This is a genomic window from Streptomyces sp. NPDC090032 (assembly GCF_044748025.1).
In the GTDB taxonomy this organism is placed as follows: Bacteria; Actinomycetota; Actinomycetes; order Streptomycetales; family Streptomycetaceae; genus Streptomyces.
In genome coordinates this window covers 1-56,704 of the sequence record NZ_JBIVFF010000023.1, presented here as the reverse complement: position 1 = coordinate 56,704, position 56,704 = coordinate 1, and the positions used below count along the sequence as shown (strand labels likewise).

General features: G+C 71.3%; 53 protein-coding genes and 1 pseudogene (1 of these 54 cut by a window edge). 30 read left to right on the top strand and 24 right to left on the bottom strand.

The genetic code is table 11. The features are described from left to right. Nucleotides 1-263 carry the 5' portion of an alkyl sulfatase dimerization domain-containing protein gene (locus ACIPWY_RS38170; protein ID WP_393706077.1) on the bottom strand. 1,150 nt of this gene lie to the left of the window's left edge, so 263 of the gene's 1,413 nt are visible here — the first part of the coding sequence; its start codon is at nt 261-263; the stop codon falls past the left edge of the window. Nucleotides 264-427: 164 nt separating this feature from the next. Here ACIPWY_RS38170 and ACIPWY_RS38165 point away from each other — a divergent pair, with 164 nt between their 5' ends. Beyond that, the gene (locus tag ACIPWY_RS38165) at nt 428-1,612 is read left to right on the top strand and encodes a PucR family transcriptional regulator (protein ID WP_393706076.1); all 1,185 of its coding nucleotides are present in this window, start codon (nt 428-430) and stop codon (nt 1,610-1,612) included. Nucleotides 1,613-1,631: 19 nt separating this feature from the next. Here ACIPWY_RS38165 and ACIPWY_RS38160 read toward each other — a convergent pair whose 3' ends face one another. Beyond that, nucleotides 1,632-2,585 (bottom strand): hypothetical protein, encoded by a 954-nt coding sequence (locus ACIPWY_RS38160; RefSeq protein ID WP_362909246.1) that lies wholly within the window; start codon nt 2,583-2,585, stop codon nt 1,632-1,634. Between the two features lie 79 nt (nt 2,586-2,664). Between ACIPWY_RS38160 and ACIPWY_RS38155 the strand changes: the two genes are divergently transcribed. Together ACIPWY_RS38155 and ACIPWY_RS38150 are read left to right on the top strand one after the other, a co-directional pair. Next, a complete protein-coding gene (locus ACIPWY_RS38155; RefSeq protein ID WP_362909248.1) occupies nt 2,665-2,859 on the top strand; it encodes a DUF3046 domain-containing protein in 195 nt (64 codons plus the stop codon). A 59-nt stretch (nt 2,860-2,918) separates the two neighbouring features. Beyond that, nucleotides 2,919-4,199 carry an AI-2E family transporter gene (locus ACIPWY_RS38150; RefSeq protein WP_393706075.1) on the top strand — a complete coding sequence of 427 codons (1,281 nt, stop codon included), beginning with the start codon at nt 2,919-2,921 and terminating at the stop codon, nt 4,197-4,199. 23 nt (nt 4,200-4,222) lie between these two features. On the opposite strand, the gene ACIPWY_RS38145 is transcribed toward ACIPWY_RS38150, so the two are convergent. Then, entirely contained in the window at nt 4,223-5,038 is an 816-nt protein-coding gene (locus ACIPWY_RS38145; protein ID WP_362909250.1) for a hypothetical protein, read from the bottom strand. Between the two features lie 1,138 nt (nt 5,039-6,176). On the opposite strand from ACIPWY_RS38145, the gene recA reads away from it, so the two are divergent. The 4 genes from recA (at nt 6,177) to ACIPWY_RS38125 (ending at nt 11,639) form a co-directional block, all read left to right on the top strand. Next, complete coding sequence (gene recA, locus ACIPWY_RS38140; protein WP_362909252.1) at nt 6,177-7,301, top strand: recombinase RecA; 1,125 nt, start codon at nt 6,177-6,179, stop codon at nt 7,299-7,301. 3 nt (nt 7,302-7,304) lie between these two features. Continuing rightward, on the top strand, nt 7,305-8,075 hold the full coding sequence (gene recX, locus ACIPWY_RS38135; RefSeq protein WP_393706074.1) for a recombination regulator RecX: 771 nt from the start codon (nt 7,305-7,307) through the stop codon (nt 8,073-8,075). A gap of 265 nt (nt 8,076-8,340) precedes the next feature. Then, entirely contained in the window at nt 8,341-9,102 is a 762-nt protein-coding gene (locus tag ACIPWY_RS38130; RefSeq protein WP_393706073.1) for an ArsR/SmtB family transcription factor, read from the top strand. Further along, nucleotides 9,099-11,639 carry an FtsX-like permease family protein gene (locus ACIPWY_RS38125; protein WP_393706072.1) on the top strand — a complete coding sequence of 847 codons (2,541 nt, stop codon included), beginning with the start codon at nt 9,099-9,101 and terminating at the stop codon, nt 11,637-11,639. Before ACIPWY_RS38130 ends, ACIPWY_RS38125 begins: the two co-directional genes overlap by 4 nt. A gap of 77 nt (nt 11,640-11,716) precedes the next feature. On the opposite strand, the gene ACIPWY_RS38120 is transcribed toward ACIPWY_RS38125, so the two are convergent. The 9 genes from ACIPWY_RS38120 to ACIPWY_RS38080 form a co-directional block, all read right to left on the bottom strand. Next, nucleotides 11,717-12,157: a rhodanese-like domain-containing protein gene (locus ACIPWY_RS38120; protein ID WP_393703838.1), complete on the bottom strand. Its 441-nt coding sequence runs from the start codon at nt 12,155-12,157 to the stop codon at nt 11,717-11,719. A gap of 47 nt (nt 12,158-12,204) precedes the next feature. Continuing rightward, a complete protein-coding gene (locus ACIPWY_RS38115) occupies nt 12,205-12,732 on the bottom strand; it encodes a cysteine dioxygenase (protein WP_362909260.1) in 528 nt (175 codons plus the stop codon). A gap of 95 nt (nt 12,733-12,827) precedes the next feature. Further along, entirely contained in the window at nt 12,828-12,899 is a 72-nt protein-coding gene (locus ACIPWY_RS38110; protein WP_309544753.1) for a putative leader peptide, read from the bottom strand. A gap of 268 nt (nt 12,900-13,167) precedes the next feature. Then, entirely contained in the window at nt 13,168-13,608 is a 441-nt protein-coding gene (locus ACIPWY_RS38105) for a hypothetical protein (protein WP_389488436.1), read from the bottom strand. A gap of 252 nt (nt 13,609-13,860) precedes the next feature. Further along, nucleotides 13,861-15,468, bottom strand: a complete 1,608-nt coding sequence (locus tag ACIPWY_RS38100; RefSeq protein WP_393703632.1) for an FAD-dependent monooxygenase — start codon at nt 15,466-15,468, stop codon at nt 13,861-13,863. A gap of 185 nt (nt 15,469-15,653) precedes the next feature. After that, entirely contained in the window at nt 15,654-16,541 is an 888-nt protein-coding gene (locus tag ACIPWY_RS38095; RefSeq protein WP_362909264.1) for an amino acid ABC transporter permease, read from the bottom strand. Then, complete coding sequence (locus ACIPWY_RS38090; RefSeq protein WP_362909266.1) at nt 16,538-17,185, bottom strand: amino acid ABC transporter permease; 648 nt, start codon at nt 17,183-17,185, stop codon at nt 16,538-16,540. The genes ACIPWY_RS38095 and ACIPWY_RS38090 overlap by 4 nt, the downstream gene beginning before the upstream one ends. Nucleotides 17,186-17,320: 135 nt before the next feature. After that, nucleotides 17,321-18,241, bottom strand: a complete 921-nt coding sequence (locus tag ACIPWY_RS38085) for a glutamate ABC transporter substrate-binding protein (protein ID WP_389488443.1) — start codon at nt 18,239-18,241, stop codon at nt 17,321-17,323. A gap of 62 nt (nt 18,242-18,303) precedes the next feature. Beyond that, nucleotides 18,304-19,080 (bottom strand): amino acid ABC transporter ATP-binding protein, encoded by a 777-nt coding sequence (locus ACIPWY_RS38080; protein ID WP_393703629.1) that lies wholly within the window; start codon nt 19,078-19,080, stop codon nt 18,304-18,306. 293 nt (nt 19,081-19,373) lie between these two features. On the opposite strand from ACIPWY_RS38080, the gene ACIPWY_RS38075 reads away from it, so the two are divergent. Together ACIPWY_RS38075 and ACIPWY_RS38070 are read left to right on the top strand one after the other, a co-directional pair. Beyond that, entirely contained in the window at nt 19,374-20,060 is a 687-nt protein-coding gene (locus ACIPWY_RS38075) for a response regulator transcription factor (protein ID WP_362909272.1), read from the top strand. Between the two features lie 9 nt (nt 20,061-20,069). Then, nucleotides 20,070-21,476 carry a sensor histidine kinase gene (locus ACIPWY_RS38070; RefSeq protein WP_393703627.1) on the top strand — a complete coding sequence of 469 codons (1,407 nt, stop codon included), beginning with the start codon at nt 20,070-20,072 and terminating at the stop codon, nt 21,474-21,476. A gap of 87 nt (nt 21,477-21,563) precedes the next feature. On the opposite strand, the gene ACIPWY_RS38065 is transcribed toward ACIPWY_RS38070, so the two are convergent. Continuing rightward, nucleotides 21,564-22,559, bottom strand: a complete 996-nt coding sequence (locus ACIPWY_RS38065; RefSeq protein WP_362909276.1) for a TAXI family TRAP transporter solute-binding subunit — start codon at nt 22,557-22,559, stop codon at nt 21,564-21,566. 147 nt (nt 22,560-22,706) lie between these two features. Here ACIPWY_RS38065 and ACIPWY_RS38060 point away from each other — a divergent pair, with 147 nt between their 5' ends. Further along, the gene (locus tag ACIPWY_RS38060) at nt 22,707-23,165 is read left to right on the top strand and encodes a nuclear transport factor 2 family protein (RefSeq protein ID WP_362909277.1); all 459 of its coding nucleotides are present in this window, start codon (nt 22,707-22,709) and stop codon (nt 23,163-23,165) included. Between the two features lie 96 nt (nt 23,166-23,261). Here the strand turns inward: ACIPWY_RS38060 and ACIPWY_RS38055 are convergent, their stop codons facing one another. From ACIPWY_RS38055 to ACIPWY_RS38040, 4 genes are all read right to left on the bottom strand, one after another. Then, nucleotides 23,262-23,411 (bottom strand): hypothetical protein, encoded by a 150-nt coding sequence (locus ACIPWY_RS38055; protein WP_362909279.1) that lies wholly within the window; start codon nt 23,409-23,411, stop codon nt 23,262-23,264. 92 nt (nt 23,412-23,503) lie between these two features. Next, a complete protein-coding gene (locus ACIPWY_RS38050) occupies nt 23,504-24,436 on the bottom strand; it encodes an MBL fold metallo-hydrolase (protein ID WP_401536859.1) in 933 nt (310 codons plus the stop codon). Continuing rightward, complete coding sequence (locus ACIPWY_RS38045) at nt 24,433-24,978, bottom strand: flavin reductase family protein (RefSeq protein ID WP_389551277.1); 546 nt, start codon at nt 24,976-24,978, stop codon at nt 24,433-24,435. The genes ACIPWY_RS38050 and ACIPWY_RS38045 overlap by 4 nt, the downstream gene beginning before the upstream one ends. 76 nt (nt 24,979-25,054) lie before the next feature. Then, nucleotides 25,055-25,840, bottom strand: coding sequence for an SDR family NAD(P)-dependent oxidoreductase (locus ACIPWY_RS38040; RefSeq protein ID WP_362909285.1), 786 nt, complete (start codon nt 25,838-25,840; stop codon nt 25,055-25,057). A 235-nt stretch (nt 25,841-26,075) separates the two neighbouring features. Between ACIPWY_RS38040 and ACIPWY_RS38035 the strand changes: the two genes are divergently transcribed. Further along, nucleotides 26,076-26,567, top strand: a complete 492-nt coding sequence (locus tag ACIPWY_RS38035; protein WP_362909287.1) for an SRPBCC domain-containing protein — start codon at nt 26,076-26,078, stop codon at nt 26,565-26,567. Continuing rightward, nucleotides 26,564-27,712: a hydrolase gene (locus tag ACIPWY_RS38030; RefSeq protein WP_362909289.1), complete on the top strand. Its 1,149-nt coding sequence runs from the start codon at nt 26,564-26,566 to the stop codon at nt 27,710-27,712. Before ACIPWY_RS38035 ends, ACIPWY_RS38030 begins: the two co-directional genes overlap by 4 nt. A gap of 99 nt (nt 27,713-27,811) precedes the next feature. Here the strand turns inward: ACIPWY_RS38030 and ACIPWY_RS38025 are convergent, their stop codons facing one another. Together ACIPWY_RS38025 and ACIPWY_RS38020 are read right to left on the bottom strand one after the other, a co-directional pair. After that, complete coding sequence (locus ACIPWY_RS38025; protein ID WP_362909291.1) at nt 27,812-29,086, bottom strand: FAD-dependent oxidoreductase; 1,275 nt, start codon at nt 29,084-29,086, stop codon at nt 27,812-27,814. Continuing rightward, complete coding sequence (locus tag ACIPWY_RS38020) at nt 29,086-29,409, bottom strand: 2Fe-2S iron-sulfur cluster-binding protein (RefSeq protein ID WP_362909292.1); 324 nt, start codon at nt 29,407-29,409, stop codon at nt 29,086-29,088. Before ACIPWY_RS38020 ends, ACIPWY_RS38025 begins: the two co-directional genes overlap by 1 nt. A gap of 159 nt (nt 29,410-29,568) precedes the next feature. Here ACIPWY_RS38020 and ACIPWY_RS38015 point away from each other — a divergent pair, with 159 nt between their 5' ends. Next, nucleotides 29,569-31,023 carry an MFS transporter gene (locus tag ACIPWY_RS38015; RefSeq protein WP_401536855.1) on the top strand — a complete coding sequence of 485 codons (1,455 nt, stop codon included), beginning with the start codon at nt 29,569-29,571 and terminating at the stop codon, nt 31,021-31,023. Nucleotides 31,024-31,090: 67 nt separating this feature from the next. Here the strand turns inward: ACIPWY_RS38015 and ACIPWY_RS38010 are convergent, their stop codons facing one another. After that, complete coding sequence (locus ACIPWY_RS38010) at nt 31,091-32,317, bottom strand: cytochrome P450 (protein ID WP_362909296.1); 1,227 nt, start codon at nt 32,315-32,317, stop codon at nt 31,091-31,093. 162 nt (nt 32,318-32,479) lie between these two features. Here ACIPWY_RS38010 and ACIPWY_RS38005 point away from each other — a divergent pair, with 162 nt between their 5' ends. The 10 genes and pseudogenes from ACIPWY_RS38005 to ACIPWY_RS37960 all read left to right on the top strand — a co-directional run. Then, nucleotides 32,480-33,526: a CaiB/BaiF CoA transferase family protein gene (locus ACIPWY_RS38005; protein WP_401536853.1), complete on the top strand. Its 1,047-nt coding sequence runs from the start codon at nt 32,480-32,482 to the stop codon at nt 33,524-33,526. Nucleotides 33,527-33,642: 116 nt separating this feature from the next. Continuing rightward, complete coding sequence (gene cimA, locus ACIPWY_RS38000) at nt 33,643-35,328, top strand: citramalate synthase (protein ID WP_401536851.1); 1,686 nt, start codon at nt 33,643-33,645, stop codon at nt 35,326-35,328. A 17-nt stretch (nt 35,329-35,345) separates the two neighbouring features. Beyond that, nucleotides 35,346-36,377 carry a ketoacyl-ACP synthase III family protein gene (locus tag ACIPWY_RS37995; RefSeq protein ID WP_362909302.1) on the top strand — a complete coding sequence of 344 codons (1,032 nt, stop codon included), beginning with the start codon at nt 35,346-35,348 and terminating at the stop codon, nt 36,375-36,377. 95 nt (nt 36,378-36,472) lie between these two features. Next, a complete protein-coding gene (locus tag ACIPWY_RS37990; RefSeq protein ID WP_362909304.1) occupies nt 36,473-37,462 on the top strand; it encodes an aromatase/cyclase in 990 nt (329 codons plus the stop codon). Beyond that, on the top strand, nt 37,449-38,081 hold the full coding sequence (locus ACIPWY_RS37985) for an antibiotic biosynthesis monooxygenase (RefSeq protein ID WP_362909306.1): 633 nt from the start codon (nt 37,449-37,451) through the stop codon (nt 38,079-38,081). The genes ACIPWY_RS37990 and ACIPWY_RS37985 overlap by 14 nt, the downstream gene beginning before the upstream one ends. Before the next feature lie 118 nt (nt 38,082-38,199). Beyond that, entirely contained in the window at nt 38,200-38,379 is a 180-nt protein-coding gene (locus tag ACIPWY_RS37980) for an acyl-CoA carboxylase subunit epsilon (RefSeq protein ID WP_326710801.1), read from the top strand. A 128-nt stretch (nt 38,380-38,507) separates the two neighbouring features. Further along, a complete protein-coding gene (locus ACIPWY_RS37975) occupies nt 38,508-40,247 on the top strand; it encodes a fatty acyl-AMP ligase (protein ID WP_362909308.1) in 1,740 nt (579 codons plus the stop codon). Beyond that, a complete protein-coding gene (locus ACIPWY_RS37970; protein ID WP_393703605.1) occupies nt 40,244-41,980 on the top strand; it encodes an acyl-CoA dehydrogenase in 1,737 nt (578 codons plus the stop codon). The genes ACIPWY_RS37975 and ACIPWY_RS37970 overlap by 4 nt, the downstream gene beginning before the upstream one ends. A gap of 40 nt (nt 41,981-42,020) precedes the next feature. Beyond that, a complete protein-coding gene (locus ACIPWY_RS37965; protein ID WP_362909312.1) occupies nt 42,021-43,271 on the top strand; it encodes an acyltransferase domain-containing protein in 1,251 nt (416 codons plus the stop codon). Between the two features lie 109 nt (nt 43,272-43,380). After that, nucleotides 43,381-43,980: pseudogene (locus ACIPWY_RS37960) on the top strand (4'-phosphopantetheinyl transferase family protein); the annotation flags it as partial. 120 nt (nt 43,981-44,100) lie between these two features. On the opposite strand, the gene ACIPWY_RS37955 reads toward ACIPWY_RS37960, so the two are convergent. The 4 genes from ACIPWY_RS37955 to ACIPWY_RS37940 form a co-directional block, all read right to left on the bottom strand. Then, complete coding sequence (locus ACIPWY_RS37955; protein WP_116509063.1) at nt 44,101-44,715, bottom strand: DNA-binding response regulator; 615 nt, start codon at nt 44,713-44,715, stop codon at nt 44,101-44,103. Nucleotides 44,716-44,736: 21 nt separating this feature from the next. Then, nucleotides 44,737-45,948: a sensor histidine kinase gene (locus ACIPWY_RS37950; RefSeq protein ID WP_393703602.1), complete on the bottom strand. Its 1,212-nt coding sequence runs from the start codon at nt 45,946-45,948 to the stop codon at nt 44,737-44,739. A gap of 88 nt (nt 45,949-46,036) precedes the next feature. Then, nucleotides 46,037-48,310 (bottom strand): TOMM precursor leader peptide-binding protein, encoded by a 2,274-nt coding sequence (locus tag ACIPWY_RS37945; protein WP_393703600.1) that lies wholly within the window; start codon nt 48,308-48,310, stop codon nt 46,037-46,039. Beyond that, nucleotides 48,307-48,627, bottom strand: a complete 321-nt coding sequence (locus tag ACIPWY_RS37940) for a hypothetical protein (protein ID WP_393703598.1) — start codon at nt 48,625-48,627, stop codon at nt 48,307-48,309. The genes ACIPWY_RS37945 and ACIPWY_RS37940 overlap by 4 nt, the downstream gene beginning before the upstream one ends. A gap of 249 nt (nt 48,628-48,876) precedes the next feature. Between ACIPWY_RS37940 and ACIPWY_RS37935 the strand changes: the two genes are divergently transcribed. The 7 genes from ACIPWY_RS37935 to ACIPWY_RS37905 all read left to right on the top strand — a co-directional run bounded on the left by ACIPWY_RS37935 (nt 48,877) and on the right by ACIPWY_RS37905 (nt 56,571). Next, nucleotides 48,877-49,671, top strand: coding sequence for an AfsR/SARP family transcriptional regulator (locus tag ACIPWY_RS37935; RefSeq protein ID WP_362909320.1), 795 nt, complete (start codon nt 48,877-48,879; stop codon nt 49,669-49,671). Between the two features lie 63 nt (nt 49,672-49,734). Continuing rightward, complete coding sequence (locus ACIPWY_RS37930; protein WP_393703596.1) at nt 49,735-51,324, top strand: acyl-CoA carboxylase subunit beta; 1,590 nt, start codon at nt 49,735-49,737, stop codon at nt 51,322-51,324. A 261-nt stretch (nt 51,325-51,585) separates the two neighbouring features. Then, nucleotides 51,586-52,851: a beta-ketoacyl-[acyl-carrier-protein] synthase family protein gene (locus ACIPWY_RS37925; protein WP_362909324.1), complete on the top strand. Its 1,266-nt coding sequence runs from the start codon at nt 51,586-51,588 to the stop codon at nt 52,849-52,851. Further along, nucleotides 52,848-54,059, top strand: coding sequence for a ketosynthase chain-length factor (locus tag ACIPWY_RS37920; protein ID WP_362909326.1), 1,212 nt, complete (start codon nt 52,848-52,850; stop codon nt 54,057-54,059). Before ACIPWY_RS37925 ends, ACIPWY_RS37920 begins: the two co-directional genes overlap by 4 nt. Before the next feature lie 117 nt (nt 54,060-54,176). Further along, a complete protein-coding gene (locus ACIPWY_RS37915; protein ID WP_362909328.1) occupies nt 54,177-54,446 on the top strand; it encodes an acyl carrier protein in 270 nt (89 codons plus the stop codon). Between the two features lie 113 nt (nt 54,447-54,559). Next, nucleotides 54,560-56,347, top strand: coding sequence for an acyltransferase domain-containing protein (locus tag ACIPWY_RS37910; RefSeq protein WP_393703593.1), 1,788 nt, complete (start codon nt 54,560-54,562; stop codon nt 56,345-56,347). Next, entirely contained in the window at nt 56,344-56,571 is a 228-nt protein-coding gene (locus ACIPWY_RS37905) for a DUF6059 family protein (protein ID WP_362909332.1), read from the top strand. The genes ACIPWY_RS37910 and ACIPWY_RS37905 overlap by 4 nt, the downstream gene beginning before the upstream one ends. Nucleotides 56,572-56,704 lie beyond the last annotated feature (133 nt).

The window sequence follows — 56,704 nt, the reverse complement described above, 5'->3', positions numbered from 1 at the left end:
TGCAGTTGGCTTGCCGTACGGAAGTCACCCGAGTCGACGAGGACCACGCCGTCGCCCGTGTCGAAGGCCGCCACGTTCGCGAACGCGGGGAAGAAGCCCACACGGTCACGCAGGCGCACCAGCTCACTGCTGGAGTACGTGCCCGCCAGATGCGGCAGCAGCGTCTCGGTGCCCTGCCAGACCCGGTCGATGTAGTCGGCGTACGGGACGAACCCGGCGTCCTCGGTGTGCTCGGTGTGGTCCCGGTCTTTGTGTTCGGTCATGTCCACGGCTCCTCGTGTGCAGTGCGGTCGTTCGCCCCCGGCCACGAGTTTCGGCCCCCGATGTGAGATCGAACACCGCCTCACGTCACATGTCCCACCCGTGGGTAATGTGACGCGTCACAAACGCCGTGCCCGGTCCACGTCCATGGGGGAATGGAGTAACAGTGGCCCTGTCGCCCGAAGCCCGCTCCCTGGCCGCGCGCTGCGAACCGAGAGTCAACGAACTCGCCCGCCGCATGGCTCGCGAGTCGTTCGAGGAACTGCCCGGATACGCCGAACTCCCCGACGACGTGAAGGACTTGGAAGTCGCCGCGACCGCGCGGCACGGCGTACGGCTCTTCCTGCGCAGTGTCAGCGAGCCGGACCTGGTCCAGCCCGGCAGCCACCGGCTGTTCCGCGAGCGCGCCGCCCAGCGGGCCGAGGAGGGCATGCCGCTGCACCTCCTCCTGCGCACCTACGCACACGGCCTCTACGTCCTGTGGCAGGCCTTGCGCGACGCTGCGGGCCCCGGTGAGGAAGGCGCGCTGGCCGAGCTGGTGGACGTTCTGCTGCAGTCGCACCAGGGGATCGTGGGAGCCGTGGCCGAGACGTATCTCGACGAACGGTCCGCCCTGGAGGCCGAGCAGCGAGCCCAAGTGCGCTCCTTGGTGCGTGGGCTGCTCGACGGGATGGTCCCGCCCGGACACGTCCTCCTGGACCAGCTCCGCCTCGAAGGGCCCGCGCTCGTCCTGGCTCTGGGCCTCGATGCGGATCCCGCCGAGGGACGGGTCGCCGTGCGGCGCAGGCTGCGTCGCGTGCAGACCGTCCTGGACCACACCTTCGGGGTGGAAGTGCTCGCCCTCCTGGAGGCCGACGGCGGGCGGGTCATCGTGCCCAGGGACTGCCGGGCTCCGGACGATCTGGCCGGTCGCCTCGCCAAGGCCGGCGGGTTCGAGGTCCGGGTGGCCGCCGTGCAGGCGGCCGGACCCGAGGAGGTGACCGCAGCGGCCCGCACCGCCACCGAGATCCTGCGCATCACGCGCGCGTGCGGCATTCCGGCCGGGCTGCACCGCCTGGACGACGTGCTCCTGGAGTACCACCTGTCCCGTCCCAGCGAGACGAGCCACCGGATAGCGGCCCTCCTGGACCCGGTGGCCGACCGGCCGGAACTCCTGGACACCCTGCGGACACATCTCGCCCACCAACAGGACCGCAGGGCGACAGCCACCGCGCTCGGCCTGCACCCCAACACGGTCGACAACCGGCTCGCCCGCATCGGCGAACAGACGGGCATCGACCTGTCGGCTCCGCGTGGGACGGCCCTCGCCATCGCCGCGCTGCTGCTCAGAGACGCGGCCGACGCCTCCTGAGGCGCCGCCCGCGAAAGCGTCAGGCGATGGGCCGCCCGTACGCCCGCAGCGTGCGCAGCGCCTCGACCGTCACCATCGGGCGCGCCTCCAGCGCGACCACCGGAGCCCACTGGCGCCAGTGGATGGGCCACCCGCCGTCGTCCTGCTGCTCGCCCGCGAGGAAGTCCAGCGAGCGCCCCATCTCCTCATCCGTGAACCACGCGCGCGCCAGCGACTCCGGAGTCTTCGCGTAGTCGTGCGGAAGGTGGTGCTCACCCGGTGCGTACCCGGGCGCTACGGGATAAGCCTCCGGCCGCCCGGGATCGAGCAGCGCAAGCCGCTGTTCGCGCACGAGACGGCCGAGCCGGTCGGCGGCTGCCTGCGCGCGCGGGCGGTCGGGTGCGCCGTCCAGGAAGGCGACGGCCGCCTCGATCTCGTAGGGATGGGACTTCTTCAGGGACTCGACCGCGGCCCAGCAGAAGTCGGTCGCCCGGAACAGCCACGCATGCCACACCTGGTTACGGTGCAGCAGGCCGACCACGGGACCCGTGGCGAGCAGCTCGCTCGGCGGATCGTCCACCACGGGCATGAAGGGCGCGCACGGGTAGCCGCGCTGGCTGGGACGGATCGCCGGGAGAGCTCCCTCGGCGGTCGAGACGGACGTCAGATAGCGGCACACACGCTCCACGCGCTGGCCGCTGCAACGGCCGATCGAGTCGAGGACGCGCAGTGCGTGCCCGGTGTGCAGCGGCTGGCTCACCGGGCCGCGGAGATCGGGTTCGAGGGCGTGGCCGTAGCCCTCGTCCTCGTTGCGGTAGGCGGCGAGGGCGGTCTCGACGGCGTCTGCGCCCGCCCGGCCCGCGCCGAGGAAGTGGTAGGCGAAGCGGCGCTGTTCCAGCACGCGCGCGGTCAGCCAGATGAAGTGCTCGGCACGGGAGAGCGGGGAGGGCGCCGAGGTGGTCTGAGGGAGTGGGGATGCTCCGTTTTCGGCCATGCACCGACCGTAGGACGGAAAGCGTTCTCGGTGAGCCTTCCGTGCCGGGCTGCACTCTCAGGGGCGGGATACTGGTGTCATGCGGTTGACGGTCTTCTGGCAGCGGATGGCGGATCACTTCGGTCCTGGCTACGCCGACACATTCGCGCGCGATCATGTGATGACGGAACTCGGTGGGCGCACCGTGCACGAGGCGCTCGATGCCGGCTGGGAGGCCAAGGACGTGTGGCGTGTGGTGTGCGCCACGGTGAATGTTCCGTCGGAGAACCGCTGACCTGCTCGGACGAGCGGGGGCGGTGACCGGCTGTCAGTGGAGTGGGCGAGACTGGCTCCGTGGCACCCAGAGACGAGACCTTGCAGGCGGCGGACGACGCCTCCCCGCCCGGCCCGACACCCCCCGGGGGCGGGGCCGCGAGCGCGCGTGTGCGGATGCCGGGCTGGCTGCCGCGGGCCATGGTGCTCGCCCTGGCCCTCATCGCCTGTTTCCAGCTGGGCAGTTGGGCGTTCCACCAGCTCACCGGGCTGTTGATCAACGTATTGATCGCGTTCTTCCTGGCGCTCGCCGTGGAGCCGGCGGTCAGCTGGATGGCCGGGCGCGGCATGCGCCGGGGCTTGGCCACCGGGATCGTCTTCCTGGGCGTCACGATCGTCGCCCTGGGTTTCATGTTTCTGCTCGGCTCGATGCTCGCGGGCCAGATCGTCAGCATGGTCGAGGACTTTCCCGCCTACCTCGACTCGGTGATCAACTGGATCAACCGGACGTTCCACACGGACCTGAGCAGGGTCGCGGTCCAGGACAGCCTGCTGCACTCCGACTGGCTCCAGAAGTACGTGCAGAACAGCGCGAGCGGTGTCCTCGACGTGTCGGGGCAGGTCCTAGGGGGCCTGTTCCGGCTGCTGACCATACTGCTGTTCTCGTTCTACTTCGCGGCTGACGGCCCCCGGCTCCGGCGCGCGCTGTGCTCGGTGCTGCCGCCCGCCAGGCAGGCCGAGGTGCTGCGCGCCTGGGAGATCGCGGTCGACAAGACCGGCGGCTATCTCTACTCGCGCGGCCTGATGGCACTGATCTCCGGGATCGCGCACTACATCCTGCTCGAGGCCCTGGGCGTGCCCTACGCGCCCGTGCTCGCCGTCTGGGTCGGTCTCGTGTCCCAGTTCATCCCGACCATCGGCACGTATCTGGCGGGCGCCCTGCCGATGCTGATCGCCTTCACGGTCGACCCCTGGTACGCGCTGTGGGTGCTGATCTTCGTAGTCGTCTACCAGCAGTTCGAGAACTATCTGCTCCAGCCCAAGCTGACCGCGAAGACCGTGGACATCCACCCGGCGGTCGCCTTCGGCTCCGTCATCGCGGGCACGGCGCTCCTCGGCGCGGTCGGCGCGCTGATCGCGATCCCCGCGGTGGCGACGCTGCAGGCCTTCCTCGGGGCGTACGTGAAGCGCTACGCCGTCACGGACGACCCGCGGGTGCACGGTCATCGGAGCAGATCCGGTTCGTCCCTCTTCGCGCGCGTGCGGGCCGCCCTGCGCAAGCCGGACGATCCGAGGGGTGAAGCGGCGCCCGGGCCGGAACCCGATAGGGACGCGGACGATCCCCGCGACGGCTCTGAGTAGGTGTCCTAGGTGGGCCTGAGGTCTCAGTAGGCGATCGCCGCCCAGATCCCGGCGGCGACGACAGCGGCCGTGTAGCAGGCGACCGCACCGCGCATCACGCCGTTCTTGGCCCTCTCGCTCCATGCCGTACGGGACATCAGCCAGGCCAGCGCGGGCAGGACGAGCACGGCGTGCAGGCTGACGCCGTGCAGCGGCTTGAGCGGTGCCGTCGAGTGGTAGGCCGCCTCCTGGTGGCCGGTCTTCGTGAGGATCACCCCGCGCGCGATCATCGCGGCGCCGGACGCCAGCGCGACCAGCAGAATCGCGAACCCGGACCGCAGCGCGAGCGGCATCCCCGTGGGCCCCGACGGCCGGCGCCGGAACGAGGCGACCGCGAACGCGGAGAGCAGTACGACCAGGATCCCGCCGCCCACCGCGAGGGACATGGACACGGCGGTGTTGAAGCCGGACTCCATGTCGAGGTGCGACGGAACCCGCCGCCACGCCTGGAGGGTGATGCCGCCGACCTCCAGGACGCAGTCGGCGGCGAACACGACGAGCAGGACGTGCCTGGTGCGGGCGCCGATCCGCAGGTACGACGTCACCCAGGTGAGCGCGATCAGCGTCAGGCCGAAGGAGACGCCGAACGTGACCGGCTTGCGCCACGAGACAGGGCCGTCCCACGGCCCTCCGTCGACCGCGAAGACCAGCAGGTGGGCGAGGCCGGAGAGGGTGAGGGCGGCGCCGGTGGCGTGGCAGAGGCGCTCGGCGGGGCGGGCGGCTCGCCACACGTCGCGCACCGCGCCGGTCAGGGCTGGGCGCCGGCCCGGCAGGGGAGAGGCTGCGGTGGGTGAAGACATCAGACACGCACCTCCTTGGGGCGGTCGAACCACGGCACGGACACGGCACCGGCCACGACCATGCCGGTGGGGGCGAGGAGTTCGGCCGGAGCGGAGACGGCGAGGAGGCAGTCGCCGGAGGAGAGGTGGCCGCCGGCGTCGGGGGTGACGACGGCGCCGAGCTGACGAACAGCCCGACGGCCAGGGCGAGTCGGCGGTCCAGGGGTTCGGCCGCCGGGCGAGCAGGGCGGCGGCCGCCACCGGGATGACGTTGCCGGGCGGTACTGCGGGGTGGTGGGCGCCGGCCGCGATCCGGCCGACGATCGGCAGCGCGGGCAGCGCCCAGGGAGGCGAGCGTGACGACGAAGGCGGGGCCGCCGGACCGAATGGCGCTCTCGCGGGCTCTTCAAGAGCTGGTCCTGCAAGATCCCCGGGCGGTGGTTCGGCGCGTTCTCCATGGCCCAAGCCTCGCGAACGGGGGCCGAGCCGTCGTCCCCCGGCCGAAGACACCGCTCGTACGCCAGGGGGAGTAGCTGCCGGGAGCGGCCGGGGACCCGCGGGTCTGCCGGTGAGGGGCCGGTGAAGGGCCGGGCTTCAGGAGGGCTGCCTGTGGAGGACGGGCCCTGGCGGCGACATCCATGATCTCGGCGGCGTCGGACTCGCGACCGTACGCGCTGCGCCGGCACTTCCGCCTGCGGCAGGCCGGCGGACGGTGAGGCCGGGGTGGCCGGAGCAGGTGGGCGCGAGGCCTTCCCGGAGTCGCTCGCATCCTGCCCGCGCCCGGCCAGGGAAGGGCCAGAGAGGAGGAGGAGCCCGGCGGACAGGACCGGGGGCGGGGTCCCGCAGCGTATGGGCGAAGGCATCCACGAGTCTCCAGGCCTCGGGGAGCCCCGGAGTAGCCTCGGGAGCCCCAGAGTCCACGAGCCCCGCATCACAGGGCGCGTGGTGCGCGTGGTCCGCTTGACACCAAAATCGAACATCCATTCTTATGGAGTGTCTGGCGGCTCTTTCCCCAGTGTTTCCGGGGAATCCGGTGAGAGCGGCAGGGCTGTGAGCCTCGAGTTATCCACAGGCGGACGGGCGTCGAGGCCGATTGTCAGTGGCAGGCGTTAGCGTCTTTGACGTGAAGCGATCGACTCAAGCAAATCGGGTGGAACCCATGGCAGGAACTGACCGCGAGAAGGCGCTCGAAGCCGCACTCGCACAGATTGAACGGCAATTCGGCAAGGGCGCAGTGATGCGCATGGGCGAGCGGCCGAATGAGCCCATCGAGGTCATCCCCACCGGGTCGACCGCGCTCGACGTGGCCCTCGGCGTCGGCGGCCTGCCGCGCGGCCGCGTGGTGGAGGTGTACGGGCCGGAGTCCTCAGGTAAGACGACCCTGACGCTGCACGCCGTGGCCAACGCGCAGCGGGCCGGCGGCGCCGTGGCGTTCGTCGACGCCGAGCACGCCCTCGACCCGGAGTACGCGAAGAAGCTCGGCGTCGACATCGACAACCTCATCCTGTCCCAGCCGGACAACGGTGAGCAGGCACTCGAGATCGTCGACATGCTGGTCCGCTCGGGCGCGCTCGACCTGATCGTCATCGACTCCGTGGCCGCCCTGGTGCCGCGCGCGGAGATCGAGGGCGAGATGGGCGACTCGCACGTGGGTCTGCAGGCCCGCCTGATGAGCCAGGCGCTCCGGAAGATCACCAGCGCGCTCAACCAGTCGAAGACCACCGCGATCTTCATCAACCAGCTGCGCGAGAAGATCGGCGTGATGTTCGGCTCCCCGGAGACGACGACCGGTGGCCGTGCGCTGAAGTTCTACGCCTCGGTGCGACTCGACATCCGCCGTATCGAGACGCTGAAGGACGGCACCGACGCGGTCGGTAACCGCACGCGCGTCAAGGTCGTCAAGAACAAGGTCGCGCCGCCGTTCAAGCAGGCCGAGTTCGACATCCTCTACGGCCAGGGCATCAGCCGTGAGGGCGGCCTGATCGACATGGGCGTGGAGAACGGCTTCGTGCGCAAGGCGGGCGCCTGGTACACGTACGAGGGCGACCAGCTCGGCCAGGGCAAGGAGAACGCGCGCAACTTCCTGAAGGACAACCCCGACCTGGCCAACGAGATCGAGAAGAAGATCAAGGAGAAGCTGGGCGTGGGTGTGAAGCCGGAGGCGCCCACGACCGAGCCCGGCGCTGACGCGGCGGGTGCCACCCCCGCCGAGGACGCGGCCAAGACGGTGCCCGCGCCCGCGAGCAAGGCCGCCAAGTCCAAGGCCGCGGCGGCCAAGAGCTAGTCCGTGACGCGACGAACCGACTGGGCCGATCACGCCTACCCCACCTCCCCGACGGACCTGGGCGACGGGGGCCTGGGTGACCTGGACGGGCACGGGGCGCCGCGTGACGGCGACGTACTGAGTGACGGCGACGGTCCACGGGGCGGTGGCGCCACCCGTGGCGGCGGGCGCAGCCGTGGCCGCCGGCGGCGCGGCGGCTTCGGTGAAGCCGCCGGCGGGCAACAGGACAGCGGCTCCCCGTCCTCGTCGAGGGCCGAGAAGGGGGAGCCGCCTGCGGACCCGGCCGAGCGGGCGCGTGGCATCTGCCTGCGCCTGCTCACCGGACAGCCGCGCACACGCAAGCAGCTCGCCGACGCGCTGGCGAAGCGGGACATCCCCGATGAGGTGGCGGAGGAAGTGCTGTCCCGCTTCGAGGAGGTCGGCCTGATCAACGACGGCGCCTTCGCGGACGCCTGGGTGGAGTCGCGTCACCACGGCCGGGGGCTGGCCCGGCGGGCGCTCGCCCGGGAGCTGCGGACCAAGGGGGTGGACTCGGCGGTGATCGACGAGGCCGTCGGGCAGCTCGACTCCGAGCAGGAGGAGGAGACCGCTCGCGAGCTCGTGGCCCGCAAGCTCCGCTCCACACGCGGCCTCGACCGCGACAAGCGCCTGCGCCGCCTCGCGGGCATGCTCGCCCGCAAGGGATACCCGGAGGGCATGGCGCTCAAGGTGGTCCGCCAGGCCCTGGAGGAAGAGGGCGAGGAGACCGAGGACCTCGGGTTGGGTGACTTCTGAGCTCCGGCTCGTGAGGGATTTCTGATCCCCACCTTGTGCGGGGCTTGTGAGGTCCGCCTGGTGAGGGATTTCCGAGATCCGCCTCGGGAGGCTTCTGCGCTCCTCCTGGCGGAGGGTGTCCAAGCTCCGCCTGGTGAGGGGGAGGGCGGCGTCGGTACGGGGGTCCGACGCCGAACTCGCCCTCACCCAGGTGGGGTTAACCCCCGGGTCATGACGCCTGGTCACCGCAGTGCACAGGGATATGTGCACAGGCGAGTGTGTACGCATGACACCGGAACGCGGTTCCGCCGCTCCCGCCGGCGGCCAGGAGCTGAGCGATCTCAGCACTCTGAAGGCGCTGGCTCAGCCCCGTCGCCAGCAGATCCTCCAGCACCTCACCCTTCACGGCCCCGCGACCTCCGCGACGCTGGCCCGCGCCCTCGGGCTCAACACCGGCGCCACCAGCTACCACCTGCGTGAGCTGGCCCGCTACGGATTCGTTGAGGAGAGCTCGAGCGGGGACGAGAGCGGGCGTGTGGGCGGGCGGCGCGAGCGCTGGTGGCGAGCCGTCCCGGGCGACCGCCGCTTTCCGCCCCGCAGCCGCCAGAACGCCGAAACCCGGCTCGTCATGGACGAGTTGAACCACCTCTCGTACTCCGCCGACCTCGAACTCTTCGAGCGGCTCCAGCGGGAGGGGCAGGACCTGGGGGAGTGGGCCGACGCCTTCCCCTGCTCGCGCGGCACGATCCGGCTCACGCTGCCCGAACTCCGCGCGTTCTTCGAGGAGTTCATCGCCCTCCTCAACCGCTACAAGCGCCCCGACAGTGAGACTCCGGACGGCGCACGCACCGTCCTGACCCGCCTGCTCGCCTTCCCCGCGCCGGACCGCGCCGACGACGCCCGCGCTGACAGCACCCGCGCCGACGCCGCCCCGGCACATGAGGATCCGGCCACTGACGGAAATCCGGCTCCGGCCGCCAAGGGCAATCCGGCTCCGGCCGAGGCGATCCAGGCCACCGACAACAGCAAAGAGACGGACACGCCATGATGCTGCGCTACGCACTGCACACCGTCCGGGACCGCAAAGGAGGGTTCTTCGGTGCCTTCCTCGCCCTCATGTGCGCGGCAGCCCTCATCACGGCCTGCGGCACCCTTCTGGAGACCGGCCTGCGCGGCACCATCCGCACCGAGCGGTACGCGGCCGCCCCCGTCGTCGTCTCCGCCGACCAGAACGTCCACAAGACCACGGTCAAGCACAAGAAGGGCAAGACCAAGGTCAAACACAAGGCCAAACCGGTCGCTGAGCGGGCCTGGTTGCCACAGGACACGGCGCGACGGCTCCGCGACCTCCCCGGCGTCGAGCGCGTCGTCCCCGAACTCACCTTCCTGGCGCAGCCCTTGGCGCCAGGAGCCGCCGCCCCCGACAGGCCCGCTTACGGGCACGCCTGGGACTCCGCAGCGCTGACCCCCTACGCCCTGACAGCCGGCACCGCACCCACCAAGCCCCAGGACCTCGTCGTGGACCGGCACCTGGCCGATCGGGCCCACCTCTCGCCCGGAGACAGCCTCACCGTCCAGTCCACCCAGGCGCCGCGCACCTACCGTGTCACCGGAATCGCCGCGCCCACCGGTCGAGCGTCGGTGACCCACCAGACCTCGCTGTTCTTCACCGCCTCGGAGGCCCGCCACCTCGCCGGCCACCCCGGCCAGGTCACCGCCCTCGCCGTCATCCCCGCGCCCGGCCAGGAGCCGGCAGCGCTCGCGCGTGCCGTCGCCAAGGCCCTCGACGGCACGACCGCGCAGGTCAGCACCGGCGACGCCCGCGGTCCCGTCGAGTTCCTCGACGCCGCGGGGGCCCGTATCAAGCTCGTGAGCATGGGTGGCGCGATGGGCGGCACCTCCCTCCTCGTCGCCGTCCTCGTCGTGGTCGGCACCTTCGCGCTGTCCGTCCAGCAACGCCACCGCGAACTCGCCCTGCTGCGCGCCATCGCCGCCACGCCCCGGCAGATCCGCAAACTCCTCGGGCGTGAGGCGCTGATCGTCGGTGCCGCCGCGGGCGTCCTCGGCTCCCTCGCCGGGCTTCCGCTCGGAGGGTGGCTGTATCACCGCTTCGTCGACCTCGGAGCGGTGCCGCCGACTCTCGAACGGACCGTGAGCGTCTTCCCGCTGTTCGCAGCCGTCGGTGCCACGCTGCTCGGAGCCTGGGCCGCCGCCCGGATCTCAGCCCGCCGTATCGCCCGTATCCGCCCCGCCGAGGCGCTCGCCGAGGCCAGGGTCGAGCGGGCGCGGCCCGCCTGGGGCCGGATCGCGGCCGGGATCGCGCTTCTCGCGGGCGGCGCCTTCCTCGTCGTCCTCCTCAGCGCGCTGCGCACCGAACCCGCTGCAACTCCCGTGACCTTCCTGGCCGTTGTCGTCCTCGCCTCCTCGGTCGCGTTGCTCGGCCCGCTCCTGGTGAAGGGCGCGGCGGCCCTCCTCGCCGGACCGCTGCGCCTCGCCGGGCTCGGCGGCAAGCTGGCCACCGCCAACCTCCGTGGCAACGCCGCCCGGATGGCCGCCGCCGTCACCCCGCTCGCCCTGCTCATCGGCATGACCTGCACCGTCCTGTTCACCCAGCCGACCCTGGGCAACGCGGCACGCGCCCAGGCGCGCGAAGGAATCCGGGCCGACTGGATCGTCGCGGCACAGGGCCCTGGCGTTCCCGCCGAGGCCGCGCGCAAGCTCCGTACGGCCAAGGGCACCGTCGCGACCGAGGTCGTCCGCACCACCGTGCGCGTGGGACTCGACAAGTACCCGGCTCAGGGAGTCACCCGCGCAGGCCTCACGCGTACATGGGACCCGGACGTCACCGCGGGATCGCTGAAGGACTTCCGGCAGGACGGTGTCGCCGTCAGCGAACTCGCTGCCGATCAGCTTCACTTGAAGCCCGGCAGCAGGCTGAAGCTGACGCTCGGGGACGGCACACCGGCCACCCTCACCGTGGCGGCCGTCTACGCGAAGGGTCTCGGCTTCGGCGATCTGACCCTGGCCCATGACCTGGTGGCCCGGCACGTCGACAATCCCCTCGCCTCCTCCGTACTCGTCAGAACCAGCCGCACAAAGGGACAACTCGCAAGCACCGTCCGGGAGTTCCCGGGGCTGCGCGTCCTTGCCCCCGAGGCGGCCGACGGCCTCCAGGCCGAACGCCAGCAGGACAACGCCGAGGTCAACCTGCTCGCCATGGGCCTGATCCTCGCGTTCACCGCGATCGCCGTCGTCAACACCCTCGCGATGTCGGTCTCCGAACGCATCCGGGAGTTCGCGATGCTCCGTCTCGCCGGCGCCACCCGCCGCCAGGTCCTGCGGATGCTGCGCACCGAGGCCCTCGCCGTCCTGTTCCTCGGCACGACCCTGGGCAGCGGTATCGCGCTGGCCGTCCTGACGGCCTTCAGTGTCGGCATGACCGGCCGCGCCGCCCCCGCCGTCGCCCCCCTCGTCTACGTGGCCGTGGTCGCCGCAGCCGGACTCCTCGCACTCACCGCGACCGCGCTGCCCGGCCGCGCCGCTCTGAAGCCCCGTCCGGTGGAGGTGGCAACAGCCAAGGAGTAAGGGACAGTACGCAGTGGTGGGCGCCCCTTACATCAGGGGCGCCCACCACCACGTACACGGACAGCTCCACGCGTCCGTCAGTCGGACACCGGAAGGCCTGCCGCCTTCCACGCCTGGAAGCCGCCCACCAGATCCGTGGCCCGGTGCAGCCCCAACTGCCGCAGGGAGACGGCGGCGAGGCTGGACGCGTACCCCTCGTTGCAGACGACCACAACGCGCAGATCGTGGCTCGTGGCCTCGGCCGCGCGGTGGCTGCCCTGCGGATCGAGCCGCCACTCCAGTTCGTTGCGCTCCACCACGAGCGCCCCGGGGATCAGGCCGTCCCGCTCACGCAGCGCCGCGTACCGGATGTCGACCAGGAGCGCGTCGCCCGCCGTGGCGGACGCGTAGGCCTCAGCGGCCTCGACCCGGTCCAGATCGAGGCGCACCCGGTCGAGCAACTCGTCTATACCCTCGGGCCGTTCACTCCGCGAACCGCTCAAGCCACCCGTGCCACCCACGGCACCCGCGCCGCTCACGCCGCCACTCACCCCAGTAGTCACGTCACCCACCCTGCCCCCTCCGCTCACTGCCAGTCCCCCGGCCGCTCCACCGACTCGAGCCGCAGCACCGCGCCCGTGCGGCTGTAGCGGCGGATCTGCGGGAGCGGCGGGTAGTAGGCGTGGACGGAGACCGCGTGCTCGCTCGTGGACTCGTTGAGGACCTCGTGCACATGGTGCTGTCCGAAGGCCCTGCCCTTGCCCGCGGTCAACGTCCGCTCGCGGTCGACGTCTTCGGACAGCTCCAGCGTCTTCCAGCCGTCGGTGGGCAGCCGGGCCGTGAGTGAGTTCTCCTTGAGTTCGCCCGACGCCGTGAGGAAGGCGCCGACGGATTCGGCGTGGTCGTGCCAGCCGGTGCCTGTGCCGGGCGGCCAGCCGATGAGCCAGGCCTCGCTGCCGCCGGGCCCTTCGAGCCGCACCCACGTGCGGCCCTCGGGATCCAGCGGGAGCGAGGCGATGAGGTCGTGGTCCTCGGCGGTACGGCGTACGAAGTCGAGGAGGTCACGCTGCGTGGGCGCAGCGGTCACCAGGGAAGGGGAGGGTGAGGCAGACACGGGTACCGTCCTGAAGGTTCGCGGAAAGCGCGCGACAAGGCCCCGAAGAACCGGTGAACCCGGGAAAGGGGGGCGCGCAGAGGGAAGAGGCGAATTCAGCAGGACGGGCGACACACGCAGCCCGCATAGCGGACGAGGTCCATATGGACCCTCCGCCACAGGCGCACATCGGTGTCGGTCACGCTCCGGAGTACACCATGGCGGAGAGGGTCGGTCAACTCGTTCCGGCGGCACTTCCGGCTGTTCGAGCAATTCCGTCAGCATCCCGAGGTCGTGCCCGAGGAGCCTCCGGGACCGCCGCACTCTGCTTGCAGTGACTTGTGCGGCATTAATGTGCCGGAACGGTCAACGCCACCAACAGGTATGGACAGGTTCTCCATCATGGGGAGAACCTGTCCATTTGAAAAGGGTATTACTTGGCGCTGTCGAAGGCTCTTACCTAGCCTTGTAGTAAGCCTGGGCCTGGGTCTTCTTCGGCCAGAGGTAATCGCCCTCGTCGGGAATGCCGATCGACGCGGTTCCAGCGTTCAGTGCCCTGTAGGTGTAACCCTTGTGAACCTTCAGTGAGGCCTTCGGGCTCTTGCAGGTCTTCTTGTTGTGGCAGCTGCCCAACTGACCCTTCGAGATGTCTTTGAACTCCCCGTTCTTGTATGCGCTGATCGCGGCCTCGGGACGCTGAATGCTGCGCTTCTTGCTGCAGACCTGCGTCCCGTAGGCGTACACCTTGCCGTGGCTGCGCCAGATCTTCACGTAGTTCTTGCAGGCGTGGTACGACTTTCCGTGCCCCGTGGTGGCCGCCTGGGCCCCGCCGCTGGACACGAATACACAGGCAAGGGCGACGGAGCCTATTCCCAGGCCTCGCAGAATCTTCTTCACTGTTCCTCCCGTTTTCTGGTGCAGTCTCACCCAGGCGACCGTTTGGTCAGATCGGTCGGCAAGATCTGGGGACACCCCCACACCGTAGATCAACTGTAGTGTTGGTGCGAGGAGTTGGGGAAGATTTGAGCTTCGAAAAGCGGTCGGTCGCAATCGTCGTCCATAAGTACCGTCTATTACCTCCGAATCCCAAATGGGGCACACGCAGATACCTCGTCACGAATCATGCGGCGTCGCTATCCAAATGGTCAGTCAACTCGTTCCGGCGGCGCTCCCGGCCTTCGCGCCGCTCTCCACGGGCCCTCCGAGCGCGGCTTGCGCGGCCGCGTACAGCTGAGCGGGATGCACCCCGCTCAGGGCCGTGACCAGGTGTCCGTCCGGACGCACAAGGAGAACGGAGTGGGCCGGGGCGCCGGGGTAACTCTCCGCGACCAGGAGTTCCGCCTCGTGCGGCAGCGCCGCGACGGCGGCCGCGAGCCGTGGCATGACCCCGGCCGAGACCCAGTGCCGTCGCTCCCACACACCCGTGCCGGGCGCGATCAGGACGACGAGCAGGTGCCCGAGGCCGAGCCGGTCCCGCAGCCGCACGAAGGACCCGTCGGGCGCCGTGACCCGCACGTCCTGGACGGGCGCGCCCGGAGCCGTGCCGACGCCGGTCTCGGACTCGGCGGGCTCCGGCGCGAGCGGCGAGTCGGCGTACGTGCCCGGGGCGCCCAGCGCGCCGTGCCCCAGGTGACCGTCCGTGAGCAGCACGTCATGGCCGCGTGCGGATCCCGCGACGTACGAGCGCAGGCCTTTGCCGCCGCGCAGTATCGGCAGCGCTTGGTCGGCGGCGCGCAGCCGGCCCGCGACGACCGCGCGGCGCTCGGTCTGATAGCTGTCGAGGAGAGCCTCGTGCGGGCCCTCGTGCCAGGCGAGGGCCAGTTTCCAGGCGAGGTTGTCCGCGTCCCTCAGGCCCTCGTCGAGGCCCTGGGTGCCGAGCGCGCCGAGCAGGTGCGCCGCGTCGCCGGCGAGGAAGACCCGGCCGACCCGCCACCGCCGGGCCAGGCGGTGGTGAACCGTGTGCACCCCTGTGTCGAGCAGCTCGTACGGTGGGGTCGAGCCGGCGCACCAGCCGGCCAGCGTCTCCCGGATGCGGGTCACCAGGATGTCGGGCGTGACCAGCTCGCTGCGGGGCGGCAGCAGCCAGTCCAGGCGCCAGACGCCGTCGGCGAGGGGGCGGCCGACGACCTCCCCGCCCGACGGGCCGGACGTCCGCCAGGGAAGGCTCCGATGGAGCAACGCCTCGCCGGGCCACGGAAGTTCCGTGCGCAGCGCGGCGACGGCGTGTCGCTCGACGGACGTGCGGCCGGGGAAGCGGATGTCGAGCAGCTTGCGGACCGTGGAGCGCGGGCCGTCGCAGCCCACCAGGAAGCTGCCGCGCCACCAGGTGCCCTTGGGGCCGCGGGTGTGCGCGGTCAGTGCGCCGCGCTCCTGCTCGATCGAGTCGAGGCGGCTGTTCACGGCGATCTTGATGAGCCGCTCGCCGTCGGCGGCCTCCCGCAGGGCGCCCGTCAGTTCGTGCTGGGCCAGATGCAGCGGGGACGGCATCTGCTCACCGAAGGTGAGCTCCCGCATCACCTGTTTGCGCCGCAGTGAACGCCAGCCGGTCCAGCGCGTACCCGTCTTGTCGAAGGACGTTCCGGCGAGGCGTTCCACGAGGGCGGCGGTGTCCTCGCGGAGGATCACGGTCCTGGCGGGGCGCTGTTCGTCCTTGCCGGGGCCCTCGTCGAGCACTACGGAGGGCACTCCGTGGCGGGCGAGAGCGAGGGAGAGCGTGAGCCCGACGGGCCCGGCGCCGACGACGATCACCGGGTCCACGGCGCGGCTCCTCCTGCCCCGGGGAGTGCGGTGGGAGGCGTACAGGAAAGGGCAGTTGGAGCGGGGTGCACGATCACAGAACGTATGCAACCCATTGCGGGTGCTTGCGTCAAGTGACGGAGGCAGTGGCGATCATGCCACTGCCTCCGTTTGCTCACATCTCGTCAGTTCTTCTGCAGAGCAGCTCAGTCGGTCGAGTCCGCGACGGAGGGCTCGGTCGCGGACGCCACCGCGATGCCGGTCCTCGCGCGTCGGCCGCGCCGCTCGATCCAGGTGGCGAGCCCGGCCAGGGCCAGGCACAGTGCCACGTAGATCGCACCCACGACGATGACCACCGCAGTGATCGGGTAGTCGCCGTTGACGAGGATGGTGTTGGCCATCCTGCGGGCCGCGAACAGCAGCTCGTCATACGTGATGATGTAGCCGAGCGAGGTGTCCTTGAGGGTCACCACCAGCTGGCTGATCATCGCCGGCAGCATGGAGCGCACGGCCTGCGGCAGCAGCAGCATCGTCATGACCTGCGACTTGCGCAGCCCCAGCGCGTAAGCGGCTTCCACCTGTCCGCGCGGCACGGCGTTGACGCCCGCCCGGATCACCTCGGCCTGCACACAGCCGTTGTAGACGGTCAGGCCGATGACGAGCGCCCAGAAGGCGGTGTTGTCGCCGACGACACCGAGGCTGTTCTTGTAGGTCAGGAACAGGAACCACAGGGCGTAGATCGTGATCAGCAGCGGGATCGCGCGGAACAGTTCGATGAAGCCCGTGGCGGCCCAGCGGACGGTCTTGTGCTCGGACAGGCGCGCGACGGCCAGGAGCAGGCCGAGCACCAGGGAGAGCACGCCGGCGACGGCGAACACCTTCAGCGTGGTGAGCACGCCGTCACGGATGCTGGTCCGCACACCGGCGTTGTTGAAGATGTTCCAGACCTCGGGCTCCAGCTGCCCCTTGACGTTCATCCGGTAGAGGGTGAACGCGATCAGGCCGAGCACGGCCAGGGAGCCGACGACCGTGTAGATGCGGTTGCGCACCCGGGCCTTGGGGCCCGGTGTGTCGTACAGGACGCTCGAACTCATCGTGCGACCCCCATGCGCCGCTCGAGCAGCCGGAAGAGACCGCTGATGGTGAAGGTGATGACCAGGTAGCCGAGAGCCACCCAGAGGAAGATCCAGGCGATGGCGAAGCCCTGGTCGCTGAGCAGCTTCTGCACGCCGAACAGCTCGGTGACGCTGAACGCGCCCGCGATCGCGGAGTTCTTCGTCAGCGCGATGAAGATCGAGCTGAGCGGCGGCAGGACGGTCCGGGTGGCCTGCGGAAGGATGATCAGGCGCAGCGTCTGGAAGAAGCTCATCCCGATGGACCGGGCGGCCTCGGCCTGGCCCAGCGGCACCGTGCTGATGCCGGACCGGACGGCCTCGCACACGAACGCCGAGGTGTAGAAGCTCAGCGCCATGAGGGCCTTGGCCCACGGGCTGAGGCCCGGCATGAAGATGACCGGAACGACGAACCACGCCACAAGGAAGAGCAGGGTCAGCGGGGTGTTCCTGAAGAGCGTGACCCAGGCGGTGCCGAAGAAGCGCAGCGGGGGCACGGGTGAGACACGGAACCCGGCGATGATGACACCCAGGACCATCGCGAGGAGCCCGCTGGCCAGGGTCAGCAGGACGGTGCCTATGAACCCCTCGCGGAATTCCGCGAGATGGTCGAGCAATACGTTCACGGGGATGTCCTCGTGGGCGGCGGCGGACAGGCAGCGCGGGCCGTGCCACGGGCGCACTGTGCGGTTGCGCCCGTGGTGGGCCGTTCACTGCCGGGGGGTCGTACGGTGCGGGCCGTGGCCCGCACCGTCAGCGCGTCAGTAGCGCTCGAGCGCCGGCGGCGCGGTGTACGCGGACTTGGACAGGCCGAGCGTCGCGTCGTACGCCTTCTTGTAGTCGCCGTTCTTCTCGTGGGCCTCGATGGCGTTCGAGACGGCCTCGCGCAGCGCCTTGTCGTCCTTGTTCATGCCGACGCCGTAGGGCTCCTCGGTGAAGGGCTTGCCGACGACCTTCAGCTTGCCCGGGCGCTGGGCGGCGTAGCCCTTGAGGATCGCGTCGTCCGTGGTGACGGCGTCGACCTCGTTGTTGAGCAGCTGCTGCACGCACTCGGAGTACTTGGACAGCTCGACGGTCTTGGCGCCGTACTTGGGCTTCTTGATCTCCTGGAGCGGGGTCGAGCCCTTGATGGAGCAGACCGTCTTGCCCTTGACGGACTCCGGACCCGTGATGCCCTTCTCGTCACCGCGGACGAGGAGGTCGGCGCCGGCCATGAAATACGGACCGGCGAAACCGACCTGCTTCTTGCGCTCGTCGTTGATCGTGTAGGTGCCTACGTAGAGGTCGACCTCGCCCTTGGAGATGGTCGTCTCACGGACGTTCGAGTCGATCGTCTTGAACTCGATCTGCGACGGCTTGAAGCCGAGGTCGGCGGCGACCATCTTGGCGATCTCGATGTCGAAGCCCGAGCGCTTGCCGTCGGTGTCCTGGAAGCCCAGGTACGGCTGGTCGTTCTTGGCGCCGATGACGAGCTTGCCGGCCTTCTGCGCCCGCTTCAGCGTCGCGGAGTCCAGCTTCACGCCCGAGGCGACCGTGTACGTGGGCAGCTTCGGCTGGTCCTTGCCGCCGGCGGCGCCGGCGGGCTTGTCACCGGCGTTGCCGGAGTCGCCGCCACACGCGGTGGCGGTGAGGGCGAGCACGGCCACGGTGGCCGCCGCGGCAGCGGACTTGCGGAGCTTCATGGTGAACATCCTTCGTGTCAGCAGATTTCGGCCGTGAAAGGTCAGACGCCCGTGCGTCAGCGTCAGTGGTGCAGGATCTTCGACAGGAAGTCCTTGGCCCGGTCGCTGCGCGGGTTGCTGAAGAACTGGTCGGGGGTGGCCTCTTCGACGATCCGTCCGTCCGCCATGAAGACCACGCGGTTGGCCGCCGAGCGCGCGAAGCCCATCTCGTGCGTGACGACGATCATCGTCATGCCGTCGCGGGCGAGCTGCTGCATGACCTCGAGGACCTCGTTGATCATCTCCGGGTCGAGGGCCGACGTCGGCTCGTCGAAGAGCATGACCTTGGGGTCCATCGCCAACGCCCGTGCGATCGCGACGCGTTGCTGCTGCCCGCCGGAGAGCTGCGCGGGGTACTTGTCCGCCTGCGTGCCGACGCCCACCCGGTCGAGCAGGGCGCGCGCCTTGTCCTCGGCCACCTTCTTGTCCGCCTTGCGGACCTTGATCTGCCCCAGCATCACGTTCTCGAGCACGCTCTTGTGCGCGAAGAGGTTGAAGGACTGGAAGACCATGCCCACGTCCGCGCGGAGGCGGGCGAGCTCCTTGCCCTCCTGGGGCAGCGGCTTCCCGTCGATCGTGATGGAACCCGTGTCGACGGTCTCCAGGCGGTTGATCGTGCGGCACAGCGTCGACTTGCCGGAGCCCGAGGGTCCGATGACGACGACGACCTCACCACGCGCGATGGTCAGGTCGATGTCCTGGAGCACGTGCAGCGCGCCGAAGTGCTTGTTGACTTGGTTCAGTACGACCAGCTCGTCGGCCGCGGGAATGGCGTCCTTGGTCACCGATACATCGGTCATCGGGGTCTTGCTCCATCCTCCTCGGTTGGGAGGACAGTAGTAATGCCGTACGACCAGCGTCATTACATCTGAGGGGAACTTGAGCATAACGATCCGGCTTCAACCGGACACGATGCGTGAAGAGGGTGGCCCCGCGCGTACCGGCTGGATAACGGAAGGTGCCTGTAACCGGAACGCTCTTGACGGCGTCCTTATCCATCGGAGTGGATGCCCTGGTGTGCCGCGCACGCGTGCACGGATAGCGCCCGCCGGCGTGCTGGGGCCGAACGACCGATGAACCGAAGGGGGCCGTGATGAGACTGCTTCTCGTCGAGGACGACAACCATGTCGCCGCCGCTCTGTCGGCGGTCCTCGCCCGGCACGGCTTCACGGTGGCCCACGCCCGCAGCGGTGAGGAAGCGCTCCGGGCGCTCGTTCCCGAGGCGGACGCCTTCGGGGTCGTACTCCTCGATCTCGGGCTGCCCGACCAGGACGGCTACGAGGTGTGCGGCAAGATCCGCAAGCGCACGTCGACACCCGTGATCATGGTGACCGCGCGCGCGGACGTACGCTCCCGCATCCACGGCCTCAACCTCGGCGCCGACGACTACGTGGTGAAGCCGTACGACACCGGGGAGCTGCTCGCCCGGATCCACGCGGTCAGTCGGCGCAGCGTGCCGGACGAGGCGTCCGCACCGGCCGAGGACGGTCTGCGGCTCGGGCCCGTGCGTATCGAACTGCCCACCCGCCAGGTCAGCGTGGACGGTTCGGTTGTCCAACTGACCCGCAAGGAGTTCGACCTCCTGGCGCTTCTCGCGCAGCGCCCCGGAGTGGTGTTCCGCCGGGAACAGATCATCAGCGAGGTCTGGCGCACCAGTTGGGAGGGGACGGGCCGCACCCTGGAGGTGCACGTCGCCTCCCTGCGTTCCAAGTTGCGCATGCCCGCCCTCATCGAGACCGTGCGCGGCGTCGGGTACCGGCTCGTCGCGCCGGCCGCCTAGAGGCCGCGGGTGCGCGCTCGACTCCTCCCGCTGCTCATCGTCCTCATGGCGGGCGTGCTGCTCGCGCTCGGTTTCCCGCTCGCCGCGAGCGTGGCCGCCGCCCAGCAGCAGAAGGTCGTCGTCGACCGCATCGACGACACGGCACGCTTTGCCGCACTGGCCCAGTTCGTCACCAAGCGCTCGACGGGCTCCCGCGTGCGCGTCACGGACGAGCGCCAGCAGACCCTCCAGAACGAACTCACGCGCTACTACGAGGTGTACGGGATCCGCGCGGGCGTCTTCTACCGCAACAGCGACCCCATGGGGCGCGCCCCGGACGACTGGCAGCTGCCCCGCGACGGGGACGTGCGCAAGGCCTTCGACGAGGCCCTGTTCTCGCGCGGCAGCCACGACCCGCAGCAGGTGTGGCCCTGGAGGCACGGCCGGCTCGTCGTCGCGTCACCGGTCATCAGCGACGGTGACGTCGTCGCGGTCGTCGTCACCGACTCGCCCACCGGCAAGATGCGCTCCAAGACGCTTCAGGGGTGGCTGCTCATCGCGGCGGGCGAGGCGGCGGCGATGCTCCTGGCCGTCGGCGCGGCCCTGCGCCTGACGGGCTGGGTCCTGCGGCCCGTGCGCGTCCTCGATGCGACCACGCACGACATCGCCACCGGACGCCTGAAGTCCCGCGTCGCCTCGGCCGGCGGACCGCCGGAACTCCGGCGCCTGGCCCGGTCGTTCAACGAGATGGCCGACAACGTCGAGGACGTCCTGGAGCAGCAGCGCGCCTTCGTCGCCGACGCCTCGCACCAACTGCGTAATCCACTCGCCGCCCTGCTCCTGCGCATCGAGCTCCTGGCCTTCGAACTGCCCGAGGGGAACGAGGAGATCGCCTCCGTGCGCACGGAGGGCAAGCGGCTCGCCTCGGTCCTCGACGACCTGCTGGACCTGGCTCTGGCCGAACACACCGAGGCGGACCTGCGGCTCACGGACATCGGCGAGCTGGTGAGGGAACGCGTGGGCGCCTGGCGGCCGGTCGCCGACGACAAGGGCGTACGGCTGGCCGAGGACTGCCCCGCGGTCACCGGCTGGGCGGACCCCGTGACGCTGTCGAGCGCCCTGGACGCGGTGATCGACAACGCCCTGAAGTTCACCCCCTCCGGCGAGGAGGTGAAGGTCCGCGTCGCCCGTAACGGAGAGTCCACCGAGATCGTCGTCGCGGACCGGGGGCCGGGCCTTCGCGAGGACGAACTCGCGCGCGTCGGCGACCGGTTCTGGCGCAGCGCGGGCCACCAGAACGTCAAGGGCTCGGGCCTCGGCCTGTCCATCTCTCGCGCGCTGCTCGCGGCGGGCGGCGGCTCCCTCACGTTCGCCCCTCACGAGCCGCACGGGCTGTGCGTGACGGTCGCGGTGCCCCGGACCCACCGGGAAGGCTGACGCGGCGCGTCAGGGGGCCTCAAGGCTTCACCGGGCCTGAGGCTTGACGGGGCCCATGGCTTGTCCGGCCCCATGGCTTCACCGGACCTAGGGCTTCACCGAGCGGTAGTAGCGGCGGGCGCCCTCGTGCAGGGCCAGCGGATCCGTGTAGAGCGCCGTCCGCAGGTCCACGAGCTGCGCCGCGTGCACCTGCGCGCCGATGTGGTCGCGGCTGTCTATCACCGTGCGCGTCAGCGCCTCCGTGAGGCGGGGGTCCGTCCGGTCCGTGGTGACCAGCAGATTCGCCACGGCCAGCGTGGGGACGGAGACACCCTGCTGTGCGTCCGGATAGGCGTCCGGGGGCATCACGGCGGCCCGGTAGTAGCGGGACGCGCCGCCCTGCTTGTGGAGCGCGTCGACGAGGTCGCCGAGCTCGACGAGACGGATGGGGTAGTTCTCCGACAGCGTGCGCACATGGTTCGTCGGCAGGCCGCCCGACCAGAAGAACGCGTCGATGTCGCCGTCCTTGAGCGCCTGGGGCATGCCGTCTATCCCCGTGGAGACCGGCTTCATGTCCTTCTCCAGGTCGAGCCCGGCGGCCTTGGACACGCGCTCCGCGATGAGCCGCACCCCGGAGCCCCTGCCGCCCACGGCGACCTTGCGGCCGCGCAGATCCTGGACCGACCTGATCGACGACGAGCGGGGCACGACCAGCTGCACGTAGTCGTCGTACAGGCGGGCGCAGCCGCGCAGCCGGTCCCCTCCGGCGCCGCCCTGCAGCTTGTACTTCTCCACGGCGTCGGCGGCCGCGACCGTGAAATCGGCCTTCCCCGTGGCGACCCGTTCGACGTTCTCCTGGGAGCCCTCGCTGTTCGTCAGGCGCACATCGAGGCGGGGCAGGTCGTGGCCGAGCGCCGTCTTGAGGAGCTTGCCGTAGCGCTCGTACACCCCGGTCCGCTGGCCCGTACTGAAGGTCACGCTGCCCCCCGGCGTCCCGTCGTCCAGCGGCAGCAGCCACCACAGGAGCAGCCCGAGGACCACGAGGGCGGCGGCCGAGCCCTCCAGGGCGCGGCGCCTGCTGACACGGGGGAGGGCCTTGGACATGCGGGCGATCCTGCCATTGCACCCGTCGTGCTGGCCAGGGGCGCCGGCCGGTCACCGCGAGTGCCTCTCCAGCGCCGCTGCAGCCGCGCCCGGCAGGCTGCTGCCGACGACGGGCGGCCGGAAGGGCCGCCGCGAAGGGAGTTCGCCATGTCTCAGTCCGTCGGGACCCTCCGTCAGCAGGTCACGGGTGACCTGTATGCCGAGGTGCAGACGTTCTACGCCCAGCAGATGCGACGGGTCGACGCCCTGGACATCGAGGGTTTCGCCGACACCTTCACCGACGACGGGGAGGTCGTCCACGCGGGCGGTCAGCGCCAGAGCGGCCGGGTGGAGATGATCGCCGGGATGCGCGCCAACCTGCCGCGCTACAAGGACATCGCCGTACGGCATTGGTTCGGCCACCTCCTCATAGAGGCCGACCCGCAGGATGAGAACACTGTGCGGGTCTCGTACTACACGCTGGTCACCCAGACCGACCGCGAGGGGAAGGTGTCCTTCCAGCCGACGTTCACCGTCGACGACGTGCTCGTACGCCGCGACGGCCGGCTGCTGACGCGCTCCCGTGTCATCCACCGCGACAGCCCTGCCGCTCCCGCGGCTTCCTGACCGGCCTGTACGCGGAGATCGGGCGCATGGCTGAGGGGCCCCTGTGGAGGGGCCCCTCAGCCATGCGGCGGCCGGTGATGCGTCCTGCGCGGCCGCTCAGTCGATGCTCCGGCAGATGTGCGGTTCGCTCCCGTCGTCGTCGAGGTCCCCGGCCAGCAGCAGAGGTATCCGGCACGGCACCCCGTGGAGCTCCAGGTGCGTGGGTGGGGTCACGTGCGTCTCGCGGTCCAGCAGAATCGTCTCCATCGACGACTCCTTTCAGTACGGCGGTTTCGTCGGTTCGGGGTTTCGGCCTCCGGGGTGTGAGCTTCCGGGCTGTGAGCCTTCGGGCTGTGGGGTCAGGCGTGGCAGGAGGGCAGGGCGCCGTGGTAGGCGACCATCTCCTTGAAGGACGCGGCGACATCGATACGGGCGCCCGGTTCCAGGCCCTCGAGTTCGGCGTACGCGCGATGCAGGTTTCCGACGAGGCGCTCGGAGTCCAGGAGCCCGGCGAACGCGCCGAGGTCCGCGTCCCGCGCCGCCTGGAGCGGTCCCACGCCGCGCCGCAGGCCGTCCCGTGCGAGGTCCTGGAGAAAGCGGACGTATGCCTCCGTCGCGTCGAGGAGCTCGGGGCCGCCGACGGGACCGTGCCCGGGGACGACCACGGAGGCACCGAGCGCGCGCATGCGCTCCAGGGCCCGCAGCGAGCCGGTGACCGAGCCCATCAGGAGGTACGGGGTCACCCCCGACCACACCACGTCGCCGGTGAACAGCACGCCGCGCTCCGGCACCCACGCGATCACGTCGTTCGCGGTGTGGGCGGGGCCCACGTGGAGCAGCTCGGTACGCAGACCGCCGTCCGCGTGCAGGGTCAGTTCGTCCCGGAAGGTGAGCGTGGGCAGGGTCAGCGGGGTCTCGCCCCACTCGACGTCCGGCCACAGATGGCGCAGGCCGAGGCCCGCCTCCTGTGTGTCGGACCGCGTGCCCGCGTGCGCCACGACGGCCGCACGCGGCGTGAACTGCCCGTTGCCGAAGGTGTGGTCGCCGTGGAAGTGGGTGTTCACGACGTAGTCCGGGCCGCCCGGCACGACGCGCTCCACCTCCTCCCGCAGCCGACGCGTGCGGGATTCGGTCGCCGCCGTGTCGACCAGGACCGCCTGGCCGCCGCCGGCGACGAGACCGGCGTTGTTCAGGCACCAGCCGCCCTCCGGCTGGACGAAGGCGTACACCCCGTCGGCGACCTGGTGCAGGGTGCCCGGCGCCGCCACCGAGGCCGCCGTTGTCGCCGTCACGCGGCCGCCCCCCGCTGCTCGCCGGACGACATGCGGCCGAACTTGCCCTGGTGGAACAGGAGCGGGTCCGGGGACGCGGAGCCGCCGGACAGGGCGACGACCCGGCCGATCAGCAGCGTGTGGTCGCCGGCCGTGTACTGCGCGTCCAGCACGCACTCGACGTACGTCTCCGCGGTGGGCACCACGGCGTTGCCGGTGACGCCCTCCTCGGCACCGAGGCGCAGCATCGCGGCGCTGCCCTCCGGCCGGTCGGGCCGGCAGAACTCCAGCGCCAGATCCAGCTGCGCCGCGCCGAGCACGTTCACGGCGAAGCTGCCCGAGCTCGCGATCCGCGGGCGCATCCGGCCGGAGGCCTTGACGGACACGAGGATCAGCAGCGGGTCGAGCGAGACCGAGGTCAGGGTGTTGAGCGTCATCACGACGGTCTCGTCGCCGCTTCCCTGGGTGAGCAGGGTGACGCCCGTCGGGAACCGGGCCATGGCGGCCCGGAACGCGGGCGCGTCGGGTTCGGCCAGCAGCGCGCCGGCGGTCACAGCAGTCACGTCAGACACTCCTTTTCTGCTCGTCTTTGTGATCGTTCTTCTGATCGTTCTTCCGCTCGTCGATCAGGGCCGGTCATCAGTAGTTGCCGAGCCCACCGCAGACGTTCATCGCCTGGGCGGTGATGGATCCGGCCGGGTCCGACGCGAGGTAGCCGACGAGCCCGGCGACCTCTTCGGGAGTGGAGTAACGGCCGAGCGGGATCTTCGCGTTGAACTTCTCCTGGATCTCCTGCTCGCTGACCCCGTAGTGGCCCGCGTAGCCCTGCCGCACGCGCTGGGCCATGGGCGTCTCGACGTATCCGGGGCAGACGGCGTTCACGGTGATACCGGTCGCGGCGAGTTCCTTGCCGACGGCCTTGGTGAAGCCGATCACGCCGTGCTTGGAGGCGGAGTAGGGCGCGGCGAGCTCGACGCCCTGCTTGCCGCCGGTGGAGGCGATGTTGATGATCCGTCCCCAGGACCCTTCGCGCATCAGGCCCGTGCTGAGTACCTCCCGGGTGACACGGAAGGTGCCGTTCAGGTTGGTCTCGATCACGTCGTCCCAGAGCGAGTCGGCCAGCTCCGCGGTCACGCCGCCACCGCCGCGGCCCGCGTTGTTGACGAGGATGTCGATGCGGCCGTACTCGGCCACGGCGGCCCGCACAGCCTCCTGGATCTGCGTCAGGGACGTCACGTCGCACACCGTGCCGGCCACCTCGTGGCCCAGCTCGCGCTCTTCCTTGACCATGGCGGCGACGTTCTCCGCGTCACGCGCCACACCGAACACCGCGACGCCCTGCCGGGCCAGCAGCTGGGTCACGGCCAGGCCGATGCCGCTGGTCGCCCCGGTGACGAAGGCAACTCGTCGTCCCGTGTCTGTCATCGTGCTCTCCCCATCGCTCATGCCGGTATCGCTCATGTCGGTTCGCTCGTGTCGATCCGGTCCACGTCGGCTCGACGGTGGGCCCGTCGCCTTGCGGGTTTCTCGCACCGGGGTGGAGCCGGGCTGGAGTACGGCTGTTCGAGCCGCACTCGACACGGGGCCTAGCGGGGCCCGTCAGCTTGGGCGCAACAGATGCCGTGGCCGGGCGGATACCTGGCCGGAGCGAGGAGGCCCCGTGCCCGAGCAGACGCAGACCCTGCCCGACGTCAGGAAGTCGGTGACCGTGGCGGCGACGCCCGGCGAGTGCTTCAAGGTCTTCACCGAGCGCCCGGCGGACTGGTGGCCGCCGAGCCACGTCCTGGTGCGCAAGGAGCGGGCCGGCCTCGCCTTCGAAGGCGAGGTGGGCGGGCGCTACTACGAGTGGGACGTGGAGGGCACCGAGATCGCCTGGGGCCGCGTGCTGGAGTGGGAGCCGGGCCGCCGCGTCGTCATGACCTGGCGGATCGACCCCAACTGGCAGTCCCTCCCCACCGACGAGGGCGCCAGCCAGATCGAGGTCGACTTCGAGGCCGTCGACGCGGGACACACCCGCGTCTCCCTTGCCCACGTCAAGCTGGACCAGCACGGTCCGGGCGCCGAGCGGATCTTCAAGGCGCTCGACGGGCCGAGCCCCGGTGAGACGCTCGAACTCTTCGCCCGCGCCGTCGCGAACGGGTCCGGATCGTGAGCGTCGACGTCGGCGTGATCGCCGCTCCCGACGCCGCCCCGGCCGCTCCCGCCGCCGGGCTCGTCCCCGCCGCCGACCGGCTCCGCCTGCTCGCGGCCCGCCACGCGGCCGACGCGGACGCGGGCCGCAGCCTGTCCCGCGAGGTCACCGAGGCGATACGGGAGGCCGGGTTCGCCCGGCATTTCGTGGCCGCGCGATTCGGCGGCACGGAAGGCTCGTTCGAAGACCTGACGCGGGCCGTCATCTCCGTCGGCGAGGGCTGCGCCGCCTCCGCGTGGTGTGCCTCGCTCGCCGCGTACTCGGCGCGCTTCGCCTCGCACCTGCCCGAGCAGGGTCACCAGGAGCTGTGGGGCGCGGGGCCCGACACGTTCGTGGCGACCGGTCTGATGCCCGCCGGGCGGGCCAGGCCGGCCGACGGCGGCTGGCGGGTCACCGGCGAGTGGGCCTACGTCAGCGCCGTCGACTTCGCCGACTGGGTGATGGTCTGCGCGGCGGTCGCGGGCGGTGAGGGCCCGCCGCAGCTGCGCTTCTTCACGCTGCCACGCGGCGCGTACACGGTGCGCGAGACCTGGGACAGCGTGGGGATGCGGGCCACCGGCAGCCACACCGTCGTGGTCGACGACGTGTTCGTACCGGCGCATCTGACCCTCGACCGCGCCGACATGCTCTCCGGCCGCAACGGCACCTCCGGCCTGCCCGCCCACAACGTGCCCTTCCAGGCGGTGGGCGGACTCACCTTCATCGCCCCCGTCGTCGGCGCCGCCACCGGCGCGCTCGCCGCCTGTACGGGATCGATCACCGGGCGCCGGCGCAACCACACCGCCGAGCTCACCGTCGTACGCGCCTCCGGCAGGATCGACGCCGCACGTCACCTCGTCGAGGAGAGCGCTCAGGTCCTGGACCGGCGGCAGTTCACCCCCGAGCGCATGGCGCGCAACGAGCGGAACGCCCCGTTCGCCGCCGAGATGCTCCGCGAGGCCGTGACCCTGCTGGTCGGCGCCGCCGGCACCGGCGGCCTCGGTGAGGGGCACGAACTCCAGCGCTTCTGGCGGGACATCACGTCGGCGACGAGCCACGTGGCGCTCCAGTACGACACCGCCGCCCGCAAGAACTACTCCGAGGTGCTGCTCGGCCCGGAGAGCTGATCGCTCGCGCACGGCGAAGGGGGCGTCCGCACCACGGACGCCCCCTTCGCCGTACTCGCAGGAGCAGGAAGTAAGAAAGCAGGAAGCAGGAGAGGGCGGTCAGGCGGGGACGGACACGGCCGGTGTGCCGGCCGGCACGGCAGGCGTACGGGGGAGCTTCTTGAGGTCGAAGCCCGGCTCCCGGGCCGTCTCGGGTGTCAGACGCGTGCCGGTGGTCAGCAGCCGGCGGGCGATGCCGTGGTCCGCCGGACGGTTCATGGACTCGGCACCGATCAGCCGCCCGGAGCGGAAACAGAGGACGGAGAACCGCCCGCCGTCCGGGTCGCCGACGGTCACCGTCTCGTCGTGGGCGGCCGTCAGACCGGCCATCTGGAGCCGCATCGCGTACTGCTCCGACCAGAACCAGGGCACGGCGGTGTACGCGTACGGCTCGCCACAGATCGCGGCGGCCACGCAGCGCGCCTGGTCGGTGGCGTTCTGGACGGACTCGAGCCGGATGTGCCGACCGGCGTGCGGGCTGGGGAAGCGGGCGCAGTCACCGACCGCGTAGATGTCCGGGTCCTCGGTCCGCAGCCGCTCGTCCACGACGATGCCGTCGCCGACGACCAGGTCCGCGCTGAGCGCGAGGCGGGTGTTGGGCAGGACACCGACACCGACCACGACGAGATCGGCGGCGATCCGCTCACCGTCCCCCAGCTCCATGACCTGGACCCGGCCCTCCGCGTCGCCGCAGAACGCGGACACCTCGCGGCCGAGCAGCACCCGCACCCCCTGGGCGCGGTGCTCGGCCACGACCCGGGCCGACATCTGCGGCGTCAGCGCGCGGGCCAGCGCCCTCGGCTGGGCCTCGACCACGGTCACGTCGTGGCCGAGGCCACGCGCGGTGGCCGCCACCTCCAGACCGATGAACCCGGCGCCGACCACGACGACGCTGCGCGGCGGGCCGCTGAGCCGCAGCCGCAGGTCCTCCGCGTCGGCCAGGCCGCGCAGGGTGAGGACCCCGGTGAGCGAGGTGCCGGGCACGGGCAGCGTGCGCGGGCGGCAGCCGGTCGCCAGGACCAGCGCGCCGTACGGCAGGCGCAGCCCGGACTCCAGCAAGGCCGTGCGCCGCTCCCGGTCGACCGAGGCGACCCGGTCGCCCGACAGCAGCTCGATGTCCTGCGCGGCGTAGAACGACGGCGGGCGCAGCGCGATGTCCGCGGCCGGGACCGTGCCGGCCAGATAGCCCTTCGACAGGGGCGGGCGGTCGCAGGGGCCGGACGGCTCGTCCCCGACGAGCGTGATCCGGCCCTTGTAGCCACGGCCGCGCAGGGCCGCCGCTGTTTCGAGGCCGGCCTGGCCCGCGCCGGCGATCACCACCGAGTGCGAGGCCATCAGCTCTGCGCCTCGGGCAGGTGGACCACCAGGCCGTCCAGGTCCTCGGAGACCGGCAGCTGGCAGCTGAGCCTGCTGAACTCGGTGCGCTCGCACGCCGTTCCGTACAGCACGTCGTCCTCGACGGGGTCCATCCCGGGCAGCGGCACGGAACTCTCCGCGTCGACGAACACATGGCAGGTGCCGCACTGCGCGGAGCCGCCGCACTGGGCCTCGATGCCGTCGACGTTGTTGAGCTTCGCCGCGCGCATGACCGTGTTGGGCGCCTCGACGTCGAGGATGGTGACGGTGCCGTTCGGATGCTTGTAGGTGATCTTGGCCATGGTGAGCTCTCCTAGGGGAATATCGGCCATCCGTGCGGAGGTACCGCAACGGACTGTGGCGAGAGGCCCTGCAATCGCGGTGGAGGAACTCTCGACCGCCCGCGCGGGCTCGACCGGATCGCTACCGCCGGTCGACCGGTCCGGCGCAGCGTGCCTGGCATGACTGTGACCGAAGGGACCCGGGAGACGGCCGCCGAGCCCGGCAGGGGGAGCGCGGGCCACCGGCTCTCCCTCGTGCTGGCCGCCTGCTGCCTGGGCCAGTTCATGAACGTCCTGGACGCCTCGGTGGTGAACGTGGCCCTGCCCGTCATCTCCGCCGACCTGCACTTCACCCAGCACAACCTGCAACTCGTGAACAACGCCTACACGGTGGTCGTCTGCGGCTTCCTGCTGCTCGGCGGGCGGCTCGCCGACCTGTTCGGCCAGCGCCGGATCTTCGCGTGCGGGGTCGCCCTGTTCACGCTGGCCAGCCTCGTCGGGGGAGCCGCGGACGCCCCGCTCACCCTGGTCCTCGCCCGCGCCTTCCAGGGGCTCGGCGCCGCGGTCATGGCGCCCGCCACCCTCACCGTGCTCGGCACGACGTTCACCGAACCGGCCGCCCGCGCAAGGGCGTTCGGCTGGTGGAGCGCAGTCTCCGGAGCCGCGGGCGCGATCGGTGTGCTGGCCGGCGGAGTGATCATCGAGTGGTTCTCCTGGCGCTGGATCTTCCTGGTGAACGTCCCGATCGGCCTCGTGCTGTTCGCCACCGTCCGCTGGGTGGTCCCCGAGACCCGCCCCCGCCGGACGGGCACGAAGGGCAGCGGCCTCGACCTGCCCGGCGCGGTGACCGTCACCCTCGGCCTGATGTCCACCGTCTACGGTGTCTCCCAGTACGCCGCACACGGCTGGGGGTCGCCACGGGTCCTTGGCCCGCTGCTGGCCGGGGCACTCCTGATCGCCGCGTTCCTGGTGATCCAGGCGAGGTTCGCCCGGCACCCCCTGGTGCCGCTCGGCATCTTCCGGAACCGGTCGGTCGCCGCCGCCAACCTGGTGGCCTTCTTCGGCATCGCCGCCCTCTTCAGCACCTTCTACTTCTTCACGCTGGTCCTCCAACAGGTCCTCGGCTACAGCCCGTTGCACACCGGGCTCAGCTACCTCCCGCTCTCCGTCGGCATGGCCCTGGGCGGCTGGGGGATCGCGCCCCTCGTGCCGAGGATCGGCCCGCGCCCGATCCTGCTCGGCGGACTCGCCCTCGCCGCGGGTGCCCTGTTCTGGCTGTCGTCCGTGGACGCGGGCGCCGACTACCTCGGCGACGTGCTCGGGCCCTGTGTCCTCCTCGGATCGGGAATGGGCGCGGTGCTCAACGCCACGACGAACGCCGCCACCGCCGGGCTCGCCCCCGACCAGGCCGGCCTGGCGTCCGGGCTCCTCAACACCACCCGCCAACTCGGCAGCGCCGTCGGCCTGGTGACCCTGGCCGCGCTGGCCGCGGCCCGCATCGACGCCCGGACCGGGGCCGGCGCTGGCGCCGTCGACGCCAGGGCCGCCGGCTACGGTCTGGCCCTCACCGGCGCCGCGCTGTTCGCCGTCGCGGGGTTCGTCGCCGCGCTCTTCGTCCCGGTCCGCAAGCGGTAGAGGGGGCAATGCGCCTGGGCCGCCGACCGCTTTCGCGGTCGGCGGCCCAGGCGCTTTTTTGCCGGACTCACCACTTCACGGGCAGCTCCCACAGCCCGTAGATCACGGCCCCTTCCTTGCGGGGTATCTCCAGGAAGGGCTTGGCGAGTTCGAGGGTGGGGATGCGCTGGAACAGCTTGCTCCACACGATCTCCAGCTCCAGGCGGGCGAGGTCCGCGCCGATGCAGTGGTGCACGCCGTGCCCGAAACCGAGGTGCTTGCGGCTGCCGCGGGTGATGTCGAGCTTCTCCGGCTCGGGGAAGACCTCCGGGTCACGGTTGGCCGCGAGGCCGAGGCAGAGGATGCCGTCGCCCTTGCGGATGACCTGGCCGCCGATCTCGATGTCCTCCAGGGCGACCCGGGGCACCGCCGTGTCACCGATCGTGGCGTACCGCACCAGCTCCTCGACGGCCGGCTTGACCAACGAGGGGTCGGAGAGCAGGAGTTGCAGCTGGTCGGGGTTCTCCAGGAGGCAGGCGGTACCGAGCGAGATCTGGCTGGCGGTCGTCTCGTGGCCGCCGTTCATCAGCAGCCGCACCATGTTGAACAGATCGCGGTCGGTGTACTCCTCGCCGGACGCCTCGTAGTCGGCCATCGCGCGGCTCAGCAGATCCTCGCCGGGCTCGCGCTTCTTCAGCTGGATGAGGTCGTTGACGTACTCGTTCACCTCGACGATGGCCGCCTGCCGCTCCTCCGTGGAGCTGTGGCCGCCGAGCAGCGCCGTGCCGTGCTTGATGAAGAACTCGTGCCGGTCCTGCGGGATCCCGAGGAGTTCGCAGATGACCGTCATGGGCACCGACAGCGAGAACGCGTGGTGGAAGTCCACGACCGGCGTCATCGCGAGGAGCTTGTCGAGGTGGTCGTCGACGATCTCCTCGATGCGCGGCCGCAGCCGCCGCACCTGCCGGCTGGTGAACGTCAGAGCGGCCTTGCGCCGGGTGTCACTGTGCTCCTTGCCGTCGTATCCGATGAACGACGTCTCGGTGCGGTACTCCGGCGGAGCGATGAAGTAGAAGGGGAAGTTGTCGTGCTTGCGGGACGCGCTGACCCGCGGGTCGGTGAGCAGGCGGCGGATGGTCTCGTAACCGGCGACCGTCCATATCCGCAGGCCGGATCCCCTGAGCGTGACCTGGGAGACGTCCTTCTCGACGATCTCCCCGTACTCCTTCGGGGGCGTGAACGGGCACTGCCGCGCATAGGGAAAGGGTTTGGTCTCCGCCTCTGCGGCGCCCCGCTCCGTGGCACTGGTGGTCACAGTGAATCCTTCCTCCTGGGGGAGTTTCCTCATGAAGAACCGGACAGACAGCAGTTCTTGGAGCACGCTGCCAGCGCGCGCTCGGGCACAGGTGGAGTCGGCGCCGCCCGTGCTCCAGCCGGGCGCGAGAGGCGTTCGGGCGCGCCTCCCTAGCCTCACGGCATGGGCATAGCGACAAGTGAGGGGCCGTCCCGCGGGACCGGCCCGCTGAGCGGGCTGCGGGTGGTCGAACTGGCGGCGATCGGGCCGGTGCCCTTCGCCTGCATGATCCTTGCCGATCTCGGCGCCGAGGTGATCCGGGTCGACCGGGCCGACGGACGGCGCTCCTTCGAAGCATGGCACCAGGAACTCGACCGGGGCCGGCACCATATCGCCCTGGACCTGAAGAGCCCGGACGACGTCGAGGAGCTCCTGAGTCTTCTGGAGAGCTCCGACGTCCTGGTCGAGGGCTTCAGGCCGGGCGTGGCGGAGCGGCTCGGCATCGGGCCCGAGGTGTGCCTGGAGCGCAACCCGGCGCTGGTGTACGCCCGGATGACGGGATGGGGCCAGGACGGGCCGCTCGCCGCGGCCCCCGGACACGACATCAACTACCTCGCCCTGACCGGCGCCCTGTACGCGATCGGCGAGTCCGGCGGCCCGCCCGTCGTCCCGGTGAACTTCCTGGGGGACTTCGCAGGCGGCTCCATGTTCCTGCTCGCCGGTGTCCTCGCGGCCCTGTACGAACGCGGGTCGACCGGCGCAGGACGGGTTGTCGACGCGGCGATCGTGGACGGCGTCGGTGCCATGCTCGGCATGCTCGTCGGCATGCGGTCGGCGGGCCAGTGGCGGCATGAGCGCGGCACGAACCTGCTCGACGGCGGCGCCCCGTTCTACACCTGCTACGCGTGCGCCGACGGCGGATACGTAGCGGTCGGCGCCCTGGAGGAGCGCTTCTACGCGGCGCTGCTCCACGGCCTCGGACTCGACGCGGAGGCGCTGCCCGACCGCGACGACCCGCGCAACTGGCCGGCTCTGCGAAGGGAGTTCGCGAGCCGCTTCGTCGGCGGGAGCCGCGACCACTGGGAGCGGCGCTTCGAGGGAACCGAGGCGTGTGTGACGCCGGTCCTGAGCGCCGCCGAGGCCGCCTCGCATCCGCACCACCAGGCGCGCGGCAGCGGCCCCGCCGCGGCGGCCCCGCGCTTCGGCCGCACTCCGGCGGACCTCCGCTGACGATCGTCGGCCCACGGTCCATCACCGCTCCAGCCGTTCTCCGGTCCGCCGCCGGACGGTGGGGTCACCATCCGGAGGCCGGTATCAACCGGCGCATACAGGACAAGGGAGGGGCGATGGCCGAGCAGAGCTTCCAGCTCTACGACACGACCCTGCGCGACGGCGCCCAGCAGGAAGGCATGGTGCTGACGGTCGAGGAAAAGCTCGCCGTCGCACGTGAGCTCGACGGACTCGGGGTCGGCTTCATCGAGGGCGGCTGGCCCGGGGCCGTACCGAGGGACACCGAGTTCTTCCGCCGGGCCCGCACCGAACTCGACCTGAAGCACGCCGTGCTGGCCGCGTTCGGAGCCACCCGCAGGGCCGGCGTCCCGGCATCCGTCGACCCGCAGGTACGAGCCCTGCTCGCGGCCGAGACCCCCGTGGTGACCCTCGTCGCCAAGAGCCACACGGGCCATGTGCGCGACGCGCTGCGCACCACCCTCGCCGAGAACCTCTCCATGATCGGCGGCACGGTGCGCCACCTGGTGCACGCGGGGCGGCGGGTCTTCGTCGACGCGGAGCACTACTTCGACGGCTATCAGCTCAACCGCGAGTACGCCCTCGCCGTCGTACGCACCGCGGCCGAGGCCGGCGCGGAGACCGTCGTCCTGTGCGACACCAACGGCGGCTCCCTGCCCGACGAGGTGGCGGCCGTCGTCGCCGAGACCCGCGCCCTGACCGGCGTACAGCTCGGCATCCACTGCCACAACGACACCGGATGCGCCGTCGCCAACACCATGGCCGCCGTCGACGCCGGCGCCGTCCAGGCCCAGGGCACTGCCCACGGCTACGGCGAACGGTGCGGCAACGCCGACCTGTTCACCGTCATCGCCAACCTCGTGCTCAAGCGCGGCCGCGAGGTCGTCCCGCTCGAGCGGCTGGCGGGCCTGGCCGCGACCGGCCGGGCCATCGCCGAACTGACCGAACTGCCCGGCAGCGGAGCCGCGCCCTACATCGGCGAATCGGCCTTCACGCACAAGGCCGGACTGCACGCCTCGGCCCTGCGGGTAGACCCCGACCTCTACCAGCACACCCGCCCGGCGCTGGTCGGCAACGCGATGCGCACGCTCGTCTCCGACATGGGCGGCCGCTCCTCCATCGAGCTCAAGGCGCGCGAGCTGGGGTACGACGTCGAGGCGGGGTCCGACGAAGTGGCCCGCGCCGCGACCCGCGTCAAGGAACTGGAGAACTCCGGCTACAGCTTCGAGTCCGCCGACGCCTCGTTCGAACTGCTGCTGCGCGAGGAGCTGACGGGCGCCCCGCGGCCCCAGCCGTTCGAGGTCGAGTCGTGGTCCGTGAGTGTCCACGGCGTCCATGGCCGCCACGGCGACCCCAGTGCCCCCGGTGCCCCCGGCGCGCAGGACGACGAGGTCCGCACCGAGGCCACCGTGCGCCTGTCCGTCCAGGGCCGGGCCATCACCGCGACCGGACACGGCAACGGTCCGGTCAACGCTCTGGACACCGCGCTGCACGCCGCCCTCGACCCCTGCTTCCCGGCCCTGTCCCGGCTGGAGCTGGTCGACTACCGGGTCCGCGTGCTCAGCGGCGAGACCGGCAGCAGCGCCGACGCCCGCGTCCTCATCTCCTACCAGGCCGGCAGCCGCCGCTGGGGCACCGTCGGCGTCGGCGCGAACACGACCGCGGCCAGCTGGCACGCGCTGCTCGACGCCGTCCACTACGTCCTGCTCGACGACCCGCCGGGCCGGGCCCCGGACGCGCCCGCCCACCGCGTCATGGCCTCGGTCGAACCGACCCGCCCCTGACCTTCCTTGGAGAGACTGTGCGTCTGGAAGACGTCTACATACGGGGGACCTCCACACGGCTTCCCACCCGCATCACGATCGCCGACGCCGTCGCCTCCGGGGCCTGCCCGCCCCGGACGGCCGCGGCCACCGGCATGGAGTCGGTGGCCCACTCGCCCGACGAGTCGGCTGCCGAGATGGCCGCGGCCGCCGCACACACCGCTCTGAGCCGGGCCGGCACGCAGGGCGGCGACGTGGACCTCCTGCTGCACGCGGACACCTACCACCAGGGCCAGGACCTCTGGCCGGTCGCCTCGTACATCCAGCGCGAGGCACTCGGCAACACCTGCCAGGCCGTCGAGATACGGCAGATGTCCAACGGCGGGCTCGCCGCCCTCGACCTGGCGAGCGCCTACCTCACCGCAGGCCACGGCCACAGCGACGCCCTCATCACCACCGCCGACCGCTTCTGCGCCCCGGGCATCGACCGCTGGAACACCGACCCCGGAACGCCCTACGCGGACGGCGCCACCTCGCTGGTGCTCTCCCGGCGCGGCGGCTATGCCCGCCTCGTCTCGCTCGCGCTGCACGCGGACCCCGACCTGGAGCCGCTGCACCGCGGCGACGACCCCTTCACCAAGGCACCGTTCGGCCACCGCATCCCCGTCGACTTCGAGGCGGCCAAGCGTGCCTTCGTCGGCCGCGCCGGAATGTCGTACGCGATCTCCCGGGCCCACAGCGGCCAGCAGACGGTGATCAAGCAGGCGTTGGCCGACGCCGGCTCCGAACTCGCCGAAGCCGACTGGGTGGTACTGCCGCACTTCGGCAAACGGCGCCTGACGTCCATCTACTACAAGCCGTTCGGCATCGACCCCGCCCGCACCACCTGGGACTACAGCCGCACGGTCGGGCACCTCGGCGCGGGCGACCAGTTCGCCGGCCTCGACCATCTGACCGTCTCCGGGCGCGCGGCGCCCGGCGACCGGGTCGTCCTGATCAGTGTCGGCGCCGGATACAGCTGGGGCTGCGCCGTGCTCGACATCCTCGAACGACCCGACTGGGCCCGGTAGTTGACGACGGGTCCACCGGTTCTCCAGTTCCGCTCGATCACCCCATGCCAACCTTGTGATCCGCCTGCAAGCGGACAGTCCGAAGGGAATTTGCCGTGGCGCCGACCACCACCACGTCCGAGACCGCAGCGCTCCATGTCACGGAGCACTCCATCACCGTGGCCGCGTCTCCCGCCGCCGTGTACGCGCTGGTGGCCGATGTCGCCGAGTGGCCGCAGGTGTTCGGCCCCACCGTGCACGTAGAGGTGCTCGAGGAGGCCCCCGTCGGAGGCGGTGAACAGCTCCTGCGCATCTGGGCCGTCGCCGGCGACAAGGTGCGCACCTGGACCTCACGCCGGGTCCTCGACCCGGCGGCCCGCACCATCACCTTCCGCCAGGTGGTCACGGCCGCCCCCGTCGCCGAGATGGGCGGCGAGTGGCGCGTCCAGGAGCTGGAGGACGGCACCACCCGGGTCACGCTGCTGCACGACTACCGTGCCGTGGACGGCGACCCGGCCGCCGAGGAACTCATCGAGCGGGCCGTCGACGGCAACAGCCGCGCCGAGCTCCTCGCCCTCAAGAACACCGCCGAGCTGGCCGACGCGCGTGAGGAACTCCACTTCACGTTCAGCGACTCCGAGACCGTCTTCGGCGCGGCCGGCGACGTCTTCGCCTTCCTGGACCGCGCCGACCTGTGGCCCCAGCGGCTGCCGCACGTGGCCCGCCTCGACCTCACCGAGGACGAGGCCGGCATCCAGCACATGGACATGGACACCGCGAGCCCGGACGGATCGACGCACAACACCACCTCGGTCCGCGTCTGCTTCGAGGACCGCAAGGTCATCGTCTACAAGCAGCTGCGGGTGCCGGTCGCGATGAGCGGCCACACCGGACGCTGGGTGATCGAACCGCTGGGTGACGGCAGTGTCCGGGCCACGTCGTGGCACACCGTGACCCTGGACCCGGGGGGTGTACGCACCGCGCTGGGCCCCGACGCCACGCTTGCCGAGGCCCGCGCCATGGTGCGCAAGGCGCTCGGGACCAACAGCTCCACCACTTTGCGTCATGCCAAGCAGTTCGCGGAGGAAGCGCGTGCACAGTCGTAGTCAGGACACACCCCTCACGGTGGTCAACCGGTTCGAGGTCAAGGGCGACCCCGCGTGGTTCGAGCACGAGTTCCGGGATCACTCCCAGTACCTGCGCAGGCGTGAGGGCTTCGACTTCCTGGTGACCGTCCAGCTCGTCGAACGCCCTGACGTGTACGTCCACCTCGGGCACTGGCGGACGATGCGGGGCTTCCTCGACACCGTCCACGACGACACCTTCCAGACCCACGTCAAGAAGCTCGGCCCGCTCGTCAACACCGAGGTGGACCAGGCCGTGAGCGTGGAGCGGGTGCTCAAGGAGGACGCCGTCGTGGGAGCGGAGAACGTCATCCTGACCCGGGCCACGACCTTGGGCGCCACGTCGTCCTCGTTCGAGCGGCTGTTCGCCGAGACCAATGAGCACTTCGAGCGGCTCGGCGGCTTCGGCGGCGGCGATCTGCTGCGCTCGACGCTGCGCCCCGACAACTACACGGCCATCCAGTGGTGGCGGGACACCGCGGACTGCGAGCGGGCCCTGGCCGACAGCGGTCACCGTGCGCTGGCCGAGCAGCTGCGCCGCACCGCGGACGTCGAGGTGACACGGGGCCGGCACGTCGCGTACGAACGCGTCGTCGTCTGACACCAGCGGCACTCCACCCGCACCGGAGCCGGGGGCCATCAGGTCCTCGGCTCCGGTGCGTCCGGGGCGCGAGCACGCTTCTAGCGGGTGCGCGCACAGTGTCCTCATGGTGAACCAGATGCGTATCACTGTGGTCCGCGGCCTGCCCGACGAGGCCGAGCTGGCGGCCGTGACCGCCGTGCTGCTCGCCCTCGTGCGGCGCGCGGGTGAGCCCGACGACGAGACCAAGGCCGCTTACGCGGGCTGGACCGTCAAGGGCGGCGGACACGTCCCCCGTGCCATCGGGGACACGCCGTGAACGCGGGTTCGCCGTACATCCACCGGCCAGGCGCAGGCCCCATCCAGGGGCACACCGCCGCCTCGCCGACAGCAGAGCCGGCCGTCGGCCGTCCCCGGGGACGGCGCCACGGCACGGGAGGGGGAGGCGTGAGCGGTCACCAGACCTTTACGGAGCACATCCAGGCCCAGGCGGCGAAGACGCCGGACCGGGAGGCGTTGATCCTCCTCACCGAGCACGAGGGCACCTTGCGGCCCGAGGCGATCACCTACGGCCAACTGGACAGCCGGGCACGCCACTTGGCGGCCGTGCTCGGCCGGCACGTCGGCCCGGGGGACCGGGTGCTCATCGCACACCGCTCCCGCGCGCTGTTCGTCACGAGCTTCCTCGCCTGCCTGTACTCGGGAGCGATCGCCGTCCCCGTCGCCCCGACCGGCGGGCACGGCCATCACGACGACCGCTTCGCCGGCATCCTGAAGGAAGCCGCCGCGGCGTGCGTGCTCACGTCCACCACAGAAGCGGCCGACGTCTCCCAGCTGCTCGCCCGCACCGGACACGGCGACGTCGTCTGTCTGCCGGCCGACGGCCCCGCCGCGGCGGCCGCCGCCGGGCCCTGGGAGCCCTTCGCGCCGGACCCCGACACGGTCGCCTACCTCCAGTACACCTCCGGCTCGACCCGCGACCCGCGCGGCGTGATCGTCACCCACCGCAGCCTGCTCGCCAACCAGCGGGCCATCCAGGAGGCACTCGGCACCCGCCCCGGCACGCGGCTCGGCGGCTGGCTGCCGCTGCACCACGACATGGGCCTCGTCGGCCAGTTGCTGCACGCGCTGTGGCTCGGCGGCACCGCCGTCCTGCTGACCCCGACCGCGTTCGTCAAGCGTCCGGCGAACTGGCTGGAGACCGTCTCGCGGTACGGCCTGACCGTCAGCGCCGCCCCCGACTTCGCGTACGAGATGTGCGTGCGCCGCGTCAACGACTCGCAGCTCGCGGGCCTCGACCTGTCCGGCTGGGAGACCGCGGTCAACGGCGGCGAGCCCATAGACGCCGCGACGCTTGACGCGTTCGCCGAGCGGTTCGCCCCCGCCGGGCTCCGCCCCGGGGCCCTTGCGCCCTGCTACGGCCTGGCCGAGGCGACCCTCATCGTCTCGGGCGCGCGAACGGCCCCGGCCGGGCGCGCCGTCGACGCCGCGGCCCTTGAGAAGGGCCGGCTGACCGACCCCGTCGGCCCGGCCCGCACCGTCACGCACTGCGGCCCGCCCGCCTCCGTCGACGTGACGATCGTGGACCCGGAGACCTGCGCCGAGGTGCCGGACGGCCGGATCGGTGAGATCTGGGTCCGTGGCGAGAGCGTCGGACCCGGCTACTGGGCCCGCCCGGCCGAGACCGCCGCGGCGTTCAACTGCCGGATCCGCGGCGGCGGCAGTGGCTACCTGCGTACCGGCGACCTCGGTGCCCTCCAGGACGGCCTGCTCCATGTCACCGGCCGGCTCAAGGACATGATCGTCATAGCCGGACGCAATCTCTACCCGCAGGACCTGGAGCGCACGTCGCAGCAGGTCAGCGGCCTCTTCGGCGCGGCCACCGCCTTCGCGCTGCCCGGCGTCAGGGAACAGATCGTCATCGTCCAGGAACTGCGCTCCGGCAGCCGCTACGACATCGACCTCGCCGGGCTCGCGGCCGCCGTCCAGCAGCGGATCAGCGAGGAGTACGAGGTACGGACCGCCGGTGTCGTGCTCGTCAGGCCGGGCACGGTCCGCCGGACCACGAGCGGCAAGGTGGAACGGGCGGCCATGCGACGGCTCTTCCTGCGCGGCGAACTCACCCCGCTGCACCAGCGGATGGAACCCGAGGTCGAGCAGCTCATGGCGGCAGGGAGCCGGCGATGACGACGGCAGAGGACCGGATCGATGCCCTGGAGCTGGCGTTCGGCTCTCTCGACGATCCCGGCAACCCGCTCGGCGCGGCCGCCCTGCTCGCCGCCGACGCGGCCGGCGCGGTGCTGCCCGAGGCCGAGAAGGTCCTCGACGACTTCGGCCTCAACGCCGAGTTCGTGCCCGCGGACGTCGGGGGCAGGCTGGAGCGGATGGACCTGCTCGGCCGGCTCCTGCGCCCGGTGTTCCGCCGGGACGCCTCCCTCGGTTTCGGCTACGGACTCAACTGCTTCTTCGCCGCCACCCCGGTGTGGACGGCGGGCGACGACACGCAGCGCCGCCTCGCCGCCCGGCTGCTCCTGAGCGGCAGACGGCTCGCCGTGGCCCGGCACGAGGTCGCCCACGGGAACGACTTCGTCCGCGACGAGTTCACCGCCACGATCGTCCCCGACGGTCTGGTCATCGACGGCAGCAAGTCCGCCATCGCCAACGCCTCACGCGCCACCGGCCTGGTCGTCTTCGCCCGCACCGAGGGAGCCGCCAGAGGGCGCAGCCACACCGTCCTGCTGCTCGACCGCGACGAACTGCCCGCCGGCTCCGTGGAGAACCTGGCCCGCCGCACGACGACCGGCATGCGCAGCGCGGAGTTCGGCGGACTGCGGATCACCGACTGCCTCGTGCCCACCGGCGCCGTCCTCGGGGAGGTCGGCGCCGGCTACGAGCTTTCGCTGCGTTCCTCCCTGCTCATCCGCGGTCTCATCCCGTCCATCGTCCTCGCGGGCGCCGACACCGCGCTGCGCACCGTCGCGCGGTTCGCCGGCCGCAGCCGGGCGGACGGCCGCTCGTCCCTGGACGTGCGGCATGTCCGGGACGTGCTCACGGGCGGCTTCCTCGACCTGCTGATCATCGACTGCCTCGCCCTGGTCGCGACCCGGGCGCTGCATCTGCTGCCCCGGCAGATGAGCGCCTACGCGGCGGCCGCCGCCTACCTCGCCCCGAAGCTCGTGGCCGAGAGCATGGACGAGATGTCATCGGTGCTCGGGGAGGAGACGTTCGCCGAGGACGGCGCGTACGCGATGTTCCAGAAGCAGCGGCGCGACCTGCCCGTCACCTCGCTGGGCCACGCGGGCAGCGCCGGACGGCAGGTCAGCATCCTGCCTCAACTCCCGTACTTCGCACGGCACGCCTGGTTCGCCGACCCCGAGCCGCCGCCGGACCTGTTCCGGCCGGACCGGGAGCTGCCGCCGCTGGACCTGTCCCAGCCCGTGCTGCTCGGTGACGGCGACCCGCTCGCCGCGACCCTGGTCGCCTGCACCGACCTCCTCGAAGCGGCGGAGCCGCGGCACGACGGCGACGGCCTGGGCGGCCCGGCCCTGCGCTTTCTCGCCCGGGTCCTCACCGGTGAACTCGCCGAGCTGAAGAAGGCGTTCGAGAACGTCGCGGAGGGCGACCGCGAGGCCCTGTCCAGCCCGCAGAGCTTCGGCCTCGCCGACCGGTACACCCTGGTCCTCGCGGCGGCGGCCTGCCTCGGCGTGTGGCGCGAACAACGCTCCGCGCCCGCCGGCCGGGCGGACGCGTTCCTCGCCGCCCCCGCCTGGGTCACGGCCGTCCTCTACCGGCTGGTCGCACGGCTCGGGCTGCCGCTGCCCGACCGGCCCGTCGCCGCGCAGCGGCTGGTGCTCGAAGAGGTCGTCGCACGGCTGCACGACCGCCGCAGCTACGACCTCTACGCCTCGCCGCTCGCCTGACCTCGCCCCCCACCCCCCCCGCCCGACAGGGAGCACATCCATGCAGGAGCAATTCCCCGGCGCCCAGGAAGACTTCGCTGTCGCGCACCGCGAATGGCTGACCGAGAGGGTCGCCCACTACCTCGGTCACCCGGTGGAGGACACCGTGCCGCTGACCGAGGAAGGCCTCGACTCGGTGGCGGCCCTCAGTCTCTACGGAGACATCGAGGAGGAGTTCGGCTCGCTGATCGAACCGGAGGACATCTGGGCGTTCCCCACCGTGCGTCAGCTCGGATACGTGCTGGCGATGCGCGACGCCGGCCGGGGCGCCGGCCAGGTCAGGGCCGCGTTCGTCTTCACGGGCCAGGGCTCCCAGCACCCGGGGATGACCTCCGGTCTCTATCTGAACTCCACCGGGTACCGCACCTTCCTGGACGAGGCCGACGCGGCGATACGCCCGTGGACCAAGGAGTCCATGGTGGAGCTGATCCTTTCCGACGACCCGCGCATCCACCGCACCGCGCTCACCCAGCCCGCCCTGTTCGCCGTCGAGTACGCCCTGGCCCGGACGCTGGAGGAGGCGGGGGTGCGCCCGGCGGCCGTCCTGGGGCACGGAGTGGGGGAGTTCGCCGCCGCCACGATCGCCGGCGCGCTGACGCTGGCCGACGCCGCGAAGCTGGTGTCCATGCGCGGCGCCTTCATGCAGTACCTGCCGCCGGGCGGCGGCATGATGGCGGTCTGCATCACCCCGTACGAGGCCGCCGAACTGGTCTCGGCGGAACCGGACGTGGGCATCAGCGCCATCAACGCCGCCAAGGCGATCGTGCTCTCCGGCGACCGGACCGCGCTGCACCGCATCGAGGCCCGCCTCGCCGAGCGCGGCATCCGCTGCCGCCACCTGGCCGTCTCGCACGCCTTCCACTCGCCGCTGATGGCGCCCGTGGTCCCCAAGTTCGAGGCCGTCCTGCGCAAGATGCCCGGCGGCACCGCCCAGGTGCCGTTCTACTCGACGGTGTACGGCCGCCTCACCAACGAGCCGCTCTACGCACCGTACTGGGCCGAACAGATCACCGCCCCCGTCCGGTTCGCCGACGCCGCGCGGAGCCTGCTCGCCCAGCAGGCGCCCACCCACGTCGTGGAGATCGGCCCGCAGGCCGTCCTCACGCCCTATCTGCGGCGGATGGGCGGCGGCCTGCGCGGTCCCGCCTGCATCCCGGTGTGCCAGGGGCCGGCGAGCGACGCCGTCGACCTGGCCGGTGTGATCTCCGCCCTCGACGCCGGACCGCTGGCCGCGGCCCTGCCCGGAGCCTGAGGTGGGCGAACGGGTGGGACGCCCGTTGCCCGCGCCAGGACCCGGCGCGCCCTGGGACGACATCCACGGTGAGCTGCGGCGCACCGGAAGCGTCGTCCTCTACGCGTCGATGCCCGACTGGCTGCCGGCCGAGGGGACGGAGGGGGAGCTGCGCCGCCTCCTCGGCCGCGACTGGCGGCGCTACGAGAGCCTGGCCAAGCCACCCCGCACCCGCGAGCGGTTCGCGGCCTCCAGGCTGCTGCTGCGCTACTCGGCGGCGGCGGTCCTGCGCACCACCCCCGACCTGGTGGACCTCGCCTACCAGCCGGGAGGGCGCCCGTACGTCCGCGGCTGCGACCAGATCGACGTCAGCCTGAGCCACACCGAGGAGATGATGGTCGTCGGGATCACCCGGCGCGGCCGTATCGGCGTGGACGTGGAACGGGCGGACCGGCGGCTCGCGTACACCGGCTCGGAGAGCCAGGCGTGCACGCCCTACGAGAAGGCGCGCCTCGACGAGGGCGACGACGGGGTGCGCAACGACACCATGGTGCAGCTGTGGACGCTCAAGGAGGCGTACAGCAAGGCGCTGGGGCAGGGACTGCGGTTCCGCTTCACCGAGTTCGGCTTCTCGCTCGACGACGGGGAACCCCGGCTGACCAGACCGGACGGCACCCGGGTGCCGGGCGGCGAGTGGCAGTTCGGCACGTACCCCGCCGGGGCGGGGTACGTGCTGAGCGTCGCCGTCTGTGACGCGGGCTTCGGTGAACTCGTGGACCTGTCGGTCGGGACGACCCTGGACGACGGCATGTTCGACGCGCTGCTCGGCGCGCCCGGTCGGGCGTGTCCGTCACGGCAGCCAGCCGGCCTCCTCGGCGATCCGGATGGCGTCGATGCGGTTGCGCGCGCCCAGTTTGCCGACGATGGCCGTGAGGTAGTTGCGGACCGTGCCCTTGGACAGATAGAGGCAGCCGGCGATCTCGGCGGCGTCGGCGCCCCGGGCGGCGAGGCGTAGGACCTCCAGCTCGCGCGGGGACAGCGGGTTCTCCGGCGAGTCCCAGGCGGACAGCGCGAGCTGCGGGTCCACTACCCGGCGCCCCGTCGCCACCGACCGTACGGCCAGGGCGAGTTGGCTCGGCGGCGAGTCCTTGAGGAGGAAGCCGGACACCTGCGCCGACAGGGCGCGGCGCAGCGTGCCGGGGCGCCCGAGCGAGGTGAGGATCAATGTGCGGCAGCTGGGCAGCCGTTCATGGAGCTCGGCCGCCGCCGTGAGCCCGTCGATGCCGGGCAGATCGATGTCGATCACGGCGACGTCGGGCTTGGACTCGAGTGCGGCCGCGACGATCGTGTCGCCACGGTCGACGGTGGATACGACGTGCAGATCCGGCTCCAGCTGGAGCAGCGCGACGAGCGCGCCCTGGATCATGTGGACGTCCTCGGCGAGGAGGATCCTGACGGACAACATCTTTACCCCCGATGAGATGTGTCAGGCTACGGCGGTTCTCTCCGGCCGCGTCGGCTCGAACACCAGCAGTTCGTTCTCGTCGTGGCCGGTGGGCCTGAGCGGTGCCCAGACCTCCAGGTGGAATCGGCCGTCCTCCCGCAGGCCCGCGGAGAGCCCGCCGCCGATGGCGGCGAACCGGCAGCGCAGGTTGTCCAGACCCGATCCGCCCGAGCGGGCGCCGCCGAGGTCGCTCTGTTCGTGCGGATTGTCGTTGGTCAGGCCGAGACGGACCGTTTCTTCTTCAACCTCCGCCTTGATGGTGCACACACGCACCTGACTGTGCCGGAGGATGTTGGTGACCCCTTCCCGCAGTGCCGTGGCGAGCACGGTGTCGACCACCGGATGCAGCCGCCCGCACTCCACCTCGACCTCCGCGCGGATGTCGGCGGCGGAGAGCACCGTTCCCGTCGACTCCGCCTCCTCGATGAGAGACATGTTGCGGTAACCGCTGGACACCAGCCGTACGTCGGCCAGGGCCTGCCGCGCCACCTGGAGCACCGAGAGGGTCTCCTGGCGGGCCTTGTCCGGGCGGGTGGTGATCAGCCGCTGGATCAGCTCCCCCTTCAGCGTGATCGCGGAGAGGCTGTACCCGAGCAGGTCGTGCAGGTCCCGGGCGAACCGCAGGCGTTCTTGCGCGACGGCCATCCGGGCCAGTTCCTCGCGCTTCTCGTGCACCTCGCTGATCAGGTCGGTGAGCCGGGTCAGGCCGTAGATGACGAGGCCGGTGAGGGTGCTGGCGATGGTGAAGTAGAGCACCAGGTCGACCGGGGCCCCGGCCAGCACGTTGTACACCGGGATGAACGCGATCAGCAGTCCGTAGCTCGGCCAGGCGAACCGGGCCGGCAGGGTCAGCAGCAGCGAGGCGGCCAACGGCCCTTCCATGCTGCCCCAGTTGATGCTGAACCAGGCGAGCGGTGCGAACGTGAGCACCGCCTGGAGGATCAGGACGAGCGCCTTGCGCCGGGTGGGCCACCGGCGGGCCTGCGTCGAGGAGACCGCCAACTGCGTGCCGAACAGCGCCAGTACGAGCGCGATGCACAGGACCAGTTCACCCGTCGTGGGCCGCGTCCGCACCACGTTCAGTACAGTCATGGTGGCGTAACAGACCAGGGCCACGACGATGATCGCGTGAGCCAGCCGCGGGGCGGGCGCCTGGGACCGTGGTGAATACGGTACGACGTCCGTCGTCGGCATTGCCGCCTCCTCGCGAAGGGATCGGTAGTGGCCGCATGCTATGTCGTTTCGCTGGCTCTGAGCCAGCGAAACGAACCGACGGTCAAAGTCAGACGAAGAGGGGAATTGGGTTCAGTTCGCCGTACGGAAGAGGGCGCGAGCGGAGTCCGAGCTCCACCGGTGTGTCGAAGAGGCGGCCCGGGGCGAAGCGTGCCCAGAAGTGCCGCATTCCCGGAATGATCACCTTCACAACGGGAAGTCCCACGTCGGGGCGTGTTTGGTCAAGGATCAACAAATCCATGCCACGGCCACGTACGAGGGTTTCGGCCAACGCGATGTCGTCCAGCAGGTCGTTGTGGACCGAAAAGGAATAGGACTCCGGGGTCCGCGGAGCTTCGGCTGGATCCGCGCGAACGTATGGCTGATTTTCCACCGTCGCCCCCTGCCACCAGGCAGATAGATCAGGGTCTGCTGACAGGAATTCAGCCGAGTCCCCCTCCGGGGGCAGTAGTTGGGCCATTTCCGTGACCGCCCGCCGCAGGGCCAGGCGGGGATCGAAATGAGCCCCGAAACCGAACGAGATTCCCTGGAACGGCCCGTCGGTGCGCCGGGAGATGGCCACCATGACCGGAATATCGAAATCCGCGGTGAGGTCAAGGACCCAGACGTCCCGGTGGAGCCGTTCGTACGTCTGCCGGGTGCGCGCCAGCCACGGCTCGTCGAACGCGTCGAGGTCCACCGCGGGCCGGCGGGTGCGGTTGTACCACCACAGGGCCACCGCGTCCCGCTCCACCAGTTCCAGGAAGCCCTGGACGACGGCGTCCTCCGGGCTGCTGCCCGCCGCGTTGCCGTTGGAGTCGGCCCACGGCGTGGCCGTCACCCCCTCCGGACCCGGCCCGAAGTACAGCATCGACGTCGGCAGCAGCCGCTGCGTGCCCGAGGTGAGCGACCACACCGGCGTCCACTCGGCCGGAGCCTGCGGGTCGAACGGCGGTGGGATCTGCTGGAAGCGCGCGTGCCGCGCGTTCCACCGGTGCCGCTCCTCGAACTGCCGGTCCGCGAACAGCTGGCAGAGGTTCGGGTGCAGGGCGGCCTCACCCAGACCGGCCAGGGTGTCGCGCACCGTGGGCTCGTCGCCCTGCCGCGTGCCGCAGTAGCGTTCCAGCGCCTCGCACAGCGCGCCGACCTCGGCCTCCTGCGGCGTGGTTCCCTTGCCGCCGCTCTGGCCGCGCAGCCCGCCGCGCAGCCCGGCCAGGGAACGGCTGTCGCCGAGTGCCAGGTTGCGCCCGGCGACGTACCGGTTGAGTCCGTCCGGCGAGCCGGGGGCCGGCCGGAGTTCGGACACGACGCCGGTGACCCGGTCGGCCAGATGGCGGTAGCGGGACAGCACCGTCTCCGCGCTCTGCGACCGGTGATTGCCGCCCACCGTGCGGCACTTGGGGCTGGAGCGCGGTGTGAAGGGCCTGTTCACCTGCTGTGCGACGAGCTCCGGATCCCCGCACGCGGGGCACTGCGGGCGGCGGGTCACCGGATGCCGGCTGGTCGCGAGGGTGCGGGTGTCCAGTGCGCAGACGGAGCGCTGGCCCTCGTACCGCATGCCGGCCACCCACTTGGTCGCCTCCAGCACCGCGGTGTGCAGGCCCAGGGCGCGCACGGTCGCGAACGAGGCCTCGGGGACGGGCACCATTCCCAGGAGGCCCAGGGCCTGGCGGACCGGGGCTGTCGACGACCGGTGGCCGCGCAGGCGGTGCGCCAGACACTCCCAGCACGCGTCCTGCCCGCCCGCGAACACCGGCCCCACCCAGGTCTCCGCGCCGCTGGGCTTGGCCAGCAGCCACGCGCGGCCCGAGGTCCGGTGCCGGGCATCGATCTCGGCGAGGCGGGGGTCCAGGTAGTCGTCGCACAGGACGAGCGACAGTTCGGCCGAGTCCGCCTCGTCGGGGCCGGCCATCCGCAGGCCCGCGACCAGACACTCGGCCCGCGCCGCCGCGGGATCCCCCCTGCCCAGGTGCACGAGCGCCACCCGCGTCTGCCGGAACGAGGCGGCGGCACGGGGCCCGTGCAGTCCTGCGGTCTCCCAGTACGCCTCGGTCGAGGCGTCGGTGGCCGGGTCGTGATAGCCGACCAGGTCGGCGCGGGCGAGTTCGGCGATCATGCGGGCCGCGGTTTCCGGGGCCACGGTCGCCGCCGCGTCACGCAGGACGGCCGCCAGGGTGCGGGTCCCGTCCAGCAGGGCCGCGAGCTGCTGAACCTCACGGCCCTGCAAGGCCGTTGTGCCCCGCTCCGACAGCAGGTAGACGGCGTCCCCTTCGATCGCCTCCACCCGCAGGTGTCTCTTGAACCCCACCGGCAGTTCGGTGGTTCTCCCCCCGGATATGTTCATGCACGCGCCGTCCCGGCCTCTTCGCCGGGCAGGGGCGCCATACCGGTGGCGCAGCCGTAGAGCATGACGGTGCCCGGCCGGTCCAGATGGTCGATGACCAGGCCGCGGTCCGCGCCCCCGTTCTTGTACACCTCCCCGAAGAGGTCCGCGAAGGTGTCGCCGTACACCGGCTCGACCGCGGGGAGACCGAACTCGATGAGCACGGAGACGGGGTCGCTCGTGTAGCGCTGGGCCAGGTCGGGCTCGAGGCCGGCCCGGGCGGTCAGGAGTGCGAACTGGTGATCCGAGGTCAGCTGAGCGTGCGTGGCGGTGTTCATGGTGATCCCCCTGCTGAGTCGATCCTGCGAGACGTTGTTCGCTTGCCGAATGCCAGGATTCTGCGGCCCGCCGCGTCACACGGCACAGTGCCGCTGTCACCAAGGAGGCATGACATTTTCATGCCCGGCCGCGTGACCACCTCACTGGGACTCGAACGCCACGGGTGCGAGGCTCGACGCAGACTCCGCAACCCGTGCAGGGCCGCCTACGGACCTGCCGAACCAGCGCACGAAGGGGAGGGCGCCAACATGGAGATCAATGTCCTGGGACCATTGACGGCCCGTGAGAACGGAGTGTCCGTCGTACCGACCGCCGCCAAACCGCGCCAGATCCTTTCCCTGCTCGCCCTCCAGTCCGACCGCGTCGTGACCGTGGCGACGCTCATGGAGGAGATCTGGGGCGAGGACATCCCGCGCAGCGCGGCCACCACCTTGCAGACGTACATCCTCCAGCTGCGCCGCAAGATCGCCGCGGCACTCGACGGCGACCCGTCCCGCCACGCCAAGGACGTCCTGGTCACGCAGCACGGCGGCTACCTTCTCCAGGTGCAGCCGGGCCAGGTCGACGCGCACGAGTTCACCCGCATCACCGCGTCGGGCCGGGCCGCGCACGAGGCGGGGGACTACCTCGCGGCCTCGCGACTCCTCGGCCAGGCACTGAAGATGTGGCGGGGTTCCGCCCTCGTCGACGTACGCGTCGGCACCGTGCTGGAGCTCGAGGTGCTCCGCGTGGAGGAGGACCGGATGGCCGCTCTGGAGAGGCGGATCGACGCCGATCTGCTGCTCGGCCGGCACACCGAGATCGTGCCGGAACTGCGGGTCCTGGTCGCCCGGCACCCGATGCACGAGAACTTCTGCGCCCAGCTGATGACCGCCCTGCACCGGGCGGGCAGCGCCTGGCGGGCACTCGAGGCGTACCAGCGGCTGCGTGTGACCCTCGTCGACGAGCTGGGACTCGAGCCCTCGGCCCGCCTGCAGCAGCTGCATCACGCGGTGCTGTCCGCCGACCCGGCCCTGGACGTCCAGGTACCCGCGTCCGGCTGACCGGCTGGCGGTCCTGGCGGTCCTCTCCAGTACGTCTCTAGCCGGCGTTCCTACGTTCGGCCGATGACGATCCTCGACGACCTCACCGTCACTCAGGCAGCCCCCGACCTGCGCCGCGCCACCGCAGAACTGCGGCGGCTCAAGGAGGAGGTGAGCCGCGGGCCCGACCCGGCGGCCACCCGGCGCCAGTACGAGAAGAACAAACTCACCGCGCACGAGCGCCTTGAACTCCTCTTCGACGAGGGCACGTTCACCGAGATAGAGCCGCTGCGCAGGCACCGCGCCTCCGGGTTCGGCCTGGAGGACCGCAAGCCGCACGGCGACGGTGTCGTGATCGGCTGGGGCCTGGTCCACGGCCGGACGGTCTTCGCCTACGCCCACGACTTCCGCGTCTTCGCCGGAGCGCTCGGCGAGGCGCATGCCGAGAAGGTCCACAAGGTGATGGACCTCGCGGCGGACGCGGGCGCACCGCTCGTCAGCCTCAACGACGGGGCGGGAGCCCGTATCCAGGAGGGCGTGACCGCGCTCGCGGGCTACGGCGGCATCTTCCGCCGCAACGTCGCGTCCTCGGGCGTCATCCCGCAGATCAGCGTGATGCTGGGCCCCTGCGCCGGCGGAGCGGCCTACTCGCCGGCCCTGACCGACTACGTCTTCATGGTCCGCGAATCGGCGCAGATGTTCATCACCGGACCCGACGTGGTGCAGGCGGTGACCGGCGAGAAGATCACCCACAACGGTCTCGGCGGGGCCGACGTGCACGCCACGACCTCGGGCGTCTGCCACTTCGCCTACGACGACGAGGCCGACTGCCTGGAGGACGTGCGCTTCCTCATCGCGCTCCTGCCGTCCCACAACCGTGAGATGCCACCCGCGGTGCCCTGCGACGACCCCGCCGACCGGCGCACCGACCGCCTCGTCGACCTCGTGCCGGCCGATCCGGGCCGCAGCTACGACATCCGCGCGGTGATCGAGGAGATCGTCGACGACGGCGAGACCTTCGAGGTCCACGAGGCGTGGGCGCCCAATGTCGTGTGCACACTGGCCCGCCTCGACGGCCGTACGGTCGGCATCGTCGCCAACCAGCCCGCGGCCCTCGCCGGCGTGCTGGACATCCACGCCAGCGAGAAGGCCGCGCGGTTCGTCTCCACGTGCGACTCCTTCAACATCCCGCTCGTCACCCTGGTCGACGTGCCCGGCTTCCTGCCCGGCGTCGACCAGGAGCACAACGGCATCATCCGGCACGGCGCCAAGCTGCTGCACGCGTACTGCAACGCGACCGTGCCCCGGATCTCCCTCGTCCTGCGCAAGGCGTACGGCGGCGCGTACATCGTCATGGACTCCCGCTCCATCGGTGCCGACCTCGCCTTCGCCTGGCCCACCAACGAGATCGCCGTGATGGGCGCCGAGGGCGCAGCCAACGTCATCTTCCGGCGGCAGATCGCCGCCGCCGACGACCCCGCCGCGATGCGCGAGCAGATGGTCAAGGAGTACAAGGCCGAGCTGATGCACCCGTACTACGCGGCCGAACGCGGCCTCGTGGACGACGTCATCGACCCGGGCGACACCCGCCGCATCCTCATCCGCTCACTCGCGATGCTGCGCGCGAAACGCGCCGAAGTGCCTGCGCGTAAGCACGGAAATGTCCCGACATAGACGGGCGGTTCGGGAGGTCCACGCGCACACGAGTCCGGTTCTAGGGCGCGGACGTTCCATAGCTTCACCGGTCAGGGCAGCACGTTACGAGCGAGCCGCCGACCGGGACAGGCCGGCCGAGGGGGTTCCCACCCCGAACCCCCTCCGGCCGCCGCAACCGACTCACGATCAGCACGGACGAAGGGATCGACAGTGACCCCCAGAGTGCCAACCGGCTGGTGCGCAGCGACGCACCCGGCCCCGTCGAAGGCCAGGTAGACCATGCGACGAGTCGCCATCACCGGCCTGGGCGTCGTGGCCCCGGGCGGGGTCGGTGTCAAGGAGTACTGGGAGCTGCTCACCGCGGGCCGCACGGCCACCCGCCGGATCTCCTTCTACGATCCCTCACCGTTCCGCTCGCAGGTCGCCGCCGAGGTCGACTTCGACCCCTTCGCGGCAGGGCTCTCCCAGCAGGAGACCCGCCGGCTCGACCGGGCCGCGCAGTTCGCGGTCGTCTCCACCCGTGAGGCCCTCGCCGACAGCGGCCTGGAGATCTCCGCCCTCGACCCCGGCCGCGTCGGCACGGCGGTCGGCAGCGCGGTCGGCTGCACCACGAGCCTGGAGCGCGAGTACGCCGTCGTCAGCGACGGCGGCCGCAAGTGGAACGTCGACCACGAGTACGCCGTACCCGAGCTGTACCGGCACTTCGTGCCCAGCTCCCTCGCCGCCGAGGTCGGCAGGGCAGCCGGGGCGGAGGGACCGGCCGCGGTCGTGTCCACCGGATGCACCTCCGGCCTGGACTCGCTCGGCCACGCCGTGGAACTCATCCGCGAGGGCACGGCCGACGTCATGATCGCCGGTGCCACGGAGGCGCCCATCTCGCCGATCACCTCGGCCTGCTTCGACGCCATCCTCGCCACCACACCCCGCAACGACACCCCGGAGAGCGCCTGCCGGCCCTTCGACAAGACCCGCAGCGGCCTCGTCCTCGGCGAGGGCGCCGCGATCCTGGTCCTGGAGGAACTGGAGAGCGCGAAGCGGCGCGGCGCCCACATCTACGCCGAGATCTCCGGGTTCGCCTCCCGCTGCAACGCGTACCACATGACCGGCCTCAAGCCGGACGGCCTCGAAATGGCGGAGGCCATCGACGCCGCCCTGGCCGAGTCCCAACTGGCCCCGGACACCGTCGACTACGTCAACGCCCACGGCTCCGGCACCAAGATGAACGACCGTCACGAGACCGGCGCCTTCAAGCGCAGCCTCGGCGAGCACGCCTACCGCACCCCCGTGAGCTCCATCAAATCGATGATCGGCCACTCGCTCGGAGCCATCGGCTCCCTGGAGATCGCCGCCTGCGCCCTCGCGATGAAACACGGCGTCCTGCCGCCCACCGCGAACCTCCACGAGCCGGACCCCGAGCTCGACCTCGACTACATCCCGCTCGTCGCCCGCGAGCAGCAGACCGACGTGGTGCTCAGCGTGGGCAGCGGGTTCGGCGGATTCCAGAGCGCCATGGTGCTGGCCCGCCCGGACAGGAGGACCGTATGACCGCCGTCGTGACCGGCCTGGGCATCACCGCCCCCAACGGCCTCGGCACCGAGGAGTTCTGGAAGGCCACCCTGGCCGGCGAGTCGGGCCTCGGCCCCGTCACCCGGTTCGACGCCACCCAGTACCCGTCCCGTATCGCCGGCGAGGTGTCCGGATACGTCGCCGAGGACCACATCCCCAGCCGGCTGATGCCGCAGACCGACCACATGACGCGCCTCGCGCTGACCGCGGCGGACTGGGCACTGAAGGACGCGGGGATCGACACCGACGAACTCCCCGAGTACGGCATCGGCGTGGTCACGGCCGCGTCCGGCGGAGCCGTCGAGTTCGGCCAGCGCGAACTCCAGAACCTGTGGAGCAAGGGCAAGGAGTACGTCAGCGCCTACCAGTCCTTCGCCTGGTTCTACGCGGTCAACACCGGACAGATCTCCATCCGGCACAAGCTGCGCGGCCCCAGCGGCGTCCTGCTCACCGAGCAGGCCGGCGGCATCGACGCCATCGGGCACGCCCGCCGCCACATCCGCAAGGGCTTCCCCGCCGTCATCGCGGGCGGCGTCGACGCGGCCATCTGCCCCTGGGGCTGGGTGCCACAGATCGCCTCCGGCCTGATGAGCACCGTCGACGACCCCACCCGGGCCTACCTCCCGTTCGCCTCCGAGGCCGGCGGATACGTCCCGGGCGAGGGCGGCGCCATCCTGCTCGTCGAAGAGGCCGGCTCGGCCGGCGCGCGCGGCGCCGGGCACGTCTACGGCGAGATCGCCGGATACGCGGCGACCCTCGACCCGGCCCCCGGCACCGGCCGCCCGCCCGGACTGCGCAGGGCCGTCGAGAACGCCCTCGCCGACGCCGGGATCACCCCCAAGGACATCGACGTCGTCTTCGCGGACGCCGCCGGTGTACCGGACCTGGACCGGGCCGAAGCCCAGGCCCTGACCGAGCTGTTCGGGCCGGCCGGCGTTCCCGTCACCGCCCCCAAGACCATGACCGGCCGCCTCCTCGCCGGGGGCGCCGCCCTCGACGCGGCGACCGCGCTGCTCGCCCTGCGCGACGGCGTCATCCCGCCCACCGTCCATGTGGCAGCTCCGGCCCCGGAGCACACCATCGACCTGGTCACCGAAGCACGCGAGGCCGATCTGCGCACCGCGCTCGTCCTCGCCCGCGGCCACGGCGGCTTCAACGCCGCGCTCGTGGTGCGCCGCACCACCTGAACCGTGCCGCGGAAAGCACCACCACCGCGGCACACCGCACCACCACGGACCCGCCCGCATTCCCAGTCGCCACACCCCGCAGCATCAGTGCGCCCAACCGAGAGGACGGCACCAACCATGACCATCTCCACCGCCACCGTGACCCTGGCCGACCTGACCCGCATGCTCCGCGAGAGCGCGGGTGAGGAAGAGGGCGTCGACCTCGACGGCGATGTCATCGACACGCCGTTCATCGAGCTCGGCTACGACTCCCTCGCCCTGCTCCAGGTCATCGGCGAGATACAGCGCGAGTACGGCATCAGCATCCCCGACGACGCCGTCGTCGACGCGGAGACCCCGGGCGCGCTCCTCGCCCTCATCAACTCCGGCCGGACGCCCGCCGCCTGAGCCGGACACGCTGCGGCCGCCCTGCCGACGTTCCCCCGGCGGGCAGGGCGGCCGCTCAGCGCCCCATCCCTTGACTTCCATGCGGCCGAGCCACGGTCCACGAGGAGGGAACCATGTCACTCACGTCCCACAGCGCGGTGGTCCGCCGGCTGATCGTCAGCCCCGGCCCGGCCCGGCAGGAGCAGGCGCCGCTCGTGGCGTCGGCCGCCGCCGTCTCGGCCGTACTGCGCGCCTTCGGCCGTTCCCCCGAGGACCTGCCGGCCCGCACCGTCGTCCTCATCGGATCCAGCGCCGTCGACCCCGGCCTCGGGGCCGAACACGAGGGATTCACCGTCCGGACCGCGGCCACCGCCGGCCTGGCCCTGCGCCGCGCCCACCACGAACTCCACGAGGGCACCGCCGACCTCGTCCTCGTCGCGGGCTTCGGCGAACCCGACGCCCACACCATCACCGTGTACGCCCTGAAGCGCGCCGCGGAAGCGGTGGCCGAAGGGGACGCCGTCCTCGGCGTACTCGATGTGGCGGCCCCGCACGGCCAGCAGGACGCACCGCCCCTGCGGCCCGTGTGGCAGAACCCGCGCGGTACCGACCCCGACCGCCACCGTCTGATCCTCTGGTCGGGCCGCACCGCGGACGACGAGGTCCGGGTACGTGCCGAACTCCTGCCGATGCTCGGCGGAGTCCACCGTGAGGTGTACCCCGCGCTGCCGACCGCCGTGCCCTGCGGCACCCCGCCCGGCCCCATACGCGGCGCGGCCGTCGCCGTGTCCACGCTCGCCGCCCGCGCCGTCCACCAGGCCCGCGCCGTCGACGTGTCCCGCAGCCGTCCCGTCGTCCTGCTCTTCCCCGGCCAGGGCTCGCAGCACGCCGGCATGGCGGCGGGCCTCTACCGCCGCGAACCCGTCTTCACCGCGGCCGTCGACGCGGCCCTGTCCCACATGGGCGAGGAGGGCTCCCGCGTACGCGACGACTGGCTGGACCCGCAGAACGCCGCCATCGGCATCGACGACGTACGCCGCGCCCAGCCGCTGCTGTTCGCGATCGACTACGCGCTGGGCCGCATGATCCTCAGCTGGGGTGTACGCCCCACGGCGTTCCTCGGCCACAGCGCGGGCGAACTCGTGGCAGCCACCTTCGCCGGCGTGGTCTCCCTGCGCGACGCCGTCACCATGGTCCAGGCCCGGGTCAGGGAGGCCGTGAAGATCCCGGCCGGCGGCATGCTCGCCGTCGCCGCGAGCGAGGAGCGGCTGCGCCCCTACCTGACGGACGGCGTGGGCATCGCGGCCGTCAACGCCAACCAGCAGGTCATGCTGGCCGGTTCGCGAGGGCCCCTGAACGATGTCGCCGACCGCCTGCGCGCCGACGGACTCACGGTGGTCACGGTCCCCGCCACCAGCCCCTTCCACTCCCCGGCGATGGCACCCGCCTCCGACGCGATCGAGATCGACTACCGCGACGTCCCGCTGCGCGAGCCGAAGCTGCCCCTCTACTCCGGTTACACCGGCACCCTGATGAGCCCCGAGGCCGCGCGCAGCCCGCGCTTCTGGGCCGACCAGATCACCGACACCGTCCACTTCCGCGACGCCCTGGACGAGCTCCTCGCGGCCGACGACGTCCTCCTCATCGAGGCAGGCCCCCGCCAGACCCTCACCGCTTTCGCCCGCAGGCACCGCTCGGTCCGCCTCGGCGCCGGCGCGGTCTCCCCGCTCCTCCCGGCCCGCCCGGGCACCCAGGAGGCCGACCGGCAGTCCGTGCTCAACGCGGCCGCCCGCCTGTGGACCGAGGGCCATGACCTGGACCTGAACGCGGTCGCCCGGCTGTGGACGTGGAGCGACGAGGACGCACCCGCGGCGAGCGACACCAAGGTGTCGCGCATACCCGCGGAGTCCCTGGTCGCATGAGAATCGTCACGAAGGTCCTGCGCGAGATCTACCACTCGCTGACCGTCGCGGGATGGATCTGGATGGGGATGTCCGCGCTGGGCCCACCGCCGTCCCTGCCGGCGCCGAGCCTGGACGAGCCGCCCCAGGGACACCCCGAGCGGCTCCGCCCGGACATCGCGCTGACCACGACCGAACTCGCCCTGCAGAGGCAGCTCATGGCGCCGATCGGGGAGCAGCTGTGAAGGAGAAGCTCCGCTTGGACCGGGTCGTCATCCGGTTTGCGGGTGACTCGGGTGACGGGATGCAGCTGACGGGTGACCGGTTCACCTCGGAGACGGCGTCGTTCGGGAACGATCTGTCGACGCTGCCGAACTT

Excerpts from the sequence above, each read along its gene's own strand:
- ACIPWY_RS38160 (WP_362909246.1), bottom strand. The coding sequence starts at position 2,585 with ATGGCCGAAAACGGAGCATCCCCACTCCCTCAGACCACCTCGGCGCCC.
- ACIPWY_RS38155 (WP_362909248.1), top strand. The coding sequence starts at position 2,665 with ATGCGGTTGACGGTCTTCTGGCAGCGGATGGCGGATCACTTCGGTCCT.
- ACIPWY_RS38145 (WP_362909250.1), bottom strand. The coding sequence starts at position 5,038 with ATGTCTTCACCCACCGCAGCCTCTCCCCTGCCGGGCCGGCGCCCAGCC.
- recA (WP_362909252.1), top strand. The coding sequence starts at position 6,177 with ATGGCAGGAACTGACCGCGAGAAGGCGCTCGAAGCCGCACTCGCACAG.
- ACIPWY_RS38130 (WP_393706073.1), top strand. The coding sequence starts at position 8,341 with ATGACACCGGAACGCGGTTCCGCCGCTCCCGCCGGCGGCCAGGAGCTG.
- ACIPWY_RS38125 (WP_393706072.1), top strand. The coding sequence starts at position 9,099 with ATGATGCTGCGCTACGCACTGCACACCGTCCGGGACCGCAAAGGAGGG.
- ACIPWY_RS38095 (WP_362909264.1), bottom strand. The coding sequence starts at position 16,541 with ATGAGTTCGAGCGTCCTGTACGACACACCGGGCCCCAAGGCCCGGGTG.
- ACIPWY_RS38085 (WP_389488443.1), bottom strand. The coding sequence starts at position 18,241 with ATGAAGCTCCGCAAGTCCGCTGCCGCGGCGGCCACCGTGGCCGTGCTC.
- ACIPWY_RS38080 (WP_393703629.1), bottom strand. The coding sequence starts at position 19,080 with ATGACCGATGTATCGGTGACCAAGGACGCCATTCCCGCGGCCGACGAG.
- ACIPWY_RS38075 (WP_362909272.1), top strand. The coding sequence starts at position 19,374 with ATGAGACTGCTTCTCGTCGAGGACGACAACCATGTCGCCGCCGCTCTG.
- ACIPWY_RS38065 (WP_362909276.1), bottom strand. The coding sequence starts at position 22,559 with ATGTCCAAGGCCCTCCCCCGTGTCAGCAGGCGCCGCGCCCTGGAGGGC.
- ACIPWY_RS38060 (WP_362909277.1), top strand. The coding sequence starts at position 22,707 with ATGTCTCAGTCCGTCGGGACCCTCCGTCAGCAGGTCACGGGTGACCTG.
- ACIPWY_RS38055 (WP_362909279.1), bottom strand. The coding sequence starts at position 23,411 with ATGGAGACGATTCTGCTGGACCGCGAGACGCACGTGACCCCACCCACG.
- ACIPWY_RS38040 (WP_362909285.1), bottom strand. The coding sequence starts at position 25,840 with ATGACAGACACGGGACGACGAGTTGCCTTCGTCACCGGGGCGACCAGC.
- ACIPWY_RS38025 (WP_362909291.1), bottom strand. The coding sequence starts at position 29,086 with ATGGCCTCGCACTCGGTGGTGATCGCCGGCGCGGGCCAGGCCGGCCTC.
- ACIPWY_RS38020 (WP_362909292.1), bottom strand. The coding sequence starts at position 29,409 with ATGGCCAAGATCACCTACAAGCATCCGAACGGCACCGTCACCATCCTC.
- ACIPWY_RS38015 (WP_401536855.1), top strand. The coding sequence starts at position 29,569 with ATGACTGTGACCGAAGGGACCCGGGAGACGGCCGCCGAGCCCGGCAGG.
- ACIPWY_RS38005 (WP_401536853.1), top strand. The coding sequence starts at position 32,480 with ATGGGCATAGCGACAAGTGAGGGGCCGTCCCGCGGGACCGGCCCGCTG.
- cimA (WP_401536851.1), top strand. The coding sequence starts at position 33,643 with ATGGCCGAGCAGAGCTTCCAGCTCTACGACACGACCCTGCGCGACGGC.
- ACIPWY_RS37980 (WP_326710801.1), top strand. The coding sequence starts at position 38,200 with ATGCGTATCACTGTGGTCCGCGGCCTGCCCGACGAGGCCGAGCTGGCG.
- ACIPWY_RS37970 (WP_393703605.1), top strand. The coding sequence starts at position 40,244 with ATGACGACGGCAGAGGACCGGATCGATGCCCTGGAGCTGGCGTTCGGC.
- ACIPWY_RS37965 (WP_362909312.1), top strand. The coding sequence starts at position 42,021 with ATGCAGGAGCAATTCCCCGGCGCCCAGGAAGACTTCGCTGTCGCGCAC.
- ACIPWY_RS37955 (WP_116509063.1), bottom strand. The coding sequence starts at position 44,715 with ATGTTGTCCGTCAGGATCCTCCTCGCCGAGGACGTCCACATGATCCAG.
- ACIPWY_RS37950 (WP_393703602.1), bottom strand. The coding sequence starts at position 45,948 with ATGCCGACGACGGACGTCGTACCGTATTCACCACGGTCCCAGGCGCCC.
- ACIPWY_RS37945 (WP_393703600.1), bottom strand. The coding sequence starts at position 48,310 with ATGAACATATCCGGGGGGAGAACCACCGAACTGCCGGTGGGGTTCAAG.
- ACIPWY_RS37940 (WP_393703598.1), bottom strand. The coding sequence starts at position 48,627 with ATGAACACCGCCACGCACGCTCAGCTGACCTCGGATCACCAGTTCGCA.
- ACIPWY_RS37935 (WP_362909320.1), top strand. The coding sequence starts at position 48,877 with ATGGAGATCAATGTCCTGGGACCATTGACGGCCCGTGAGAACGGAGTG.
- ACIPWY_RS37930 (WP_393703596.1), top strand. The coding sequence starts at position 49,735 with ATGACGATCCTCGACGACCTCACCGTCACTCAGGCAGCCCCCGACCTG.
- ACIPWY_RS37925 (WP_362909324.1), top strand. The coding sequence starts at position 51,586 with ATGCGACGAGTCGCCATCACCGGCCTGGGCGTCGTGGCCCCGGGCGGG.
- ACIPWY_RS37920 (WP_362909326.1), top strand. The coding sequence starts at position 52,848 with ATGACCGCCGTCGTGACCGGCCTGGGCATCACCGCCCCCAACGGCCTC.
- ACIPWY_RS37915 (WP_362909328.1), top strand. The coding sequence starts at position 54,177 with ATGACCATCTCCACCGCCACCGTGACCCTGGCCGACCTGACCCGCATG.
- ACIPWY_RS37910 (WP_393703593.1), top strand. The coding sequence starts at position 54,560 with ATGTCACTCACGTCCCACAGCGCGGTGGTCCGCCGGCTGATCGTCAGC.
- ACIPWY_RS37905 (WP_362909332.1), top strand. The coding sequence starts at position 56,344 with ATGAGAATCGTCACGAAGGTCCTGCGCGAGATCTACCACTCGCTGACC.